Raw genomic sequence first — 55,179 nt, 5'->3', positions numbered from 1 at the left:
GACAAGCGGCTCGCCATCCCCACCGAGGACCACCCCCTGGAGTACCGGGAGTTCGAGGGAGTGATTCCCGAGGGCGAGTACGGCGGCGGCACCGTCATCGTCTGGGACAGCGGCACCTACCGCCCGGCAAGTCACGACAAGAGGGGCCGTCCTGTGCCCTTCAGCGAGGCCCTGGAACACGGCCACGCCACGTTCGATCTCCACGGCCGGAAGTTGCGCGGCCGGTTCGCACTCACCCGGTTCCACGGCCGCGAGGAGAAGGACGGCGGGGCGGCCGGGAAGCCGACGTGGCTGCTTGTACGCACCGGCTCCGGGCACACCACGAGTGGCGGGACCCCCGACCCGCGACGGGCCCGTTCCGCGCGCTCCGGTCGTACGTTGCGCCAGGTCGCCGAGGCACCGGACGCGCCGACCTGGGAGCCGGACGACGGCGAGCGGCGATGAGCGGCCTGCTGGAGACACTCCCGCCCGAACCGGGGAACCGCTCGGGCAGGCGTTGAAAGTAGCGCCGTCCGCCCGAAGGCGGGTCCCGCGACGTCCGGTGCGTGCGACGGCAAGCCGCGGACGCCTACGAGCCGGCGGGGTACGGGTTGTCGGCGAGCACCCCGGCAAGGTGCGCCGCGTTGACGGCGAGGGTTCGGCTCGTGGCGGCGACCGCCTCGGGTGTCCGGTCCAGGTCCTGGTAGTCGGTGCCGTGCTGCGCCTCACCCACCCAGTAGGTCACTGCTCCCGGTGGCAGGGTGAAGCCCAGGTCGTTGAGGCCCTGGAAGAGATCGGCGCTGACCTTGTGTGCGCCGTCCTCGTTTCCGACGACGGCCGCCACCCCCACCTTGCCGTAGGTCAGTTGGCGGCCCAGGTCATCGGTCTCGGAGATGTCGGCGTTCAGGCGCTCCAGCACGCGCTGGCACACGCTCGAAGGGTGACCCAGCCAGATGGGTGTGGACACGAGCACGATGTCGGCGGCCATCACCTTCTTCCGCAGCTCCGGCCACGCGTCTCCCCCGCCCATGTCCTGGGCGACTCCCGGCCGCACATCGTGGTCGACCACACGCACCGTCTCCCCCCGCACCCCCAGGCCGGACAGCTCAGCCATGATCTGGTCAGCCAGCAGCTGGCTGCTGGAATTCTTCGGGGACGGCGACAAGGTACAGACGAGCGCGAGAGCGAAAGTCATATCGGCCAACTCCTTCAAGTTTCCGGGCGAGCGCCCGGTTTCGTGTGCCCGGTTTCGTGCGCCCGGATGCGGACGGCCTTGAGATACTGCCGGATCACGTTGCCGGGTCGCTGTCGCCCTTTGCGAGGGCCGACGCGGCGGCTTCGGTCTGGTCGGGACCGGCATGCGGAGGGATCGGCGGAACCTCCACTCGGCGGAACGGGCCGGCGTCCCTACCCAGGATGCCCCGGTCCTCGCCGGGGTGCGCTCCGACGACCCCGACGGCCGCTGTCCCCGTGCGGGAGGGGGTACCCGGGCCTAGCGTGGGAAGGCGCGGCGAAGGACACGACACTTCGGACGGCGGAGGAGCGCATGGCCGTACGGCACCGGTTGATCAGGAAACCTCCCGCGGACGTCTGGGACGTCCTGTCCGACGTCGAACGGTACGGCGACTGGGTCGTCGGTACCTCGCGCGCCGAGCTGGACGAGGGGCATTGGCCGGAGCTGGGTGCGGCCCTCCGCTACGAGATCAGGATCGGGCCGCTCACCCTGCACAACCGGACCGTCGTGCGCCGCAGCGAGCCGATCGGCGTCCTGGAGCTGGAGGCGGACAGCGGGCCGCTGGGGACGGCGAGGATCGCGATGGAACTGCGGCCCTGGGGCGAGCACACCCTGGTCATCCTCGACGAACACCCGCTGCGCGGGGCGGGTGGCACCCTGCACAACGGTCTCCTGGACGTCGTACAGCAAGCGCGGAACCGCGCGATGCTGGGCCGCCTCGCCCGGCTGTGCGAGGGCGACGAACACCGGCCCCGCACCGATCCCGGGCGTCCGCGACCGCGCAGGGCGTGAATCCGCACCGCGCCGGCCCGAGCCGCATCGCCGAACGGGCCGCCAACCACCGAGCCGGGAGTGAGCCATGCCGGACGCCGTAGTGATCGGGGCGGGCCCCAACGGGCTGGTCGCGGCGAACCTCCTGGCCGACGCGGGCTGGAGCGTCGAGGTCCTGGAAGCCCAGGACGAACCCGGAGGAGCGGTCCGGCACGACCGGGGGGTCGATCCCGAATTCACCAGCGACCTCTTCAGCGCCTTCTATCCCCTCGCAGCCGCGTCCCCGGTCCTGGCCGGCCTGCGTCTGGAACGTGAGGGGCTGAGCTGGAGCCACGCCCCGAAGGTGCTCGCCCACCCCTTGCTGGACGGTCGCTGCGCCGTTCTCAGCCGTGATCTGGAGGAGACGGCCGCGAACATGGAGACGTTCGCCGCCGGGGACGGGGCCGCGTGGAAGGAACTCCGGGAGGTCTGGGAGACGCTGCGGCCCGGCATCCTCGACGCCCTGTTCACGCCGTTCCCCCCGGTACGCGCCGGGGCACGGCTGGCGCTGCGGCTGCGTACGGCGGGCGGGCTCCGGCTGGCCAGGACGATGGTGCTGCCGGTACGGCGTCTGGGCGAGGAGGAGTTCCGCGGCGAGGGCGGCAGACTCCTGCTCGCGGGCAATGCCCTGCACGCGGACCTCTCGCCGGAAGCGGCGGGCAGCGGCGGCTTCGGCTGGCTCATGTCGATGCTCGGCCAGACCTACGGCTTTCCCGTTCCCACCGGAGGCTCGGGTGCACTCACCTCCGCACTCGTCCGCCGACTGGCGCGCCGCGGCGGGACCGTCCGCTGCGGGGAACCCGTCAGCGAGGTCATCGTCCGCGGCGGCCGGGCCGTCGGCGTACGCACCGCGAGCGGCGAGGCGGTCCGGGCCCGCAGGGCGGTCCTGGCCGATGTGTCCGCGCCCGCGCTCTACGGCTCCCTGGTGGCGGAGGAGCACCTTCCCGGACGGCTGCTCGCCGACCTGAAGCGTTTCCAGTGGGACTTCGCCACTTTCAAGGTCGACTGGGCCTTGAACGGCGTGGTGCCCTGGACCTGCCCAGAGGCTTCGCAGGCCGGGACCGTCCACCTGGCGGACGGCGTGGACGGCCTCACCCGCTTCGCCGCCCAGATCGCCATGGGCCGTGTTCCTGACGAGCCGTTCGCCCTCTTCGGTCAGATGAGCACAACCGACCCCAGCCGTTCGCCCCGGGGCACCGAGTCCGCGTGGGCGTACACGCATGTACCTCACCGGGTGCGGGGGGACGCCGGAGGAGCCGGGCTGACCGGTTCCTGGGACGTCCGGGAACAGGAGACGATGGCAGACCGGGTCGAGGCGCAGGTCGAGCGCTATGCACCGGGCTTCCGCAGCTTGATCAGAGCCCGGCGCATCCTGGCCCCGCCCACGCTGGAGAGCCTGGACGCCAACCTGCACGGTGGCGCCATCAACGGCGGTACGACAGCCGTGCACCAGCAACTGGTCTTCCGCCCCTCCCCCGGCACCGGCCGCCCGGAGACACCCGTCCCCGGTCTCTATCTCGCCTCCGCCTCCGCGCACCCCGGCGGCGGGGTCCACGGTGCTCCGGGCGCCAACGCCGCGCGGGCCGCTCTGCGCCGGCAGCGCACCGGCGCCCTGTCCCACCTCCAGAGCCGGCTGACACACCGCGACCGCAAGGGACAGCCCTGAAGCCGGGCCCTCACATCCATGACGTTTCGGGCGGGCGGCGACAAGGGCCGCCCTGTAGGGAGTGAACGGGTTGGCACGGGAGGTACGTTGGTCGGCTGCCGGGCGGTGGGCCGAGCGGGAGTGGGCCGCGGTCCGGAGTTCCGTTCACAGCGCGTTCGAGGATTCCGGGCCCGAACGGGACACCCTCGTCCAGTCCCTCAAAGCAGCAGCCGCGGCGATCATCGCCTGGGCCCTGACGGGGTGGTGGCTGCACGCCCCCATGGCGTTCCTGGCTCCGTGGACGGCGGTCGCCCTGATCAGTGGCACCGTCTACCAGTCACTGCGCACGGGCGCCCAGCAGTTCGTCATCATCGCCCTGGGCACGGTGTGGGCCTCGGCCGCCATGGCCCTGACGCATGACCAGACCATGGCCGCCATGCTTCTCACCCTGCCGTTCATGACGTTGCTCGGGAACTACCGGCGTTTCGGGAGCCAGGGCATCCTCGGGGCGAGCACGGCGCTCTTCGTGATCACGTACGGATCGTCGAGCGCTTCCACGGTCGGTCACCGGCTGCTGGAGACACTCATCGGCGCGGTGGTGGGCATCGCGGTCAACGCCCTCGTCCTGCCCCCGGTCCATCTGCGCAGCGTCGGTGATCGTCTGCGCCTGCTCGCGCGGGACTCCGCGGGCTTGCTCGACGCCATGGCGCACGGCCTGCGCGAGGACAGCGCGTTGGTGAAGACGGCTGACTGGCACGCCGAGGCGTCCCGTCTCCAACTGTCCCTCCAGGGCGTGGCCGACGCCAGGCGCTGGGCAACGGAGGGCGCGCGCTGGAACCCGGGCGGACGGCTGCGGCGGACGGGCCCTGCGCCCCCACCCTTCGCGGAGGATGTCCGGTGGGGCCGGATCTGCACCCGCATCCTCGCCGTCGCACGCACCCTGAACGAAATCGGCGACGACGACAAGGGTCTTCCCACGCCTCCGTCCCGCTTTCTCGTCGAGCTGTCCGACGTACTGGAGCAGGCCGCCCGCGTGTGCGCCGAGGAGCCCGACCCGTCGGTTCCCTCCACCGTCGAGCGGCGCGAGGCGGCGTTCGACAAGGCATGGACCTCACACCGCACTCTCGCCGGCGACTTCCGGGAACAGGAGGGAACAGCGGCAGCCGTCGGCGGCGAACTGCTGCTGGAGACACGTCAGCTGCTCATGGAACTGGCTCCACCGCCCTGAGCGGCCCCGGCCCCCGGCCCCGCCGCCCGTACCGGAACCGTTCATCCGCCTCCGTTGTTCCCCCTCCCCGTTGTTCCCGCTCACCGTTGTTCCCGCTCACCGTTGTTCCCGCGAGCATCCGGGTAAGCGGCGCCGGCGGAGCTCGCGACCGGCGGGCCGGAACCCGACCAAGTGCGACCACGCCGATAGGCGCGCGGATGTTCCGGGCATGAGTGCCTGCGTGAGCGATGAACAGAACAGCACCCCGGACGCCGCGCACCGGCGCCCCGAAGGCATGAGCGACAAAACCGTCGAAGCGCTGGGCGCGTTGTCGAAGGCACTGGAGACAACCGAACGCGCCCGCGGCGCGCTGTACGAGTTCCATCAGCTGACCGGGTCGGCCGATTTCAGCGTGGGCGACGCGGTCCGGCTCCTGCGCGAGGCCGGCCACGATCAGGAGGCAGACCTCGTCGAGCGGGACGTTCTCGGCCGCAACGTCATTCCCGGTCACTGGACCTTCCAGCTCGTCGAGGCGTACAACCGGACGTACTACCGGCCCTTCGCCGACATCGAGCAGCATCTGGTCCACAAGCTCGCGCAGGGCCGCGACCACCTGCACGAAGCCGAACTGAAAAGGGCCCGCCGCCCCCTTGGCCGTACACCGAAACCCGACCGTGGCAGCTGAGCCCCACTGGCACGACAGGGAGTGCAGCCGCGGCACAGGTCTCAGTCGGTAACCGACACCTGCCACGGCTTCCCGGGAGACGACGCCACCGTCCTTGCCCCTCGACCGGCACGCCCCCGCGCATCGCCCCGAGTACGGCGAGGCGGGCTGTTCCGAACAATGTCGGCCCGCGAGGGATGGGACGAGGATTCCAGGACAGGCGCTCATGGTCCGGTTGTCCCGGATGCACACAACGGACTCTCCTCTCCGGGGGACAGCCCGCGCCGGGTGCGGCGCGGCGCCGTCCCACCCGCGCCACACCCCTTTACGGAGGTTCCGCATGTCTGTTCCTGTCCCTCCCGGTCCCGCGGGGCAAGGAGGAACGCCGGCCACAGTCCGTAACCGCCGGAGTGGCGGACCACCGGCGGGCGGTCCATCCTGGACGCGCGGCGGCCAGTCGTCGCCACTACGAGGGCGAGAGTCGGGCATGGCCCTGTCACCTCCGAGCCGGCAACGGCGCATGCTGACCGTGCCGGGCGTCTACGCCCCGCAGCACGACACCCACCTCCTCATGCGCGCCCTCGGCCGGCAGGACTTCAGCCCCGGGACGCACGTGCTCGAGATCGGAACCGGCAGCGGGGCCCTCGCGGTGGCCGCCGCCCGGCTGGGGGCACGGGTCACGGCGATTGACATCTCCCACCGGGCGGTGCTGTGCGCCCGGGTGAACGCCGCTCTCCACCGCAGCCGTGTCACCGTCCGCTACCGCGATCTGTCCGCCCTTGACGCGGGACAGTACGACATGGTGATCAGCAATCCCCCGTACGTGCCCGCGCCGGCCGTTCTCCCGCCGCTGCGCGGCAGGGCCCGTGCTTGGGACGGCGGCCGCGACGGCCGCGCTGTCGTCGACCGCGTCTGCGCCACAGCCGCGACCGCCCTGCGGCCCGGTGGCACACTCCTCATGGTCCATTCGAAGATGTGCGGCATCCGCACCACGATCGATGTTCTCGCAAGAGCCGGCCTCGACGCGGAGGTCATCGACCGCGAACTCGTCCCGCTCGGTCCGGTGCTGCGGTCCAGACTGCCGTGGCTGCGCCGGCAGGGACTGATGGACGACGAGGAGCAGGACAAGGAAGAACTGGTGGTCATCCGTGCGCGACAGTGCTGACTCCCGCCGTATCCGCCTGGACCGCAACGGACCGCTCCTGGTGGAAGGGCCCGTGACCGTCACCGGGGACGACGGCGTGACCGCCACCTCCGATCGCTTCATGGTGGCGGTGTGCACCTGCCGTCGCAGCCGGACCTATCCCTGGTGCGACACCAGCCACCGCCACCGCGCGGCCCCGAATTCCGGCACCTCGCCCGAAACGGCCACCGCCGCGAACTCGGACTCGGCCTCGGCCTCTGACTCGAAGGAGGCGTCATGAGCACAGCGCCCTACCTCGAATCGCGCGCCGGCAGCCCGGCGCTGCCGGACCCGCGCGGCGTTCTCTCCGGCGCCGTCCTGTCGGCATTGCGGGACGGCCACGTTCCCGTGGTGGATCCGCAGACGGTGGCGGAGGCCGAGCCGTACGGGGACGACCTCCAACTGGCCCTCTATGTGCTGTACGAGTTGCACTACCAGGGCTTCGACGGCGTCGGTGACGACCGTGAGTGGGATCCGGACCTGCTGCGACTGCGCGGAGCACTGGAACGCCGTTTCCTGAACGCGCTGCGGACGGACGTGCCGGGCGGCGCGAGCGCCGACGACGCCCTGGCCGCGATCCTCGTCGAACCGGCCGCCGACGACGGCAGCGGCGTGAGCGACCACCTCCAGGACGAGGGAGCGCTCTGGCAGATCCGGGAGTACGCGGCGCTGCGCTCCCTCTACCACCTCAAGGAAGCCGACCCCCATGCCTGGGTCATCCCCCGGCTCCACGGCCGTGCGAAAGCCGCCATGGTGGCGGTGGAGTTCGACGAGTTCGGCGGCGGGCGCGCCGAAGACATCCACGCCCGGCTCTTCGCGGACCTGATGGACGACCTCGGTCTGGAACACGCCTACGGCCACTATCTCGACGCGGCTCCCGCGCAGGCGCTGTGCACGGTCAACGTGATGTCGCTGTTCGGTCTGCACAGGGCGTTGCGCGGCACCCTCGTCGGGCATTTCGCCGCCGTGGAGGTGACGTCCTCGCCCGGGTCCCGGCGGCTCGCGAAGGCGATGCGACGCGCGGGTGCCGGGCCGGCCGCCGCACGCTTCTACGACGAGCACGTCGAGGCCGACGCCGTGCACGAACAGGTCGTCCGGCACGAGGTGATCGGCCCCCTCCTGGCGGCCGAGCCCGGTCTCGACGCCGACGTGGCCTTCGGCATAGAGGCGACCGGTCTGCTCGAAGACAGGCTGGGCTCGCTCCTGCTGGAGGCCTGGCGGGACGGCCGCTCCGCCCTGCGAATCCCATTGGCCGCGACCGCACGGCAGCCCGGCAGCCCGTGAGCACCATGACGCGCCGGCCCGTTTCCGCAGCGACTGCCGCCGGACCTGCCGCTACTCGACGGCTACCACCGCTGCCGCCGACGCCTCGGCCAGGCGCTGGAACGTCCCGTTGAGCACGGCCCTGCGTTCGTCCTTGTAGGCGGGTTCGGGCTCCAGGTCGTCGATCGTCCGCTCCCAGACCGCCAGGAACGTCTCATGCCACGTCCGGATCACATCCGGCGACGGAAGCGACACGCCCACCCACCCCTGCCGGTCCAGAACGAGCAGCAGCTCCAGATTGCAGGGGACGGTCACACCCCAGTACTCGTCCGGTTCGAGCCCCGCCGGGTCGCCGGCCATCGCCTCCGTCACCTCGCTCAGGAGCCGGTCGGCCAGCTCCGAGAGATGATCGGCCGCCGTGTCGCTGTCGAAGTTGCCCGCGCCCCACGTGCCCACTCTTCCGCCTCCGCGTCGCAGATAGTCGTATGTCTTCGCTTCCGTCCGCCATCACAGCAGAGCCCACTGACAGCAGGCCCGGAACCCGGGCCGACCGCCTGCGGCACCGGTCCCGGCCGGGAGGAACAGGGGGGCGGAGCCGGGTGAGCCGGAGCCGCCGTAACCGTTGACGCTTCTCGCAGCAGCCACCTAAGGTCTCGTGAAACGTTTCACCACCCACCCCGGTGTCGCGCGCCCGCACGGCACGGGACTTGACCCAGCAGCTGCCTGCGAAAGGCTCCCCCATGCGTCTACGCAGCACCCGCGCCACACCCAGGAGAACACCGGCACCCCTGTGCGCCGCCGCGCTCCTGACGGTGGCGCTGCTCACCGGCAGCGCGCATCCCGCCGTAGCGGCCGGCGGGCTCCACCTGCGGAGTGTCACCGTCGACGGACGCACCGACCCACTGGCCGTCGAGGCCGAACACCCTTTGCTGGGCTGGAAGCTGACGAGTGGGGAGCGCGACGCCACTCAGTCCGCCTACCAGGTCCGGGTGTCGAGCGGCCCGGCCGGGCCGGCAAGCGGGCACGGCGATGTCTGGGACAGCGGAAGGCGTCGTTCGAGCGAGTCGGTCGCTGTGGAGTACGGCGGCAAACCGCTTGTCCCTGGGGCGCGTTACTACTGGAAGGTCCGCGTCTGGGACGCGCACGGCAGGCCCTCCCCGTGGAGCGCACCCGCCCATTGGGACCAGGCGCTGCGTACGGCCGACGACTGGCACGGCGCGCGGTGGATCGCCCCGTCCGACGACGAGGCGGGAGCGCCGCTGCTGCGCAAGGACTTCCGACTCGCCGACAAGAAGGTCGCCAGGGCGCGCGCCTATGTCGCCGGACTCGGCTTCCACGAACTGCGGCTGAACGGCGCGAAGGTGGGTGATCACGTACTTGCCCCGGCCAACACCCCCTACGAGCGCCGGGTGCTGTACGACACCTATGACGTGACCCGTCAGTTGCGGGGCGGCGCCAACTCCGTGGGACTGTGGCTCGGGAACGGGTACGGCAAGAACTTCAGCCCGTACGGCTTCCGCTGGACCGGCAAGCGGCAGGCGGTGATGCTGCTCGACGTCACGTACACCGACGGCAGTCACAGCCGGCTGACGACCGATCCGACCTGGAAGTGGTCCACCGGTCCGGTCACCGCCGACGACCTCTACGACGGCGAGTCCTACGACGCCCGCAAGCAGCAGGAGGGCTGGGACCGGCCGGGCTTCGACGACGGTTCCTGGAAGTCCACCACCGGCGCGGATGCCCCCGAGGGGGAACTGCGCGCGAGCACCATGCCCGCGGTCGAGGTGGCGGACACTCTGGATCCGCTGAAGGTGACGGAGCCCCGGCCGGGCACCTACGTCTACGATTTCGGGCAGAACATCGCCGGCTGGGCACGGCTGCGGGCCGAGGGCCCCGCGGGCACCCGCGTCTCTCTGCGGACCGCGGAGGAGCTCGGGGCCGACGGTCTGCTCGACACGGCGACCAACCGGGACGCAGCCGCCACGGACACCTTCACCCTCGCCGGCACGGGAGAGCCGGAGACGTACGAGCCGCGCTTCACCTACCACGGCTTCCGGTACCTGGAGGTCACCGGCTCCCCCGGACGTCCGGCGAAGGGCGCTGTGCAAGCCCGTGTCGTGCACGCCGACGTGCCGTCGACCGGTAGCTTCACCTCCTCCAGCGACATGCTGAACAGCATCTGGCGCAACAACCGCTGGAGCATCATCAACAACTCCATGAGCACCCCTACGGACACCCCCGTCCGGGACGAGCGGACACCGCCGGCCATGGACGTCCAGGCCTACGGGGACGCAGCCGTCCGTGAGTTCGGCATGGAGGGCTTCTACGCGAAATACCTGCAGGACATGCCGCCGGGCACGGCTCTGCCCTCCGACGACGTCAAGGCGCAGTACCCGGACATGGCGGGGGGCCAGGTGGTCCTGGCGTGGACGGTGTACGAGCAGTACGGCGACCGGGACGCGCTGGAGACGGCGTACCCGGACATGAAGCGTTTCGTCGACCGTAACGCGGCAGAGACCCCCGGGCTCATCTGGCCGCAGGACAAGGGCTTCGGCGACTGGTGCCCGCCCGACCACGGGCCCGAGTCGAACGGCGGGATGGGCAGTCCCGGTGCGGGCGACTGCACCAGCGAGGTGTCCCTCGTCAACACGGCCCTGTCGTTCCGGCAGGCCGAGGTGACGGCGCAGGCAGCCGACGCGCTGGGGCACTCCGAGGACGCCCGTCACTTCGAGGGGCTGGCCGACCGCATCGAGGACGCCTTCAACGGGCACTTCCTCAACGAGGCCGGCGATACCTACGGGAGCGGACGCCAGGTGACCAGCGTCCTGCCGCTCGCCTTCGGAATGGTGCCCGAGGCGCGCGAAGAAGCCGTCGGCGACCAGCTGGTGCGGACGATCACGGAGAAGGACGCCAGCCATCTGGACACCGGCATCTTCGGTACCCGCCACCTGATGGACGCCCTCGACCGCATCGGCCGCACCGACCTCGCGATGACCATGCTCCAGCAGCGCGACTACCCGGGCTTCGGCTTCGAGCTGGCCCACGGGGCCACGGCGAGCTGGGAGCAGTGGCTCTACAGCTCCGCCATGGAGACGCACGACCACGCGATGTTCGCCGGCCTCAACACCTCGCTGTACACCGTGCTGGCGGGTATCAGGCCCGCGAAGGCCGGCTACCGCGAGATCACCGTCGCGCCCACGGTGCCCGCTTCCCTCAGCCACGTCTCCGCCGCGCTGGAGACCGTGCGCGGGCGCGTGGCCAGCACGTGGGAGCGGCGGGCCGGCGGTTCGCTGCGCCTGACGGTCACCATCCCGGCCAACAGCCGTGCGGTGGTGGAGGTTCCGGTGACGGCACGTCACGACCGGGTGGAGGCGACGCGGGGGGCCGAGCGAACCCGGACCACGGACCGGAGCGCCACCTACCGGATCGGTTCGGGTGTGTGGACGTTCACCGTGCGCTGACCGTCACCTCGGATGTGCCGGGCCGGCCGCGCTCCATCGCGCGGTCCGGGCCGGCACCCGGCCGAGGGCGGGGATCCGGCAGCCGACGAAGCGGCTGTCCGAACCCCCGCCCCCACCAGGACGACGTTGCCCAGGGCCACGCCCAGGACGACGCTCAGGACCCCGACATCGTTGTCAGGAGTCCAACGCGCACGGGGTACACCCCTACGGAGTGCGGCAGGTCCCGCAGGAGCACGGCGCACCGGGTCCTGCGGCCGGCCTACGGCGTGTAGACGGCGTCACTGCCGTACAGCTCCCGGGTGAACGCGGAGACATCGGCGCTGCGATCGGCTCCGTCGAGGTTGTACGTCAGATAGACGCCGTACCCCTCACTGACTGTGCGGCGTGCGAGGTCGGCGGCCGTGCTCTGCGAGGTCCCGCCGATCTCGACGGCAGCCGGCGACAGCTTCGACTTGGGCATCGCCATGCCGGGCACCTGCCAGCTGCCGTAGTACGGGTTCCAGGCGTAGTCGAACTCGGACGAGACGTCGACGCCGTCGTAGGAGAGACGCGCCGCGGCAGGGCCGATGTTGTAGAGGCTGATGATCTTGTCCGGCATGTTCGCGCGCAGCGCCGACACCAGGTACACGAACGAGCTGTCGTTGGGCTGGCCGGTGCCGTTGTTTCCGTACTCGGCGTACTCGTCGTCGAAATCGATGCCGTCGAGGCCGTACTCGGCGACGGTGTCCGACAACTGACCCGCGAAGTCCGATGCCGCCTGCTGCGACGGGAAGTTCGCGAAGCCGGCACCCTGGTGGTTGCCGAGCACCGAGAGGACGACCTTGATGCCCTTCTCCTGCAACGGCCTTATCTCAGTGGCGGCGTTGTCGAGGACGTGCTGCACGTTCTCGTTGAAGCTCAGACGCGCCGCCTTCGCGCCCGTGTCGTAGTTGATGTTCGCCGCGAAGATCACGGCGACGTCGAAGACGTTGTCGCCACCGTTCGCGAGGGTGTACTTGCCTACGTTCAGCATGCTGTTGTTGTTCACCTCGACGTACGCCACCGAGGTCGGCCCCTGTTTCGCGAGTGCGGGTTCGGGGGCCGCTGCCGCACTGTTCGCGGCTGTCGCACCGAAGGCGAGCGCCGCGACAGCCGAGAGCGCGAGCGCGGCCGTCCGTACTCTGTTCCGTACCGGAGTGAACATCGTTGATCGGTCTCCCATCGCATAGTCTGGCGTCCGAGTCGTTCGGAGGCGCCGGGTGAGCCCTCCGAGTTTTCCGCCCCGGTCACCGAATCCGGAGAGCCGGGCGCGAACTCTTCACAACCTCCACGCCGGCCGCACCGGTTCGGGGCTCGGCAGGGGCCTCGCACAACCAGGCCTTCCGCATTCCGGCGGCGAGAAGGAAGGCGGCCCGAGGGGCTCGGGGCGCGCCGCTCTTCGATGCCGTGGGCTTCCCCGGTAGCTCGCGGTTCGGCGAGACGCCCGAACTCGAAGCCGATGTAAGGGAGTTCACCGAGGAACGCCTCAAGCGCCATCCGTTTACCGGGGATGGTCGAGCCGTCGCCGCGGGTGGAACCGATGCGCTCTTCGTCGAAGCAGGAACCGCCGCGCCAGGTGCCGGATCCCGCCCCGCGGGGTCAGGCGAGGGCGACGACCAGCAGGGTCAGCGCGGCGACGAGGATGGCGACGCGGACGTAGTGGAAGCGGTCCCAGCGGTTCATCTGCTCCTCCCAGTCGGCGGGCCGGTTGTCAGGGGTCCACGTCTTGCCCTGGTTGTTGATCGGGACGAGGAGCAGGATCGACATGATCACGCTGAGAGCCAGCAGCGCGCCGGAGGTGGCGACGAGGCCCGTGCGGTGGTGGTGCCATCCGGCGACGGCCCAGACCGCGACGAGGACGAGCGAGCTCATGTACCAGAACGGCATGACGGCACCGAGCATCCGCCCCCCGTGGGCGCGACCCAGCTGACGGCTGTCATCGGGGAGTGCGTCGAGGATGCGGTTGATGACGAAGGCGACGGAGAACTCCACCCCCACCATCAGGCCGACGCTCACGGTGGTGAACACCTGGAGTGCGTTGAGCATGACAATCCCTCCCGATACTTACCTAGCGTCGCTAGATGTTGAGGCAACGCTATTACTACTGCCGCACCATTGTCTAGCGGCGCTAGGAACTAATCGTCATGTCGGTACAGGAACGCAAGGAGCACCACGAACGGGCGGGCCGCGAGCGACTCAGGCGACGGCCCGCGAGCTGTCCCACCTGACGGAGCTCGAAGAGATCGAGAAGGCGCGGTACAAGGACATCAACCACGTCACGGACGGCGACATCAACGTGTACGGGGAGCTGGGCGTCAAGGTCTGACGCCGGCGTCGGCGGAGCAGCGGGGCAGCGGGGCAGCAGGCCCAGCCGGACGTCATGATCCGCTCAACCTGCGCAGCCGTCACCATGTCGCCGCCGGCCCCGCGCCACCGCGAGTCGTTAGGCTCGGAGCCATGACTATTCAGCGGATGGACAACGTCGCCGTCGTCGTCGACGATCTGGACGCGGCTGTCGCCTTCTTCACCGCGCTCGGTATGGAACTGGAAGGCAGGGCGCAGATCGAAGGCCTCTTCGCGGACCACACCGTCGGCCTCGACGGCGTCCGGAGCGAAATCGCGATGATGCGGACCCCGGACGGTCACAGCAAGCTGGAGTTGACCAAGTACCACGCCCCCGAGGTGTCCGAGGCCGAGCCGCGGAATCCTCCGCCCAACACGCTGGGCCTGCACCGCGTCATGTTCGCCGTCGACGACATCGACGAGACCATCGCCCGCCTCCGCACCCACGGCGCCGAACTCCTCGGCGAGGTGGCGCAGTACGAGAACGCCTTCCGGCTCTGCTACCTCCGCGGCCCCGCAGGCATCATCATCGGCCTGGCCGAACAGATCGGCTGACACGGGCCTGCTGCTGTACGAGCGGCCCGCGCGGCGGAGCGACGTCGGACGACGGCCCCCGGCCGTGTCGTGACGAGGGCCGTCACGAGGAGGGCGGGGGCGATCGGTGCGGGGGCGGGACGGCGTGCTGTCACAGCGATAGTCCGGCTGGTCAAGCTGCTTGCCGGGCACGAAGACAGGGCCTCAGCTACCAGTCGGAGTCGCCGAAGCTTTGAGCGACAGTGTGTTTGGCTTCCACGACGGGCTCGTGACCCTTGTGCGGCTCATCGCCGAGCGGGCTGTTCAACACCGCGTTCTCGGCGAAACAACAGGCGGGGATGCCCTTGGTTGTCCGGCTCTTGGGTGGTCACAACCGACCGGTGCGCGCGATCACCTGGCCGGCGAAGTCAAGCATCTGGTCAAGGTCGGGGAACAGCGCGAAGGCGTCCACGAACGCCTCGTCCGCACCGGACTCTGCGAAGCGCTTGAGCTTGTCGGTAAGCGAATCGACGAACGTGCCCGGTTCGAGGTTGATACGTATGGCCTTCTTCAGCGCGTCGGGATCGCGGCCGGCCTCCTGCGCCGCCCGGCGCGCGAGCGACCACAATTGGTCGGCGACCTCGTCCGGCAGGAAATCGATCCCGAGCCAGCCGATGGCGCTGCGGCCGACCCGGCGCATCGCGGCCTCGCTGGTGCCGCCGACCCAGATGGGCGACCCACCGCTTGCGCCGGGCGCAGGTCGGCGTGGACCGGCGGCAGCGAGAAGAACTCGCCGTCCCAGGACACCGGGTTGGTCGTCCACCACTCGTGCAGGAACGCCAGCAGGTCATCGAGCATCCGCCCGCGCCGGTGCCAGTCCGCGCTGCGGGAGATGTCGTGCTCGTCCTTCATCCACCAGAGTCCCACGCCGACCTCGAGACGGCCGTCGCTGAGCACGTCGAGTGTGGTCACCATCCGGGCCAGGTGCGGCGGTTCGTAGTAGAAGGTGCTGAGCGTGCTGGCATTCAGCCGCACCCGCCTGGTCGCCGTCGCGGCGACGGTCCACAGCAGCACCGGGTCGAGGTAACGCTTCATCTGTGGCGGGTACGGCTGCTCTTTGCCCGGATAGGTGCTGTGCATATCGACCGGCTGGACCAGGCGATCGCCGACCCACAGCGTGTCGTAGCCAAGGTCCTCGATCCCGCGGCAGAACGCGCTCAGGCCGACTGCGCTGCTGATGGCGGGCCCGATTATGGGAAGTGTGAAACCAAGCTTCATGGCGAGTCGTTTCGGTATTCCGTCAACCGTTGGCTCAGACGGGAAGCTCGGTGATGCTGAGGGCGAAGTCCAGGTTCCCCACCCCGTGGTTGGCGAGGCCCACAGTGACCACGCCCGCTCCTTCCAGCCAGTGCGCCATTGCCAGGCCGCCGACGTCCAGCGGGCGCAGCCCGAGGGTCTCGATGAACGCCTCCACACTTGCCTTGGCCTGCGCGTTGTCGCCGGCGATGAAGACATCGGGCCGACCCTTCTCCAAGACATGGCGGAATGCGGTGTTGAACGCCTTCACCACGTTGGCGTCGGCCGGGGCCGCTTTGGCGACTTCCTGCGCGATCGAGGTCTCCTCCCGGTGGGCCAGCCCGTCGAACGTGGAGTTGAAGGGATTGCTGATGTCGACGATGACCTTGCCCGCGAGAGCGTCTCCGTACTGGGTGATGACTGGCACGACGCCGTCGTACAACAGGGCGACGATGACGATGTCCCCGGCCGGGGCGGTGCCCCACTCACCCGTCGTGGCGCCGCCGCCGAGAGCCTTGGCCAGGTCGGCGGCCTTGGACTGATCGCGGCCCGTGATCTCGACGGTGTTGCCGCCCGCTATCGCCCGCGTTCCGATGGTGCGGGCCATGTTCCCGGTGCCGATGATGCTGATGCTGCTCATGAGGTGTCCTGTCCTGGTTGTGGTTTTTCGGTTCAGATGGCGGTGGTGCCGCCGTCGGCGACGAGTTCCATCCCGTTGACGTAGCTGGAGTCGTCGGAGGCGAGGAAGAGGGCGGCGGTGGCGATCTCGTCGGGGCGGCCCATCTGGCCGCGGGGGATGAGGGACTCGAACTGGCGCTTGGTGGCCTCGTCGAAGAGCTCTGCCTGCTTGGCGGTGGCGACCTGGCCGGGGGTCAGGACGTTGACGCGGATGCGGCGGTCCTTGAGCTCGTTGAGCCAGACGCGGGCCCATGCCTGCTGGACGGCCTTGCTGCCGGCGTAGACGCTCCAGCCGGGAAAGGCGCCGAGGGAGGCGTTGGAGCCGGTCATGAGGATGGAGCCGCCCTCGTTGAAGAGCGGGAGGGCCTTCTGGACGGTGAACAGGGTGCCGCGGGCGTTGAGCCCGAACCAGGTGTCGAACTGGGCCTCGGTGATCTCGCCGAGCGGAGCCGGCTCGCCCCCTCCGGCGCTGGCCCACAGCACGTCGAGGCTTCCCTTCTCCCGCTTGACGGTGTCGTACAGGCGGTCCAGGTCGTCCAAATCGGCGGCGTCGCCCTGGACGCCGGTGACGTTGCGGCCGATCTGCTTCACGGCCTCGTCCAGGGCGTCCTGGCGGCGGCCGGTGATGAAGACGTGCGCTCCCTCGTCGACGAACAGCTTCGCGCCGGCCAGCGCCATGCCGGTGGTGCCGCCAGTGATGACCGCGACCTTGCCGTCGAGCTTTCCCATAGTCATTCCCTTGGGTCGGTGGTGCCCTGTGTGCCTGGGGCGACGGCGCTAAGTACACCGCCTTGTGTGCTTAACGTACGGGGCGGGTGACTGGGGCGCAACTATGTACACCGGTCGTTACCTAGCTGCGGTACGCTGGGCCCATGACGGAGTTGGAGAAGGGCCCCACGGGCCGCCGCCGCGGCCGGGGCGCTCGCGAGCGCATCATCGGCGCGGCCCAGCAACTGTTCCGCGAGCAGGGCATCAACCGCACCGGCATGGACCAGCTCTGCGCGGCGGCCGAGGTGTCCAAGCGCACGGCCTACCAGCACTTCACCGGCAAGGACCAACTCGTCGCCGAGTACCTGCGCCGGTTCGACCCCGCCGTGCTGTCCGGCGTGTTCGACCGCACCGACCTCACACCCCGCGAACGGCTCCTCGCCGCCTTCGATATCCCCCCCACCACCCCGCTGTGCCCCTACATCGCCGCCGCCGTCGAACTCCACGACCCCCAGCACCCCGCGTCCCAGTACGCGCGCGACTACAAGAAGGCCGTCGCCGCGCGGCTCGCCGACACCGCCCGCGAAGCCGGCGCTGCCGACCCTGAACAACTCGGCGAGCAGCTCGCGCTGCTCATCGACGGCGCCGCGGCCCGCACCCGGGTCCTCAACGCCGACGCCTTTCCCACCGCCGCCGCCATCGCCGCCGCCCTCATCGAAAACGCCATCCCCGCCACCCACGGCGATGACCGGCGACGGGAGGAAGCGCCGAGTTGACTTGGCACTCCGCGGCCGTGCCGGACGCGCGGCTGCACCCGCTGGTACGCGACACCAGCCGCCCGACACCTGGCCCGGACCTGCTGGCTTTCACGGAACTGGCCGCACGCCTGCTGAAGTCAGAGCAGCAGAAGCCGCCGGGGAGGCCGGCGGCCCCCGAGGGTCCGCCGACCTGGCAGCTGCTGGCGCCGCACGCTGCCAAGTGCTGAACAGCCTCAGCGCTCTGCCGGACAACTCGGACGAGACGATCGGGGCGACATCAGACGCTGCGTACATGGCGACCCGGAACCGGGAAAGCCAGGGATCTTACGCTGCGGCGAGCCTGCGGGAGATCACCGAGAGGCTCGTCATCTCCACCGGGAAGAGGAATGGCCAGCACCCGTCAGCGGCCACCATCATACGGATGCTCCGCGACCACGATGAGAAGGTACTGGAGATGAGGGTCCTCTCTGGGAGGGTCGGGCACGTGTTCTAAAGCAGTCGACACCTTGTTGCCCGACAACGCACTTGCCTAATGAACGGCCAGAAGGTGCCACTTCTTCGGCTCGTAGTCGAGGTCATGTCGCGCCACACCAAGAAACGCCATGCGCGCGACCGTTGTGGCCTGCAGGAGGGCCGAGAGGTCTTCCTGCTCCAACTCGGCGTTGTTGGACCACAGGGCCATGAACTCCTCCGCCTTCTTGATGACGTACTCAAGAGCGCAAAGTCGGATGCTGTCAAGAGCGCAGATCAGCTCGATGTTGGCATCAACCTGGCGCGTCAGGAGGTGGCTAACAAGGTCATCCTTGCTTCCGTAGCCCTGGCCGTGGAGGTTGCGCACCCAGTGGGTCGGCAAGGTGTTCGCCGTGATGGCGTCGAGGAAGCAGCGGTACGCCTGCGCCCGGTACTCGGGGCTTCCCGTTCGGACAACGCCAACGGGCGGTAGCGGTTGGCAAGGGCTCCCGCGAGATTGCCAGCTGCTTTGATGCCGGATCACCCCCGCGTCGGCGGGGAGGACACACGCTTCCTGACCTGCGCCTCCGTCGGGTCAGCGAACACGGACATGGAACACGTCTCCTTCGACGAAGAATCTGAGGCGGCCCGGAGGTGGCAGCGGTTGCACCGGCCCGCCCGGGCGGTTGTACGGGGGTGGGTCAGCTGGTCTGTGCAGCCCCATGGCCGGGGGCCGGGTCGCTGCCGGCGGCGAAGTCATCGTCGAGGGCGCTGAAGCAAGACTCCATCCACCGGGTGGTGATCCGGTCCCTGCCGCGGTCCCACCAGGCCAGGTTCTCCAGCAGCAGGGAGGTCACGCGAACGTGCTCCCCGCGTCGCACACCAAGACAATCCAGGGCCCCGCCTCTTGGGCGGCGAAGTCAGGCTCGCCGCCCTACGCCTCCGGCGGTATTGCCGGCGCAGGAAGGTCGACGGCGCGGGCGAGGGCGGCTATGACGAGAGCGCAGTGGCCAGGCAGGTGCCTTGAGGCCCAATCGGCTGCCAGATCCAGGAAGTCGGCCAGGTCACGCTCGGCACCGGCGAGCAGGTTGCGGAGCTCAGCGACGGACAGCACGAGCACCGGACTGTCGCTCTGCTCGGCGTTGACAGTGAGCCGGACGGTGTCGCCGAGGCGCTCTGCAACCGGTGACACGGGGTCGTGGCCAAATCCGAGCAGGCTGCCATTGTCGATGCACTTGTGCCAGTCGCGCCAGTCCTCCAGACCATCACAGCAGCCGGGCAGGAAGGTAACGCCTGTAGAGGTATCGGTGACCCGCAGGCCGCCGGCGGCGAAGAGGTTGTCGAACGTCAGCAGTCCGTGAAGGAACGAGTCAAGTGCGTCGGCCGGGCGAGGCGGGCGGTTGCCGTCCGGGGCGATGTCATTGCAGCTGGCGATGCGCATCACGGCCAACCCGACCTCAGCGGGTGAGAGCTCACCACTGAGAGGCAGAAAGCCAAACGATTCGACCTCGGCGACAGGCCAGAGGTCGAAGCCGTCAGCTGCGTATATCTCCAGTACGGGCTGCATCACGGTCACCCGGCGAAGTATTCCGCGTCCCACGCCTGTGTCGCCTCCCGTTTACGCCGAGCACCCTCGTCTCGGTCAAGGAAGCTGAGCACTTTCGGTTGTACCGACCTGAGCAGATACGGGTGTACGTCGACACCTGGCACAGAACTCCCTGGGAGACTGCTGGGTATGCCCTCCCTGGTTCCCCCCGCGCTTCCAAACGGTGCACTAGCCGGAACCGCTCAGCCACTTCTGCGAGTTGGAAGCGATGCGATGCTGCGCGCTTGGCCGCCCACCGATGCTCCGGCGGTGATGGAGGCATTTCAGGACCCCGCGATCCAGCGCCGGCATGCACGGCGGGCTGATTACGTGGACGAGGCGCGGGAGTGGATCGAGGGCTGGCGGAGCAGCCGGCAGCAAGAGACAGCTGGACACTGGGCAGTGGTGGACGACGACAGGGATGCTCTGTTGGGCCGTGTCTCTCTCCTGTCCTGCCTGCCTCTGTCCTGTCGGGTGGCCGAACGATACAGCTTGGGACTATCCGATCTGGGGGTGTATCAGCCCATCATGAAGTCGATGAGGAACCAATTCTCGAAGTCGTAGGGACGGCGGAGTTCGAATTTCCCGTCCTCCATAAGGTCCTCCCTCCCCGTCCCACCACCAACGAGGCTTCCCGTCGAGGGCTTCGGGGTAGTTGAAAAAAGCTGGTCCGGCATCGGCTGTTCATCGAAGTTACTCAGAGGTAGCCAACCCTGCTCGCCGACGATGACACCGGCGACAACGGCAGCGGTGAGCTGGAAATCAGGAGTCCGGCCCTCTTGAAAGCAGAGTCGCCACTCTCGTTCATGTAGCCAGTCGGCACGTCCTCGCTCGTAGCGAACCCGTCGGGCCCGGAACGTGGCCGACAGGTCATTGGTCGCATCCATCTCCTCGCCTGAGAGATAGGGAACCGGTCGGGCGTCTGCTGCAATAAGGGCTTCGCGGTTGAGGAGGATGGCCCACGGGACATAGGGACCACGCGGTGCGATCCCTTCGCGGCAGAGAAAACGGCGGGCCGTCTCGGATGGCTCGCCAAGACAGATGACTTCATGGCGCGGCGTCAAGAACGAGCGCCCCTCGCGGAGGGACGGTCAGAAGCTCCAGCTGTAGAGACCGCCATCCGTATTCACCGCAGACGCTGCGAGGCGGGCAACGCCTTGCAGGACTGCCAGCAGGTCATCGTCAGTCATATCCTCTCCATCCTCGGATCGGAGGCGCGTGGTCCAGCGCCCTGCAAGCTCTTCCAGCTCGACGGAGCTCGCGTTGGCCAGTGCCCGGGTCAAACGCTGCGGCAGGGCGAACACCTCAACGCCGTCGTTCAATGGGGCAGTGACCCACTTCGGCCACGCCCACCCAAGGAGTTGTCCGACCGGTGGGGCCTCGGCCGAAGGCTTCTGGAAGTACATGTCCCAGTCGGCGATGGCACTGTCTGGCTCAATGAAATGGCAGGTCACTGACTCAAAGGCCTCACCAGGTCCCCGCAGGCGCGTCGCGGCAGCTGTCTCGTCGTCGGCGGCGAGGAAGAACACTATGTTGTGGGCCATCTGAACATGATGGCAGCCCGCGGAGCTGACGCGGTGACGGATATCGAGGCCAGGTGACCGCTGTCTCGACCAGTCACATGTGGCTGAGACCCCGCTCTGGACTGCACGGCCTCTGTCAGGATGCCCCGGTCAACATCGTGATCAGGGGAGACCATGGCCACTTGGGACGTCGGCTCCTTCGACAACGACACTGCAGCGGACTTTGGCGGTGGCCTTGATGAGGCAGCTGCAGGCGAACGTGAGGGCATAGTCCGCAGTGCTCCACCAACCAGATCACCGACATCGTGAAGGCGCGGTCGCGCTCCAGCCCATCGAGGATCTCTGCAGCCTCCGAGCTATCCGGCGAAGTCGTGACGGCCGCCGTCGAAGAGGGGCGCAGCACCTTGGTGGCGACGCGACGGTCCAGACGCTCGTCGTAGCAGTGGTGGACCTCGCTCATGCCGCCACGGCCGAGTGAACCGTCTACTGGGAACCACCCCGCCAACAGCCTTCTTTCGGCTGGTTCTTCCGTGCCTAGTCCCATGCCGGTTCGGTGATGATCCGGTACGCGCGCTTGCGGCCCGCTTCCACAGGTCTTGACTATTCCTCAAGAGGACCTCGACACACGCTGCCGCTGCGGAGAACGCACCCACATCTTCGACGACACTCGAAGACACCGCGCCACACCCGCAGCTGCCCCCCGAAGCGGAAACGGGCTCGCGCCCCTCCTCGTAGCACCGGACCGCACACCGGCAACCCGAACTATGGTGTCCCGCAACATACGCCCCTGACCTGCCCCTTCCTACGGTGTGGCCACACGGATTCGTCCCCGCCCACCGTCCGGAAGTGGTACCCATGGCCACCCCAGCAACCGCTCCCCCACGTACCTCGAGCCTCCCGCGCATCGTCGCAGCCAGCCTCATCGGCACCACCATCGAGTGGTACGACTTCTTTCTCTACGGCTCCGCGGCCGCCCTCGTCTTCAACAAGCTGTTCTTCCCCGACTCCGACCCGCTCGTCGGTACCCTCCTGTCCTTCCTCACCTATGCCGTCGGTTTCGCGGCCCGGCCGATCGGCGCGCTGGTCTTCGGGCACTACGGCGACCGGCTCGGCCGCAAGAAGCTGTTGGTGCTCAGCCTGTTGATGATGGGCGGGGCGACCTTCGCGATCGGGCTGCTGCCGACCCACGCCACCGTCGGGGCCGCCGCACCCGTGCTGCTCACCGTGCTCCGGCTGGTGCAGGGCTTCGCGCTCGGCGGTGAATGGGGCGGGGCCGTGCTGCTGGTGTCCGAGCACGGCGACGCCAAACGGCGTGGGTTCTGGGCCTCCTGGCCGCAGACCGGTGCGCCGGCGGGGCAGTTGCTCGCCACCGGGGTGCTCTCCGCGCTGACCGCGGTCATGCCCGACTCGGCCTTCGAGGCCTGGGGCTGGCGTATTCCCTTCCTGCTCTCCGGTGTTCTGGTCGTCATCGGTCTGTGGATCCGTCTCTCCGTCGATGAATCGCCCTTGTTCAAGGCCGCACTGGCCCAGGCCGAGGAGCGCAAGGCCGCGGCCGGGGCGACGGAGAAGATGCCTGTCGTGGCCGTGCTGCGGCACCACTGGCGGGATGTACTGATCGCCATGGGCGCCAGGATGGCGGAGAACATCAGCTACTACGTCATCACGGCGTTCATCCTCGTCTACGCGACAACGGCGGCGGATCTGAGCAAGCAGACGGCGCTCAACGCCGTCCTCATCGCATCGGCCGTCCATTTCGCCGTCATCCCGATGTGGGGCGCGCTGTCGGACCGGGTCGGGCGCAGGCCCGTCTATCTGGTCGGCGCGGTGGGGGTCGGGGTGTGGATGTTCCCGTTCTTCGCACTGATCGACACCCGGAGCTTCGGGAGTCTCCTGCTCGCCGTGACCGTCGGGCTGATCTTCCACGGGGCTATGTACGCGCCGCAGGCGGCCTTCTTCTCGGAGATGTTCGCGACCCGGATGCGGTACTCGGGCGCGTCGATCGGCGCACAGTTCTCGTCGGTCGCCGCCGGCGCCCCGGCTCCGCTCATCGCCACGGCTCTGCTCGCCGACTACGACAGTTCGACGCCCATCGCGCTGTACGTCATCGCCGCGGTGCTGATCACAGTGCTGGCTGTCGTCTGCGCCAAGGAGACGCGGCACCGCGATCTCGCAGGCGTCGAGCCGACGGCCGGTCAGGGGGCGCCCGCGGCGGTGTCCGCGGACGCCCGTACGGTCAGCCGGAGGCCGGCCGAACCGGTCGAGTGAGGTGCTGCCGCAGGAAGGTGTACATCAGGGCGCTGTTGTGGGCGGCCTGCTCGTTGTCTCCGGCGCCCGCGTGGCCACCGCCGGTGTTCTCGTGGAGCAGGACCGGGTGTCCCAGTTCACGCAGCCGGGCCGCCGCCTTGCGGGCGTGGCCGGGGTGGACGCGGTCGTCACGGGTCGACGTCGTCAGCAGTACCGGCGGATAGACCCGGTCCGCGGTGAGCCGGTGGTAGGGCGAGAGCTCGCGGAGGTGAGGGCGGTCCGCCTCGTCGTCGGGGTTGCCGTATTCGGCGATCCAGGACGCCCCCGCGAGGAGCTCGTGGAAGCGGAGCATGTCCAGCAGCGGTACCTGCGCGACGATCGCGCCGAACAGCTGTGGGCAGCGGGTGAGCATCGCGCCCATCAGCAGGCCGCCGTTGCTTCCTCCCGCGGCCCCCAGCATGTCCGGGGTGGTGATGGCCCGGGCGACGAGGTCGGCGGCTACGGCCGCGAAGTCCTCGAAGGCCCGTGACCGCTCCGCGCCGAGTGCGGCCCGGTGCCAGTCCGGGCCGTACTCGCCGCCGCCGCGGATGTTCGCGATGACGTAGGTGCCGCCGTCCTCCAGCCACGCCCGGCCGGCGACCGCGCCGTAGTAGGGGGTGAGGGACACCTCGAAGCCCCCGTACCCGTAGAGCAGGGCGGGGCCGGGGGCGGCGGAGCCCTCGGAGCGGTCGGGGCCGATCACGAAGTACGGCACCCGTGTGCCGTCCTGGGAGGTCGCGAAGTACTGTTCCGCCGTCAGACCGGCGGTGTCGAAGCGGGCCGGGGCCTGCTTGAGGATCTCCGAGTCGGCGCCGACATGGCCGTGGTAGAGGGTGGAGGGCTGCAGGAATCCCGACACGTCGAGGAAGTACTCGTCGGAGACGTCCGGGTCCGTGTCGACGACGCTGACGGCGGACAGCGCGGGTACGTCCGCGAGTGGTTCGCGGGTCCATTCCCCACCGGGGGCCGGGGTCAGCACCTCGATGTGGGTGCTGACGTCGCGCATCGTCTCCAGGATCAGGTGATGACGGGTCCAGGTGTGCCCGGCGAGGGCCGTGCGCTCGTCCGGGGTGAACAGCACCCGGGCGGTGCGGTCGCCGGTGAGGAAGGCGTCGAAGCCGAAGGCCAGCAGGCAGCCCGCGCGGTGTCCGAGCCAGTCCGACCTCAAGGTGACGATCAGGTGCTCGCGGTGGGCGTAGGCACTCGCGTCGTCCGGGACGTCGATCCGGACGAGTGAGGCGTCGGGGGCCAGGAGGTACATCTCGCTGTGGTGGAAGTCCAGCGACCTGACGACGAAGTCCCGTTCGAAACCGGGTGTGCTGTCGTGCCAGGCACCGGCCGACACGTCCGCGGCCCGGCCCTCGAAGACCACGGTGGCCTCCTGCGGTGATGTGCCGCGTCGCCACTTGCGCACGGTCCGCGGGTACCCGGAGTCGGTCAGCGAGCCAGGACCGAAGTCGGTGCCGAGGAAGACCGTGTCGGCGTCGATCCACCCGATCCTCGTCTTCGCCTCCGCCACCCGGAAGCCGTCCTCGACGAACGTCCGGGTGCCGAGGTCGAACTCGCGGACCACGACGGCGTCCCCGCCGTCGCGCGAGAGGCACACCAGTGCCCGGTCGTGGTCCGGATGCCGTACCCGCGCTCCGGCCCACAGCCACTTCTCGCCCTCGGCCTCGGCGAGCGCGTCGACGTCGAGGACGACCTCCCACTCGGGGGCGTCCTTGCGGTACTGCTCCAGCGTCGTACGCCGCCACACTCCGCGCACATGCCCGGCGTCCCGCCAGAAGTTGTAGAGGTAGGGACCGCGCCGGACCGTGTAAGGGATACGGTCCGAGGCGTCCAGCACCTCCCGCAGACGCTCCTTCAGGGGGGTGAACCCGGCGCCGGAGGCGAGTGCGGCCGCCGTCTCGGCGTTCCGTTCGGCCACCCATGCGAGCGCGGCCTCACCCTCGACGTCCTCCAGCCACAGGTACGGGTCTTCCAGGTACGGGTCTTCATCGGTCACCTACCGAATTGTGCAGGCCCTGGAGGCGCGGCGGGACCACATCCGCCCAATGACCGGACGTGCGTTCCCCTTCGTGATGCCGCCGCGCCATGGGGCCGGCGGCGGGTCACCAGTCGTGGACGGTCCCGTCGTGGAGTCGGTTGACCGGCAGGTACGCCTGCTCGTACGGGTGCGCGGCGGCCAGCTCCTCGTCAAGCTCCACCCCGATACCGGGGGCCTCCCCCGGGTGCAGGTACCCGTCCGTGAAGGTGTAGGAGTGCCGGAACACCTCCTTGGTGAGGGGAGTGTGGCCCGAGTACTCCTGGATGCCGAAGTTGTGGACGGCGAGGTCCAGGTGGACGGCGGCGGCCATTCCGACCGGGGAGATGTCCTCCGGCCCGTGCACGGCGCTCTTGATCTGGTACTGGGCCGCGAAGTCGAAGAGCTTGCGCAGCGGTGTGACGCCGCCGAAGTGGGTGACGGCGGACCGTACGTAGTCGATCAGCTGCTCGGTGATCAGCGCCTGGTAGTCGTGCACCGTGTTGAAGACCTCGCCGACGGCCAGCGGTGTGGTGGTGTTCCGGCGTACCAGGCGCAGTGCCTCCTGGTTCTCGGCCGGTGTGCAGTCCTCCAGCCAGAACGGCCGGTAGGGTTCCAGGTCCTTGCCGAGCCGGGCGGCCTGGACCGGGGTGAGCCGGTGGTGGGCGTCGTGCAGGAGTGGCAGTTCGGGGCCGAACTCGGTGCGTACCGCGTCGAAGACGGCCGGCATGTGGCGCAGATAGGCCTCGGTGTCCCAGTCCTCCACCAGCGGGCGGGCCTGCTGGTGGAGAACCGGTACACCGGTGTCGTCGGTGTCGGAGACCCCGTAGACGGCCTTGAGACCGGGGATGCCGGACTGGATACGGACGGCGGGGTAGCCCTCGGCCAGCCTGGCCCGCACGGAGTCGAGGAGTTCGGGGATGTCCCGCCCGTTGGCGTGTCCGTAGGTGCCGACGCGCTCACGGCTGGCTCCGCCGAGCAGCTGGTAGAGCGGGAGTCCCGCCGCCTTGGCCTTGATGTCCCACAGCGCGACGTCGACGGCGGCGATGGCGGCCATCGTCACCGGTCCCCGCCGCCAGTAGGCGCCCCGGTACAGCGACTGCCAGGTGTCCTCGATCCGGTGCGGGTCGAGGCCGATGAGCAGCGGTGCCACATGGTCGGTGAGGTAGCTGACGACGGCGAGTTCCCTGCCGTTCAGGGTGGCGTCGCCGAGGCCGGTGAGTCCTTCGTCGGTCGTCAGTTTCAGGGTGACGAAGTTGCGGCCGGGGCTGGTGACGACGACGTTCGCGTCGACGATCTTCATGCGTGTGTTCTCTTTCCGGATGTGGGAGGTGTGGGTCGGCCCGGGGCGGGTGTGTGCGAGGCCTGCGCTCCGGCCGTTCCCGGGCAACGGCTTCTCAGCCCTTGGTGGCGCCGGAGGTCAACCCGGCGACCAGGTACTTCTGTCCGAGGACGGCGGCCAGTACGACCGGCACGGTGATGAGGGTGGCGGCTGCCATCAGGCCGCCCCAGTCGGTGCTCGCGTAGGAGATGAAGTTGAACAGGGTCACCGGCACGGTCTGGGTCCGGTCGTCGGCGAAGACCAGCGCGAACATGAAGTTGTTCCAGCTGAAGACGAAGGCCAGCAGCGAGGCGGTCGCGGTGCCCGGTGCGGCGAGTGGCAAGGAGATGCGCCAGAAGGCTCCGAAGGCGCTCAGGCCGTCGGTGCGGGCGGCCTCCTCCAGTTCGGCCGGCAGCCCCGCGAAGAAGCTGATCATGATCCACATGATGAGCGGGACGGAGACGAACATGTGGCTCAGGACCAGCACGGTGTAGGAGCCGACGAGGCCCATCCGCGCGAAAAGGTAGTACCAGGGGACCAGCAGTGAGATCGCCGGCACGATGCGCGCGACGAGGATCACCGAGCCCGTGCGGTGCATGTTGAACCGGCCCACAGCCCAGGCCGCCGGTACGGCGATGACGGCGGAGAGCACCGTCGAGACCACTCCGACGAGCAGCGAGTTGCCCATCGACCGCACGATCTGCCCGGCCTCGACGATGCTGCGGAAGTTGTCCAGGGTGGGCCTGAACCACAGGCCGACGGACGGGTCGGTGACCTGCACGTTGGTCTTGAACGCGGCGGCGAACATCCACACGATCGGCAGCGCGAAGACGAGCGTCACGATGGTGATGGCGGTGCCTCGCAGCCACGACCCGGTCCGGCGCCTGCGGGCCCTGGGGACAGTGTGCGGGGCTCGGGAGACGGTGGCACTCATGCGTTCTTCCTTCCGCCACGGCGGCGCAGCAGCACCACGACACCGATGATGAAGAGCGTGAACAGGACGAGGACGGCGGCGGCCAGTCCGTACTCCTGGTAGTCGAAGGTGAGGCCGTAGGCGTAGACGTTGAGGGTTTCCACCTCGAAGTCCGAGCCGCCGCCGGCGCCCTTGGTGGCGTAGAGGATGTCGAAGGTCTTCAGCGCGTCGACGGCGCGCAGCACCAGCGCGGTGGCGAGTGTCGGGCCGAGCATCGGCAGGATGACGTGCCGGAACCGCTGCCAGCTGTTCGCCCCGTCGACCAGCGCGGCCTCCTCGGGCTCCTCGGGCAGCGTGGTCAGCCCGGCGAGCAGCAGCAGTGTCATCATCGGCGTCCACTGCCACACGTCGATGAGCATCAGCGTCGGCAGTGACTGGCTGACCGAGCCCAGGAACTCCTGCCGGGGCAGGCCGACGCCGGCGAGCAGGTGGTTGGCTATGCCGTTGGTCGGGTCGAGGATCAGCAGCCACAGGATGCCGATCGCGACGGGGGTGGCGAGCAGCGGGATGATCAGGACGGTGCGCACCCAGCGCATCCCCCGGAACGGTTTGCGCATCAGCATCGCCAGGGCGAGGCCGAGCACCGTCTCCAGCAGGACCGCGCCGACGGTGAAGACGAGGGTGCGGCGGGCGGCCGGCCAGAACCTGCGGGTGTCTTCCAGCGCGTCGACGAAGTTGCGCAGGCCGATGTGGCTCTTGCCGGCGTTCACCGCGCCGAAGGCGTCGGTGAGGCTGAGGTCGAGGGTGAAGGCCAGCGGGAAGACGATCATCAGGCCGACGAAGAGCAGCGCGGGGGCGAGCATCGCCCACTTCAGCCGCCGGTTGGCCTGCTCGAAGGTGCGTGGACGGCGTCCGCGGGACGGCTTCGCCTCCGTCGGGCGGGCCGCGGCGCGGGGCGTGGAGACCTCGGTGGCGGACATCAGGACTCCTTGTGGCGGTTGTCGCGTACGAGGAACTCGGCGAACTCCGCGTCCGCGTCGCGCACGACGGGTGGTACGGACTGGCCGAGGATGCCCGCGACGAGCGGACGGCCGACGATGTCGCGGGCCCGGCCGACCTGGAGTACCTGGGGGCGGTCGTAGCCGCGGCCGCGTTCCGCGTTGACGCGCATGGCCTCGGCGAGGTCCGGCGGGAAGGAGGCCAGCGTCTTCGGGTCGGACCAGACCGAGGAGCGGGCGCCGGGTATGCCGTCGGACTGGAGCGCGGCCGACATCTCGGGACCGGCCGCCCACCTGATGAACTCCCAGGCGTCGTCGCGCAACAGGGAGAAGGTGTTGATGCCGAGGCTCCACGACGGGATGTTGTGCGGCTTGGCGCCGGCCGGTCCGGCCGGGAAGGGTGCGAAGCCGACCTTCTCGCGCACCCTGGACACCTTCGGGTCGAGGAAGCTGCTGTAGATCGCGTCGGCGTCGATGTAGAACGCCGCCTTGCCCTGGGCGAAGATCGGCATCGCCTGTTCGAGGCTCATGTTGGTCGCCCCCGGCGGGCCGGCCTTGGCCAGCAGGCTGCCGTAGTACTCGTACGCGGCCAGTGCCTCGGGGCTGCCGATGCCGGACTTCCCGTCGACGACGAAGTCGCCACCGTGCGAGTAGAGGAAGCTCGACCACTGGGAGACCGCGCCGCTGCGCTGGCCCCTGCCGACGTAGCCGTAGAAGCCCTGTTTGCCGCGGGTGAGCTCCTGTGCCGCGTCCATCAGCGCGTCGAGGGTGCGCGGCGGCCCGCCGAGGTCCTCGACGAGGTCCTTGCGGTAGTAGAGCGCGGGGCGTTCGGTCACGACCGGGACGCTCAGCACCTTCCCGGCGGTCACGGACGCCTCGCGCGGGGCCTTCTGGAAGTCCGCCCAGTCGAAGTGCGCGTCACCGCTGACCCGGTCGCTGAGGTCGGCGAGCCAGCCGTTGTGGCCGAAGACCAGCTGCTCCTGGAGCGCGCGGACCATCATCACGTCGACGTCGGTGCCGGACGCGTTCAGCTTGACGTTGTAGCTGCTGGAGAGCTGGTCGGCGGTGAGCAGGGTCATCGAGACCCGCCGTCCGCTCAGCTCCTCGAACTCCTTGATACGGCGCTTGATCGCCTGGGACCACACATGGTTGATCGCCATGATCCGCAGCGGGGTGCCGGCGGACGGTTTCCCTCCCCCGGCCGAACAGGCGCTCAGCGCCCCCGCCCCGGCGGCTCCCGCGGCCAGCCTTCCGAAGGCGCGCCGGCTCAGGAGCAGGCTGCTCGTGGACATCCTTGTCCTCGTCTCTCTGCGGTGTCGTGCGGAGTCCCGTGGTGCCGTGCAGTGCGCGTCGCGTCCCTGCCCGCACCGCCCGACCATCTGGTCCAACTGGTAGGACCAGATGGTTCAGACGGGACCGTAACAGCAGAAGAGGCCTGCCGACCAGCCCCTGAGTGGAATTCCTGCCTCCGCGCGAGGCCCGCCGGGACGAGCGACAGGGCGACAGGGCGACAGGGCGACCGACGGGAGGAGCGACGGGCTATTCGCCCGTTCTGCCGCCCCGGCGGCCCTCGGTCTGGCCGAGCAGTGTCTCGATGTGGTTGCGGGCCATGGTGTCGACCTGCAGGTCGAGATCCGGCCCGTACGTGCGCAGGCCCAGCAGCAGGTGCTCCCGCATGCGTGCGCAGGCGAGGTCCACGTCCCGTGCCTCGACCGCCTCGAAGATCTCCGGGTGGTGCGGCACACCCTCCTCGCCGATCGACGGATCGGAGTTCGAGCGGAGCATCATCTCGAACATCATCCCGCTGATCGAGGACAGCATGATCCGCAGTACCGGGTTCTTGCTCGCCACCGCGATGGCGTCGTGGAAGTCCATGTCGGCCTGCGCCTTGACGACGACGTCGGTCGCCGCCTCCAGGGCGTCGCGGGCTGACCGCATGACGGCGATGTCCTCGTCGGTCGCCCGCTGGGTCGCCAGCCTGACCATCTCGACCTCCAACGGGATCCGCGCCTCGATGAGCTGCCGGACGGTTGGCCGGCCCGCCCGGTACAGCGCGTCGTACCCCCTGGCCTGCCCCGAGGACTGTTCGCGGACGAAGGAGCCCCGCCCCGGGGCCACTTCGATCAGGTGCTGGGCCTCCAGCCGCCGCAGCACCTCGCGCACGACGTTCCTGCTCGAACCGAACTGGGCGGCGAGCTCGCGCTCCGAGGGGAGTTTCGTCCCTACGGCGATCTCCCCGGACCTGATGTCGTGTTCGAGCTGACGGGCGATGCGTTCCGTCAGGAGCCCGCGCCGGGCGGGGTCGGCGACCGGACCCGGCCGCTCGGAGCCTGACGGGGAGGAGGGGGCGGACGGCTGCATGGTCGCAGCGTACAGGCCGGTCGGGGCCCGTACGCGACCGGCGACCCGGCCGCGTACGGGCCCTCGGCCCTCGTCCCGGCACCGGTGTGAGCAAGGACGTTCAGATGTCTCCCGACGCCGTCCGCTCGGCCAGCTTCTGGAACTCGCCGAGGTCGTAGTTGGCCAGGACCGAGTCGAGATTGGTGAGGGCCCCCAGGCGTTCCACGAACCCCTTGGGGTCGTACTCGATCTGCAGGGTCAACCGGCTCGACTCGTCGTCCAGACGATGGAAGGTGACGACTCCGGCGTGGTGGACGCCCTCCGTCGTCTTCCAGGCGATCCGGTCCTCCGGCACGACCTCGGTGAGCTCGGCGACAAAGCTCTTGTCGGCGCCCGGCAGGGCGAGCTGCCAGGCGAACCGGCGCTCGTCCAGGGGATCGACCCGCTGCACGTGGCTGAGGAACTTGGGCCACCACGCCACATCGCTCCACAGTGCCCAGCTGATGGCGACCGGAGCCTTGATATCGACGGTCTCGACGATCGAGGAGGACATGAGAGCTCCTTCAAAGGTTGTGGGTTTCGCGGATTCGAGCCTGCGGCGAATCTCACGTGTCCTGTGTGGCGAGAGTGAACGGGTGTCCGGCGGGATCGGAATACAGACGCGTGTCGCGGGCGCCCCCGTTGTACTTCGTGTCCAGGGGACGCGCACCGAGGCCGACGGCCTCGCGCTCCGCCTCGTCGATGTCCTCGCGTGCCACCAGAATCCGCAGATGAGCCTGTTGGGAGTCGTCGGGCCGCGGCCAGCTGGGCGGGGCGTATCCGTGGTCCCTGCGGATCGCGAGATGCACTCCGCTGTGGCCGACGATCTCGACGACATCGGGGTCGTGCCCCGGACGGATCTCGGCGTTGAGCAACGTGGCGTAGAAATCGGCCAGTTCCTTCGGTTCCGCGCAGTCCAGTACCAGCACGCTCGTCTTCGGTACCGCCATCGCCATCCTCCTGTCGGCCGGCATCCGGTCGCCGGACTCCGGTCCGCGTACCCGCACCGGAGAAGGGCACACCCGGGTCCTGCCGAATGAGCGCGGACCGGCCGGCGCGGGCGGGGTCCGGTGGGGGCGCGGAGCCCGCGCATCGCGCACGGATGCCTGACGGACGGAATCCGGGGCACACGGCGGATCACCGGGACGGTCCTCCGCTCCCGGACGACCACAGCCGCCGCACCACGCCGAACACTGGGAGCGTCATGCCTACCGCTCTGCCGGAAAGACCGGTCCACCGGACCACGGAGTCCCCTGCCGCCTCCCGGCCCGGACGGTCGCCCGCCCTCACCAGCGGCAGCGGCCGGGCCGCGGTCCGGATCGGTGCGCTGACCGTCTGCCAGGCCGCCCTGATGGTCGGATTCGGCCTGCTGATCACCGGCCCCGCCCGCGGGATATGGCCGCTGAACGTCGAGGACCACGTCAACGAGGGGTTCGAGTCGCTGCGCACGGGGCCCCTGAGCGACGTGTCCTTCATCGCGTCCGAGGCCGGCAACACCGCCACGGTGATCATCATCACCGCCCTGACCTGTCTGGGCCTGATCCTGATACCCCGGCTGCCGAAGTGGCGGGAGGCGGTGTTCCTCGCCGTGTCCGTCTCGCTCCAGGCCCTCGTGTTCCTGGTCATCAGCACGTCCGTGGACCGCGACCGGCCGGATGTGGAGCGCCTCGACGCCTCGCCGCCCACGGCCAGTTACACCTCGGGGCACACGGGAGCCGCCACCGCCCTCTACGCGGGTCTGGCCGTTCTGGTGCTCACCCGCGTGCGGGCTCCGTGGCGGAAGGCGGTCGGCGGTCTGCTGCTGCTCCTCCCGCTGCTGGTGGCCGTCGCACGCCTCTACCGGGGGATGCACCATCCCACCGACGTCCTCGGCGGGCTGCTGAACGGCGGCCTGTCCCTGCTGATCGTCGGCCGCGCCCTGATGACCGAAGACGCCAGCCCCACGCCCGCTCCGTCGAACGCCATGGAGGTCGCGCTGACGGCCGCGGCGGAGCGTTCGGAACGTGCCACGGGCCACACCGTCGTCATCGTCAACCCGACGCTGGCCGACGAGGCGGAACACGCGACCCTGCGGCTGATTCTGGAGCAGCACGGCCATCACTCCCCGGAGTTCGTCCCCACGACCGCCGACGATCCGGGCGGCGGTCAGACGGCAGCCGCCGTCCGCGACGGCGCTTCGCTCGTCGTGGTCTGCGGCGGCGACGGAACCGTCCGGGCCGCGGCGGACGCGCTGGCCGGGACCGGTGTTCCGCTGGCCGTGGTGCCCTGCGGAACCGGCAATCTGCTGGCCCGGAACCTCGGCCTGCCCCTCTCACCCGCCGACGCCCTGGACGCCGCGCTGGGTGGCACCCCCCGCCCGATCGACCTCGGCCGGATCGAGGGCGACTCCCTCCCGGCCACCCACTTCACCGCCATGTCGGGTGCCGGTCTGGACGCCGCGATGCTGGAGAACACCGGGGACCGGGCGAAATCCGTCATCGGCTGGCCGGCCTATGTGGTGGCCGGTGTGAGCAGTCTGCGAGCACCCCGGATGTCCGTGTCGATCCGACTCGACAACGGGACGGTCCTGCACCGCACCGCCCGGATGGTGCTCCTCGCCAACATCGGCAGGGTGCAGGGCGGCGCCGCCCTCGTCCCGGCCGCCGACCCCGAGGACGGGCTGCTCGACCTCGCCGTCTTCGACCCGCACGGCCCCAGCGGCTGGCTGCGCGCCGCGGGCACACTGCTGCGCGGCCGCTCGAAGCCGCCCCGCCCGGCCGCGCACGGCAGCTTTCCCGCCGACAGCACGGGCACCGACGCCGGCACCCCGGTCGAGTACTTCACCTTCCGCCGCGCCGAACTCCGTTTCACCTCGGTGCAGCCGCGCGAGTGCGACGGCGATCCGGTGCGGCCGGGCCGGCTGCTGGTCGCCGAGGCACGGCCCGGGGCGCTGACCGTGCTGCTTCCGGCGGAGGCCAACTGATGGGCACCGCGACCCGGGTACCGCAGACCCATGCCATGGCGGGCGACGAGCTCTCCGCCGACGAGGCGATGGCATCACTGCGGCGATACGGCCGCTGGCCGCTGGTGCGGGACTCCTTCGTCCGGTTCCGTTACGCCGACGGCTTCAGCCACTCCCGTGCGCTCGCCCTGCAGACGGTCCTCGCCGTGATACCACTCGTCATCGCGTTCGTCGGGCTGTCCGCCTCCCTGCACACGGAGAACGTGGGGAGGCTGGCGGAGCTGACGATTCACCGCATCGCCGCCGGCCCGAGCGCCGAGGTGGTCGACGACGCGCTCGACCGGAGCCGGCGGCGCGCCGGAGAGGGCTCCCAGCTCACTCTCTGGTTCGGCCTGGCCTTCTCGCTGGTGAACGTCACGACCGCCATGTGCCAGATCGAACGGGGAGCCAACCGGATCTACGGTGTCGAGCGCGACCGCCCCTTCCATCAGAAGTACTTCCGGGGCCTCGTGATGGCGCTGACCGCGGGCATCCCGCTGGGCCTCGGGTTCGTCCTGATGGTGGTCGGCGGCGACCTCGTCGCGGCCGCCGTGACGGTCTACGACCTCGGCGACGGAGCCAGGGGTTCGTGGGATCTGCTGCGCTGGCCGTGCGGGCTGCTGCTCGTCCTCATCTCCGCGAGCGCGATCTTCCGCCGCTCCCCCCGTCGCACGCAACCGGGTTACACCTGGCTGGCGTTCGGGGCGGCCCTCTACCTGGTGCTGTGGACGACACTGACCTGGCTGCTCAGCCTGTACCTCTCGGTCAGCGGATCCTTCGACACGGTCTACGGCCCCCTGAGCGCCTTCATGTCGCTCCTGCTCTGGGCCTACCTCACCTCCATCGCACTCTTCCTCGGACTGTCCTTTGCCGCCCAGCTGGAGGCCGCCCGCGCCCTGCGGCCCGGTCCTGTCCTGCCCGATCCGGGAGCGTGATCGTCCATGCGCGCCACTGTCCTGCGTCCTGGTGAACGCCGTGCCCGGGCGGCCGACCGCAGATTCGGGGCACGACTGCTCGGCGCCGCCGTCGTCGCGGCGGTGTCCGCGGTTCCCTTCGCCCTTCTCCTGGTCCTCGTCGAGGGCCGGTGGCGCCCGCTGCGCAGCGTGGACGCGGGCGCGGCGCGGCGGCTGCACGACACGGCGCTCGAACACCCCGGGTGGACGAGCACCCTGCGCTTCCTCTCCGACTGGGTCTGGGACCCCGCGACGCTGCGCTGCCTGGTCGTACTGCTGACGGCCTGGCTGCTCCACCGCCGCGCCTGGCGGCTGGCCGCCTGGTCCGCCGTGACGGCGGTGGCCGGCGCAGTGACGGGGCTGCTGGTGAAGACGGTGGTCGAGCGGGCCCGGCCCTCCCTCGCGGACCCGGTGGCCCAGGCACCGGGCTTCTCCTTCCCCTCCGGTCACGCGATGACGGCCACCACCTCGTTGGCCGTCATGCTGCTCGTACTGCTGCCGATGGCGCCCCGCGCGGGGCGGGCGCTCTGCTGGATCGTGGCTGTGGTCTCGGTGGTCGGCGTGGGCTTCACGCGGGTGGCGCTCGGCGTCCACTGGTTCAGCGATGTGGTCGGCGGGTGGCTCCTCGGCCTGGCCGTGGTGGCGTCGACCGCCTGGGCCTTCGAAGCCTGGCGCGCCGACTCCGGCCGCCGCCACAGCACGGTGGCCGAGGGCCTGGAGCCCGAACTGACCGAGTCGTCCCCGGAGCACTGAACTCCGCGCACGACCTGATCCGATCCTCGCGCGGCGTGTCGCGGGTTCGGTTCGGCCCCGCGTACCGCGTCCGCCGCAGAGTGGCCGGGTTGTGCGGGACGGGAATCATCCGGCCTCCCGCGGCGTTGCGGCCAACAGCCCACCTCGTACCGCCGCTTCGCCCGGGAGACTCACCTCATGCCAGCGCCCGAAACGCCGGAGCCGGAGTTCGACGCCCTCGTCGTGGACGTACTCGGCACGCTCGTGGACGAATCCGCCGGGCTGCGGGCCGGTATCCGCGCGCTCGATCCCTCGCTCGACGAAGCCGGGGCCGAGCGGCTCCTGTCGTTGTGGCGGCAGCACATCGACCGTGAGCAGCGCCGGGTCGTCGAGGGCGCCCGTCCCTACCTCACCACGGACGCCCTCGACCGGGAGGCCGCTCAGCTCGTCGCCGACGCGGCCGGCGTCGGGGACCCGGCCGCCGTGGCGGAACTGGCCCTGTCCGGGCGCCGACTCCCGGCCTGGCCGGATTCCGTGGCGGGGCTCGCCCGGCTCGCCGGACGGTTCCCGCTGATCGGTCTCTCCAACGCGAGCCGGACGGCCCTGCTGGGGCTCAACGCCCATGCCGGGCTGCGGTGGCACCAGGCCCTGTCCGCCGAGGACGCCCGGACCTTCAAGCCCGACCCGGCGGTCTACCGGCTCGCCGTCACCGTATCCGGCCGGCCGCCGGAGCGGCTGCTGATGGTCGCGGCGCATGCCTGGGACCTTCGCGGTGCGCGGGGTTCGGGCCTGCGCACCGCCTACGTCGCACGTCCCGTGGGAGACCCGCCCACGGCGTCGGACCGGTTCGACGTGTACGCCGATGGCCTCGACGACCTGGCCGACCGGCTCGGCGTCGCCTGACCGGCTGTCGCAGAGCGGAGCGGAGCGGAACCGAATCGGTCATGCCCTGCCTGCCACCCTGCCGGGGCCGCGCCGCGTCAGCTCCGTTGGAAGAACTCCACCTCCGCCAGGGCAAGATGACGGCCCTTGGACAGACCGGTGGGCGAACTCAGGACCAGGCGTACGGTCTTGGCGTCGCTGATGCCGGTGGAGATCGTCTGCGGGCCCGGTTTGTCGCTGAGCGTGACCTGCTTCCTGTGTTTCTCACCGTCCTGCGTCGTCACCTCCAGGTCCACCTGGAGTGCGCGTGCCTCACGGACGTAGGCCTCCGGTGAGGTGGATGCCCCGTTGGTGATGATCAGGTCGAGGAGCCGGAACGGCTTGCCGAAGGTGTACGTCACCGAGGCGCGCGGCCCGGGTGCGCCCCAGTAGTGGTTGTTCACCCCGTCCGTGGTGTTGGTCGCCGGATGCCGGGGGATCTCGGCGCTCGCGGCGATGTCCACGGGGGTCACGGCCTCGGCCTTGCCCAGCTTGTCCCGGGTGTCCTCGATCAGGGCCCGTCCGGCAGGGAGCAGCAGGAGGCCGCCCGCGCACAGGGCCACCACAACGGCAAGGATCACCAGGCCGCGCACCACCCGGCCCGAACTCGCCCTTGCCCGGCGGCGGAACGGCCATACGGTCCGCCACCACGGCAGCGGCTCGGCCTTCGCCGCGGGGGCCAGTGGGTTGGCGCAGCGGCGGCAGAACCGGCGGCCAGGCTGGTTGGGTGTGCCGCAGGCGGGGCAGGGCACCCCCGCCGCCTCCTCCGGCTCCGCCGGTGCCCGCACGAGGGGGCGCTGGGCCACGGGTTTCGCCGGCCGGACGGGCAGCACGGGGTCGGGCGCCGTCGGTGTCGCCGGGGCGGAGGGGGCAGGAGGCACCGGGGCCGTGGGTGGCGTGGTGGTGTTCGGCGCGGCGGGCTCGGGTGCGGCGGTGGGCGCCGGGGTCGTGTCAGGCGGGATGGGCTCGGGTTCGGCCGGGGGGTTGGCGGGGGTGGTGCTCGGGGCCGGTCCGGTGTCCGACCAGCCCAGGTAGGAACCGCAGTTGCCGCAGAAGTCGTCCGTGGAACCGTTCGACGCCCCGCAGGTGGGACACGCGCGCATGGCGTCACCTCCCTTCGTCGGCGGGCGGGCCGGGCAGGACCTCTACCCGGCAGGCGGTGTGCACCGGGCACATGGCCCGGACGATCTCGTTGACCCTGTCCACGTCCACCGTTGCCTCACGGCCCGGCCACACCCGGACCAGGACCTCGGCGGACGGCTCCGGCGGCAGATCGGCGCCGGCCGTGCCCGACCACACCGCACCACCGTCCCCGGCCACCTCGGCCCGCACGCCGAGCGCGAGCCGCAGTCCCTCGACCAGGCCACGGCGGGTGCCGCGCCACCGGTGCAGTTCCACCGCGTGGACCACCGCCTCGCGGCGCCGTTCAACGGGCCACCGCGGGTCGTCGAAGGCCCCCACCCATGTGGCCAGCCAGTCCACGAAGTCGGCCGGAGCAACCCGGGGTTCGAAGTACGAAGGCAGGTTGTCGAGGGTCGCGAACACCGGGGCGAGCACGGTGTCGAGACCCGCGGTGAACCGCTGTGCGAAGTCGTCGTCGGCGTACAGGGCGGGCAACTGCCCGCCGATCGGGTGCCTGCTGGGCAGGCCGGGTACCGCGGCGCGGCTCATCCGCGCGCCTCCGGCTCGATCGGGGTGACGACCACCTGGTGCTGGTACGAGAAGACGAGCGCGCCTGCGGCCACGTCGATGCGGTCGGACGGTGTGCCGCGCCGCCCGGTCGTCGGGTCGGCGGCGAACAGCCGGATCTCCTCCACGAGTGCGTTGCCCGTGGCGCGTTGCAGTACGCCGAACACCTCCCCGTACTGGACCGGCCGGCCGAACGGCCACCCGGTGCCGTCCGGACCTCCGTGCAGCGGATTGAGATGGCGGAAGAGCGCGGCGAGCGCCGCGTCGCGCACCCGGTCCGTGTCGCCCGGCGCCGCCGCGAGCCGGGCCACCACGGTGACGCCCTGGTAGACGGGCGGCTCCACCACCAGGCGGGTACCGATCAGCTTGCGCTCGTCGAGACCGGCGGTGATCGCGGCGAGCACCTGGTCCGAGGGGATCAGTTGCTCGAAGCGGAGCCGGTCGCCCTCGTCGGCCACCGCGTCCGGCACCACCAGGACCCGTACGGCTCCGGCGCCGCCCGATGCGGGCAGACAGCGGACCCGGCGCACCGAGGGTGCCGCCCGGCGGCTGATGATCTCGTAGTCCTCGGCGGTCACCGCGCGTTCCTGCATCCGCAGTGCGTCCGGGGCTCGCAGTTTGGCGTTGGCGAGGGTCTCACCGGCGACTCCGCCTCGTGCCGCCTCCCGGTTGGTGACCCGTGCGACGTACGGGACGGAGCTGCGCAGCACGGAGATCACCCCGCGGGCGACGTTGCCGGCCGGCCCACCGCCCGTGCGGTAGCGGGCCACCCGTATCCGGGCGCCCTTGGGCGGCACGGCGCCGCACTGCCGCAGGGTGCCGTCCGGCTCGCGCAGCACCGGGGGGAAGGTGAACTCGCCGGTGGTGGCGTCCACCCGGACGTGCCGGTCGGCGGGGCCCGAGCGGCCGAAGTGCTCGACGACCTGCCAGGGGTGCCAGCCCTCGGCCGAGGACACCTCCACGAGCGGGGGCTCGCCGTCCAGGAGGACGGGCGGGCGGCCGAGCCGGAACGTCTGCCCCGCGACCCCTTCCGATGTGCCGAGCGGTACGTCGGTCACGGTCTCGGCGTGCTCGACGTCCATGGTGCCGCCCACGGTGAACACCGCCGCCTCGCGCACCGTCGGGGACTCCGAGTAGAACGGCTGGCCCGGCTCCGCCTCGGTGACGCGGCAGCGCAGCCAGCCCGCGCGGGTACCGCTGATCACCGACGCGGTGTGTCCGGCCGGTACGTACACGATGATCTCGCCCGGCCGGTTCAGTCCGCCGGTGGTGTCCGTGCCCGTCTCGCACTCCTGCCAGCCGCCTCCGCTCCATGCCTCCCAGACCAGCGGTGGCTGGCGCGGGTCCACTCCGATGCCCTCCACCCGGCTGTCCACGCGCACCGCGACCACGCAGCGCGGCACCGCGGCGGGCAGTCCGAACAGCAGTGCGTCGCCCGGCTCCGGTGCCGCCTGGAAGCAGCGCACGTCGAGGCCCTCGGTGAGGGTCCTCGTCCGGTCGGCCTGCTCCCCGGTCCGGGGCGCGGTCACCAGTCGTGTCAACTCGCTCGGCACGATGCGGAGTTCCTCCGTGGTCGCGAACACCACGGCCTCCTCGGTCTCGCCGCGCGTGGTCGTCACCTCGGTGCCCGCGGGCAGCGTGACGGTGTCGGGCTGCGGAGCCGACAGCCAGAAGTCGACCTCGGCCCCGGCCGCGGCCGGCGGGAACAGGCAGATGCCCAGCAGGTCCAGGAAAGCGGTGTAGTTCTTGTCCGGGACCCGGTTCAGCCGGTACAGCAGCTGGTCCACGAGGTAGGCGAACGTCTCGATCAGGGTGACGCCCGGGTCGGAGACGTTGTGGTCGGTCCACTCCGGGGCGCGCTGCTGCACGTACCGCTTCGCCTCGTCGACGAGTTGCTGGAACCGCCGGTCGTCCAGGTTGGGGAAGTGCAGAGCCATCAGTCCGCGACCAGTTCCTCGGTCTCCTCGTCGGAGGGGATCGTGTAGAAGGGAAAGACCAGGTTGCGCCGGTCGTTGGTGGACCGCACGGTGTAGTGCACGTCGATGTAGAGGGTGCCGTCCTCGACCGCGTCGAAGGCGATCACCACGTCGTCCACCGAGATGCGCGGTTCCCACCGCTCAAGGGCTTCGCGCGTCTGCTGCGCGATGCGTCCGGCGGTGGCGCCGTCCCCGGGAGCGAAGACGTAGTCGTGGATGCCGCAGCCGAACTCGGGGCGCATGGGGCGCTCGCCGGGCGCGGTGCCGAGCACCAGCCGGATCGCCTCCTCGATCTCCTGCTCGCGTTCGACCATGCCGATCCCACCGGTCGGCCCGACGCGCAGGGGGAAGGCCCAGCCGCGGCCGATGAACCGCTCGCTCATCACATGCCCCCGATCCGGACGTTCTCCGCGCCGGTCAGGATGTTCGCCGAGCACGCCGTGCGGTCTCCGGCCCGTGCCACCGGCAGCCCTCCGATCAGCACCGTTCCCGCGGCGAGGGCCGCCGGGTCGGGCAGGATCACATTGGCGGGCCCCAGGAGCGCGTGCGGTGGTATCGGGCAGGTGTGCAGGCTGCCCACGACGGCTGCGGGGCGGCCGCCGATCAGCACCCGCAGCACCGAGGCGGCGGCGCCGGGCGGCGGGGCGGCGATCACACCGCCGTGGCTGGTGGGGTCACCGGTACGGGCTGCGGCTGGCATACGGCACTCCTTACGGAAGACGGGAAGTCGTCGGCCCGGGGGCCCTGGGGCTGGTTCGGCCCGGGCTGCGGAACCCGGGCGCGGGGCATGGGCGGCGCTGTCTCAGTTGATCCGGATGAGCCGGGCCTTGAGGACGCCCAGCAGGCCGCCGTCGACGGTGACGTCCGAGCCACCGGTGACCTTCACCGAACGGCCGCCGATCCGCACCCCGTCGGTGCCGTCGATGTCCACCTCCCTGCCCCGCACGCTGACGTTGCCCTGTCTCGCGTCGAGCGTGATGCCGTCCTTGTCGAGCACGACGGAGGTGACGGGCCGGCCCCGCCCCGCGTACACCGTCAGCTCGATCCGGTCCCGCCGGTCGTCGAGGCGCACTTCGAGGCGTTCGTCACCGGTGAGGAGGCGCAGCCCGGAAGGGCCCGGTGCGCGCGCGTCCAGGAGCTCCACCCGGTGTCCCGAACGCGACACCACGGAGCGGCGGTTCACCTTTCCGCTGGTGCCGTCGATCAGCGGGACGTCGTGGGGCGAGGGCTGGTCCACGCCGTTGTAGAGCCCGCCGATGACGTACGGGCTGTCCAGCAGTCCCTGTTCGAATCCGACGAGGACCTCGTCGTTGACCTCCGCGCTCACCACCCCTCCCCCGCCCACGCCGCCCCACTGGACCGTGCGCACCCAGTCGGTGACGTAACTCTCGTCCAGCCAGGGAAACTTCAGCCGCACGGCGCCGCGTTCGGCGCCGCCGGGCTCGCGTACGTCCGTCACCACACCGATCGCCAGTCCCGGCATGCGCGGGCCTCGGCCGGGCCCGCCGGTCACCAGACCGGTCAGCGAACGGTCGGGTCCCGCGCCGACCCACACCGTCGTCCGGTAACCGTCGTGCGGCTCCAGGACGTGCTGCACGGCGGTCGCCGTGTAACGGCCGGAGAAGGCCTGCCCGACGTTGCCGAGGGCCACGGGCTTCCCGGCCCGGAGCAGGGGGTTGCCCTCGGCCACCGCTTCCAGCTCCCCGAAGCCCGCGCTGACCTGGGCGGCCGTCGCGTCGGCCACCGCGGCCGTCTCGGCCTGGGTCCGGTACGGGGTGTCCGTGACGGTCACCTGCGCCTTGCCGAACCTGGCGCTCATCGCCGGACTCACACCCGGCTGCGCCGTGTCGCTGTCCACCGACGGATTCCTGGCCACCAGCGGTCTCTTCGTGGTGACGTCCCATCCGCGCACCTCCACCGACGACGCGCTGTCGGCGGCCGACAGCGAGGCCCGCAGCGCGAGCAGGTTCCGTCCGTACTCCAGCACCATCGGGTTCCGCGTGGCCGAGGTCGACGGCGCCGGCGCGCCGGACGCCTTCTGCGGACGGGTGAACTGCAGCAGGCCCTGGTCGTCGACGCGTGCCTGCGCCCCGCTCTCACCCGCCAGGTACTGCAGGAAGTCCCAGTCGGACACGTTCGCCTGCGAGAGCTGCTGGTAGGTGACCGGCGCGGCCTGCACCGTCCCGCAGGCCAGCCCGGCTCCGGCGGCCACCTTGCGGACGATCGCCGCCGCCGTCATGTTCCGGTACGCCACGACCTTCCGGCCCCGCTGGAGGCGGTGCGCCCTGGAGTAGGCGCGCACGACCGTGAACGAGCCCGTGCGGTCCCGGTCCAGCTCCAGGGCCGTCACCTCGCCGTTGAACAGCCGCTCGCGCGCCTGCCCGGAGACGGTCACCACCGACACCCGCAGCGGGGTGCCGATGGTGATGCCGGTGGCCTGCAGGAACTCGTGGTCGGGGTCGCGGAAGGTGAGGACCGCCGCGTCCGGCAGGCCCACGTTCTCGTCCACCACACAGCTCACCAGTTGCGCGGCCCAGACCTGCGGGAGTTCCGCCGGCGCCTCCACGACGGGGTCCGCGGCGAACGACCGGCCGCCCTGTGCCTCGGATGTGGTCACTGTTCCTCCTCGCTGCCCGTGTCCCGCAGCGCAGGCACCACCAGTTCGGTACCGGGCACCAGTGCCATCGGATCGTCGATCGCGTTCGCCTCGGCGATGACCCGCCAGGCCGTCGCGTCGCCGTACTCCCGCCAGGCCAGCAGGGCGAGGCTGTCCCCCGCCACCAGGGTGTGTGTGCTGCGGGCTGTGCGCGCGCCCGACGTCGGGTTCTGGCCCGCCGGGTCGACGCTCGCCTCCTCGATGGACAGCGAGCAGGTGGCCCGCAGCGGCTTGCCGTCCACGTCGAACAGCGTGTAGGTCACCGCCAGGCTCGACAGCACCCCGTCGAACGACGTGGTCCGCGCGGTGCCCCACTCGAACCGCACCCACGGACTGGCCGGCTTCTTGCGCCCAAGGCTGGCCGGGGTCGGCACGCAGGCCTTCATCAGCTTCTCCACCGCCTGCTCCACGGAGTTGTCATGGGTGGCGGTGGCGTCCAGGAACACTTCGAGGCTCAGCGTGCGCGGACCGCTGCCGACGAACTCGGGCAGCGCCGACTGCCCGGCCATCCGGGACGGAGTGCGCCGCCATTCGGTGGTCTTGCGCAGCTCCAGCGTGGACGGGTTGAACTGGAGGTCGAGCATCGCGACCGTCCCACCGGGCTTCGCGCCGACCGAGGCCGGGGGCTCCTTCAGGGTCAGCTGGGCTCTGGCCCGGCTGGAGCGCACCGCTGAGGACATGCCTGGACTTCCTTTCCGGTGCGGTTACGTGGACGCGGGGGCCGGGTCGCACAGTGGCGTGCGGGCCTCATGAGGGGCTGTCAGGACGGGCGCAGGCCCTGGTGGGCGATCTCCAGGGTCTCCACCGCTGCCTCCGACCGGGCGGGGTCGAAGGACGGTCCCTGCCAGCGGACCGGGACGATCCCGAACACCTGCCAGCTGATGATCCGGGTCAGGTCCGGCTTCAGTGCCACGATCTCGCCGTCCTTGGGCTCCACCCTCCGCAGCGTCTCGTCGAGCCAGCGGCCGATCTTCGCCGTGTCGGCGGTGACCGGCCTGGTCAGCGTGATGTTCGACCAGGAGACCCGTCCGGGCAGCTGCCAGGTGAAGCCGTTGTTGCCGCCCTCGGCGTAGGTCTCCATCTCGACCTCCGCACCCATACCGGAGCAGGTGTGGAAGGCTCCCAGGTCATTGCCCGCTATCGCGAGCCGGAAGAACACGCTCGTCGCGAAGATGCTGTCTGTCATTCGTCCGTCATCCGTTCCGTGCTCTCAGCGGCGTCCGTCATAAGGGCGTCCCGTACGGTCCCGGCCGCGCCGCAGTTCGGTGCGCAGCAGGCGGGCCATCGGGTCGAGCAGGCGGCGCGCCAGGTCGTCCAGGTCAGCGCCCGGGTCCCGGGGGCCCTCCGCGTGGCGGGTGACTCCCCTGCCGGGGGCGGACGTTGTCGTGGCGGGCGGAGCGGACGGCGCGGCCGCGCCGGCCGGTGCGCCCCGGGGCACGGTGGCCCCGCCTCCGGTGACGTCACGCTGGACCGGGGCGGACGCCCGGCCGGGCCCGCCACCCGTCGTCGGTGAGGGACCCGGCGCGGCCGCCCTCGGCCGAACTACCGGGACGCTCCCCGCCGTTGCCTTCGCCGTCGCGGATGCCGGGGTGGCCGGTGGGCCGCCGGCGAGTGGCTGCGCCAGTGGGGCGGCCACCGGCAGGGGACGCGGCGGTACGACCGCGCCCCGGGCCGCGGTACCGGCCCCGCCCCGGCCCGGCGGGGCGGGCCTGACGACGGGGATGCGCTGGACGGGACCACGAGGGGCCGCGTTTCGCCCGCCGTGGCCGAGCTGCTCGGTCGTCGCCGCCCGCTGGACCTGCGGCGTCGCCGGGACGGCCGCTGACCGGCCGGGTGAGGTCCGCTCGGGGCCGGCACCTGGAGCGGCCGGTGCGCCGGGCCAGCGCGCCGCCACGACGGGACGGCCGCCGGAGTGCGGGGCGACGGGCGGTGCCACCCCTTCCGGGACGCGGGTGTTGAGGGTGAGCGGGCGCGCGGCGAGAAGCGAGAGGGTGCGGGACGCAGACGTGAGGGGGTTCGGTGCGGACCGGGTAGCGGTGAGCGGATGGACGCCGGGCGCACCGGGGGGCCGGGCACCGACGGCGGGGGCACGGGCGATGAGGACCGGGGCCGGGGTGGTGGGGCTCCGGTCCCCTTGACTGCCGGAGCCCGGACTGCCGGAGCCCGGGCTGCCGGGACGCGGTGCGCTCAGGGCGGAGCCTGCCGTACCGGTGGAGCCCTCCGGTGCGGGACGGTGCGAGTTCTCGGATGCGGGACGGTACGCGCTTCCCGGTTCGGGACGGTGCGATGCGGCGGCCCGGGACGGAGTCACCAGTGGTGTGCCGGGGCCGTCTCCGTAGCCCGCGAGGCCGGCCGACGGGGCGCTGACGGTGGACGCGTGGTCGGTCGAGTGGCGTTGGACCGCGCTCGTCGCGTCGCGTCGGACCGTACTCGTCGCGTCGCCGGGGGTGAGGCCGCGCCGGTCTGCGGCGGTCCCCAGCAGCGGGCCGTCCGACCCGCCCCCGCCCGGCGCGAGCGGGACCGCCCCGGTACGTGCCCGGTCCGGTGCGGGCTGCCCCGAATCCGCTCCGGGCGCCCGGCCCCCGCGTCCCGGAGCGCGCTGGATGTCCGGGCCGGGTGCGGTACGAGGTGCACGGGCACCCGACGCGGCGGAACCCGGGAGGCCCGCGCTCGGCGGCAGTTCGGACAGCGGCGCGCCCAGCCCGCCGCGCGCGCGTGCTCCGGAGCGCGTGCCGGAGGCCCGGCGAGGGGTTTCGGCCGGTGCGGCGGGGCGGTCCGGGGCGGCGGGGGCCGTTCCCTTCGCGCCCGCGGTGGTTGTGGACGCTCCAGAAGTACCGTCCGAGTGGCGTTGGACGACCGGAAGCGCGGGAGAGGGCCCGGGTGCGGTGGGCGGTACGGCGGCATCCCGCGCCAACACGGTGGAGGTGGAGGGAAGTTCGCTCAGCGGGGCGCCGAGGGGTGCGCGGCTCCCCGGACGGGTGGCGGCACGCTGCGCGGGGGTGCCCGGAGGTGCGTCCGGCTCCGTGGGGGCCACGGGGACGGGTACCGGTGCACGGGAGCCAGTGCCGTGTGCGGGGGCCGGGGCGGCGGCGGGACGCAGGGCGGGAAGGCGGCGCACGGGGCCTGCCGAGAGCCGGGCGACGGTCGGCAACGGCCCCACCGGGCGGGTCCTGACGACCTCGCGGGCCGCATCGGTGCCGGGATCACGCGAGGCCCGGGGCTGCCGGTCCCCCCGGCCTTCCGCCTCCGTGGCCGAACGCTGGACGGCCGGGCCGGAAGAGGGGACGCGGCTGCCCTGAGCGGTCGATGACGGCCCGGGGACACGGCCGGAGTCCTGCCCGGGTGTACCGGACGGTGTCCGCGGGGCACGCCCGGCGGGAACGGGCCGGGGGACGGATCCACCGGCTGCCGCGCCCCCGACCACCGACACACGGCGTACCAGCGGAATCCGCTGAGCGGCAGGCGCCGGGCGGCCGGTGTCGGAAGGGGTGACGACCGGTCCGGCACCGGGCGCCGCGGCCCGCTGGACAGGTGTACGCGACCGGGCGAGTACGGCGGGGGAATCCGCGGACGTGAGCCCGTCGCGGGACCGGGGAGTGCTCCCCGAACGGCTCTTCCCCGCAGGGCTGTTGTCGTCGTAACGCACCGCGGCCCGCTCCGGTCCGGGGTCCGTGCCCGCCGTTCCCGCGCTGCGGGAGGGCTGCGTGACCGAGGGGTGCGTGACCGAGGGCTGCGTGGCGGCGCGCCGGGCCCCGGAAGGCGCCGGGCCGGGCCGGCGCGCCCCGGCCTTCGGCGTCCGGGCGGTGGCGGGCGCCCGAGTCGGGCCGGGCGCGCTTCCGGCTTCCGGAGCGCCGGCGTCCGACGTACCGCCTCCCGGGCCGTCCGCCCCTTCCGGGCGCAGAGCGCGGAGCAGCAGGGGGCCTCTTCCCGTACGGGTGGGCTGTGGCGCGGCCGGCGGGGTGACACCGCGTACCAGGCCCGTCGGAGCGGTGGGCAGCAGGGCATGGCCGAGACCGGCGTCGAACGACGGGTTCTGCCAGGACGCGAGCCGCGCCCGGAAGGCGAGGCCGTCGCTGACACCGAGCGGGGCGCGGGCCACCGTCAGCTCCGGTGGTGCGGTACGGCGCCAGCCGCCGTCCCAGTCGTCCGGCACGGAGGGGACCGGCCCTGCGGGCGCGCTCCGGTCCGGACCGTCGCCGGACGGGCCGCCCGCACCGGTGCGCCCCGCACTCCGGGGGCGGCCCTCGGGGTCCGGCCCGGCAGCCCGGCGGCGCAGCCTGTCCCGCCATGCCATGCGCTCAACCGCCTTCGTTCACATGGGTGTTGATTCGGGCGATCTCGGAGACCCACTGCTGGCGCTCGCCGTGCGTCAGGTCGAGGATCTCCTCGCGCTGCCAGTGGAAGTGGTAGGCGATGTACGCGATCTCCTCCCGGAGCCGGGGAAGGGCGTACGTCACGATTCCCCCAGGCGCCCACCCGAGAGGTCGACCTCGAACCCGCCCTCGCAGTGCGGGCAGGTCACCGCCGCCCGCGTATGGCCCTCGCTGTTGACGCGGCGGTAGAAGTCCTGGAGGAACGCAACGTCGGTGGCGTACATCCGCTCCACGACCCCGGCGTGCACATCGGTGATCGCGCCGAGCCGGGTGATCACCTGGCTCAGCAGCACCACGCTGAGGTAGGCCGGGTTCTCCTTGACCCGCAGGTCGATCTGGGGCCGCAGCTCGTCACGGGCGGTGGCCAGGCGCATCGAGCCGTGGCGGTGCACCGTGCCGGCCTCGTCCACGTATCCGCGCGGGAGCTCGAACTCGAACTCGGTGCGCAGCCTGTGGTCCTCCCGGTGCGCCGGGGCGGCGGGCGCGGGGGCGGCCGCCGCCTGCTCCGGCGCGGGGGCGGGCTCGGTCGCCTGGAGGATCTCCTCCAGGTTGCCCGCGGTGACCGTACGACGCCTCATTCGACGACGATCTCCTCGAAGACGATCGTGACCGACTCGGTGGCCGCGGACGACTCCCCCGCCTTCAGGGACGGGCCCTCCCACTTGGAGGCCCAGCCCTGCATCAGCTGGATGCGGCGGACCGTGCTGCCCTCGGAGTCCTTGATCTCGATGGTGAGGTTCTGCCGCGCGGTGTCCACGGCACCCTTGTTGAGGGTCTCCTTGATCCACTTGGTGAACTCGCTGCTCTTGTCGAGTCCCCGGGTGATCGTGACCTCACCGGCCTGCCTGGCACCGGGCTGCTTGCGGATGATCTGCTTGCCCTCCGCGCTGACCTGGCGGACCTCGACGACCTCCTCCTCGACGGTCAGTCCGCTGATCTCCTGAATGGACTCGACCAGGTAGCCGCCGAGCTGCACGCCGAAGACGTGGGTGGAAAGAGCATCGCCCTCTGCCATGTCTGTCTGTCACCTTTCTTTGCGGACCCGCGGGTCACTCGTCGATGAGGCTGGTGCTGTCGGAGAACTGAGCCAGCCGGAACACCACGAACTCCGCGGGCTTGACCGGTGAGACGCCGATCTCGCAGATGACGCGGCCCTGGTCGATGGACTCCTGCGGGTTGTTGTCGCGGTCGCACCGCACGTAGAACGCCTCTTCGGCGGTGCGGCCGAACAGTGCGCCGCGGCGCCACTCCTCGGTGAGGAACGCGGTGACGTTGCGCCGGATGCTCGACCACAGCCGGTCGTCGTTCGGCTCGAAGACCACCCACTGGGTGCCCAGGAGGATGGATTCCTCGAGGTAGTTGAAGAGCCGGCGCACGTTGAGGTAGCGCCAGGCCGGGTCGGAGGAGAGGGTGCGGGCGCCCCACACCCGGACGCCCCGGCCGGAGAAGGCCCGTACGCAGTTCACGCCGATCGGGTTCAGCAGGTCCTGTTCGCCCTTGCTGAGCCGGAGTTCGAGGTCCACCGCGCCGCGGATCACCTCGTTGGCGGGCGCCTTGTGCACACCGCGCTCGGCGTCGCTGCGGGCCCAGATGCCGGCGATGTGACCGCTCGGCGGAACGGTGGTGTTGTGTCCGGCGGCCGGGTCGAAGACCCGCACCCACGGGTAGTACAGAGCGGCGTAGCGGGAGTCGTAGCCCGCCTCGTCGTTGCGCCAGGTGCGCACCTGCTGGGCGGAGAGCCCGGGCGGGGTGTCCAGGACGGCAACCCGGTCGCCCATCTGCTCGCAGTGCGCGATCACGGCGAGTTGTACGGTGCGCACGCCCTCGGCGTCGATGTCGCCGCGCTGGTGGGCGCTCATCAGGTCCGGCACCGCGACCATGGTGATCTCGTCGATGGTCTCCAGTCCGCCGAACCCCGTGCGGGCCGCGGCGTCACCGACGTACTCGGCCGGGCTGAGGTGCGCTACCTCCGCGGAGCCGGCTGCGGCGGGCGCGGCCGGGGGGTCGGGCAGCGCCACGGTCTGCGCGGCGGGCCTGCTCTGGGTGGCGTTGCGCTGCTCGGTCACGGCGATCAGCGCGGAGGCGCGCGTCTGGTTGACCAGGTAGCCCTTGACGTTCTTGCGGGTCGAGACGTCGTACGTCTCCACGACCTTGTCGCCCTGGCGGACCAGGACCTTGAAGCGGTCCTCCGGCGGGTTCTCGCCGTCCGCGTCGGCCACCTCGACCGAGACCCCCGTGACACCGGGCCGGGCCGCGACCAGGAATCCGCCGAGTTCCACCGGCTGGACAGCGCCGGTCTCCGGTTGCCGGGCGTCCTCGGACGAGGCCCCATCGGCCGGGCCACCGATCCGCACCACGTAGGCGGCGCCGCCCCCGTTGGCGAAGTAGCCGTAGACCGCGTGGGCCAGGTAGGTGCCCTCGGTGAAACCACCGAAGTGCTGGGTGTACTGGTCCCAGGAGGTCACCAGGGTCGGTGCGTGGAACGGTCCGGTCCGGGCGAAACCCACGAACGCGGCGACGGCGGTGCCGACCCCTTCGATCGGTCGGGCACCGGACTGCACCTCCTCCACGTACACACCCGGGGTGAGGTACGTCGGCATACTCGCTCCTTCGCGTCCTTACGGGTCACCTGTGTCCAGGCCGAGTCTTCGTTGCTGGCGCGCCACAGCGACAGGGACCCGCGGACCTGGCCGGGGGCAAGGCCGCTGCCTTTCCGGACGCCCCGCACTGACCGTCCGGACGCCGCCCGCCGCTGCCCCCGCTCTGCCCGTACGCACCTGGACAGCCCGCCTGCCCGCACGGTCCACTGGGGCCGCGGCAGGAGTACGCGGGCGGGGACCAGGAGGCAGCGGGTGCAGACGTCCAGGCAGCAGACCGGACAGACCGAGCGGCCCGGGGCCCGGCAGCCGGCGCGCGACCGGGCCGCCCCGCGACGCGAGACGCCCGCCGGCGCCGCGGTGCCGCCACCTCTCACCGCCGACGCGCTGCGGGCGGCGCAGCAGGGCGTGGGCAACGCCGCGGTGACGCTCATGATCTCCCGCCGCGCCGGCGCCGCACCCGCTGCGGACGAGCAGGACACCGGGGTCCAGGAAGTTCTGCGAGGGGCCGGCCGGCCGCTCGCCGGTCCGGTGCGTCAGGAGATGGAGTCCCGGTTCGGGACCGGGTTCTCCGGTGTACGGATGCACACCGGGCCGGCCGCGGCCCGTTCCGCACGCGCCATCGGGGCGCGGGCCTACACCTCCGGCAGCCATGTCGTACTCGGCGACGGCGGCGGCGACAGGCACACCCTGGCTCATGAGCTCACCCATGTGGTGCAGCAGCGCAGTGGCCCGGTGGCGGGCACGGACCAGGGCAACGGTCTCAGCGTCTCCCACCCCTCGGACCGGTTCGAGCGCGAGGCGGAGAAGAACGCGCACCGGGTCCTGGCGGGCCCGGTTCCCGTGCGGCAGGCGGACACCGGGCCGGCGGCTGCGGGGGCGGGGAACGTGGCGGGCGATGCCGCCCGGGCGCCCGTGGTGCAGCGCAAGGGGCATGAGGAACTGTCGGGCAAGCTGCCACCCCCCGCGCCGGGGTCCTCGTTGTCCTCCTTCATCAAGTCCTTCTCCCGCCGCCCCGCCGGCGAGGACCCGGTCGTCGCGGGCCTGCGCAGGGACATGGAGGCGTACGACGGGGATCCCAAGCGTGATCCCGAGCACTGCCTGCAGCAGCTGATGACGTTGCTGCTGGCCGTCAGCGCGGCCGAGGACGACATGCCGCCGCAGGAGACCGGCCCGGTCAAGGACTTCCTGGTGGCGGCCCGCGAAGCGCTCAGGGCCGAGAACAACGTGGTGACCGAACAGGCCGTCCGGGACGCGGATTTCCCCGCGGCAGCGAGGGGCCCCTTCCAGGCGATGACCGAGAAGGGCCTGCTCTGGAACGAGGAGGGCTGGGCCGACAGCGCCGTCGCGTTCGCCATGAGCGGGCCGAGCTATTTCCGCGAGCTCTCCGAGATCAACCGGGCCGGTATGGCCCGGGAGATCGAGGGCCGCGGCGGCCGGAACTGGATGGGCAGGGTCAGAGCCGAACTGACCACCGCGCTGAAGCAGAGCGTGCTGTGTCACTACACGAGCCAGGACCGGGCGGACCAGCTGGTCCAGCAGGGGGCGCTCAAGTCCAAGACGGAGCTGCTGAGGGAGGACCCCACCGCGCCCAACAACTCCGAGGCCTACGACAAACACGTCCTGGCGAACGAGGGCTTCGTCTTCTTCTTCCTGGAGGCGCAGGGCGCCGAACCACGCGGCACCCGGTTCGGGGACGTCCGTATCGAGATTCCGCTCGAACGGTCGCCGCTGGAGTCACAGGGCTGGCTGATGCTCAGCGACATCGCACAGCGTGAGTATCCGACGACCAAGGCCAGGTCCGACGACCCGGCGGTCACCCTCAGCAAGATCCCCACCCGTGCGGACCAGTTCCCCGCCGCGTTCGACCTGCCCGTGCGGAGCTTCGACCTCGGGACGCGCGAGTTGCCGCTGGACTGGCCGAACCAAGCGATGATGGCGCGGGCCGCGCAGGAGCCGGACCCGGAGCGGGCCCGCCAGACCTTCACCTCCGCGACCCAGGCCGCCGCGGACCCGCACAGCGCGATGACGTACGGATCCGGCGAGAACAAGAAGGCGTACGAGGAGAAGCTGCGTTCCAACACCCTGAAGGGCCGCGACATCATTCCGGGGCTGGCGGACCGCGCGGTGCTCGAGATCATGCGTATGGAGGAGGGCCGCCCCGAGCTGGCCGAGCAGCTGAAGAGCATGTCGGGGCGGGACCTCATGGCCTACCTCCTCAAGGACCTCCTGCGCCCGCAGGCGATGCTGCCCAACACCGTGGACCTCCGCAACGCCCACGTACACACAGTGACCTGACGTGCCGTCTGTCCACCGGCCCGCTCAGGCGCCGCCGGCCTGCGCCAGGTACGGTCCGAACTCGCCCTCCAGGACGAGCCGTCCGAGCTTGCGGTACTCCTGCACGACGGCCGTCACCACCTGGCTCATGGTGAGGGGCGCGCCCGATTCGGCCGCGAGGTAGGCCGCCGTCACCGCGCAGGCCCGGATGGAACCGCCGGCCAGTTCGAAGCGGTCCGCGCAGAAGCCGAGATCCAGGTCGTCGGCCCTGGGGATCCGGTCACCCAGGCACCGCTCCCAAAGGGCCAGCCGCTGCCCGGAGTCGGGGACCGGGAAGTCGGCCACCACGTCCAGGCGGCGCGTGAACGCCTCGTCGAGGTTGGCCCGCAGATTGGTGGTCAGGACGGCGATCCCGTCGAACGACTCCATGCGCTGGAGCAGGTACGCCGACTCGATGTTGGCGTGCCGGTCGTGCGCGTCCTTCACCTCTGATCGCTTGCCGAAGATCGCGTCGGCCTCGTCGAAGAGCAGCACCGCGTTGACCGCCGACGCCTCGGTGAAGATCCGCTCCAGGTTCTTCTCGGTCTCCCCCACGTACTTGTCGACGACCGTGGACAGGTCGACCACGTAGAGGTCCATGCCGAGGTCCGCGGCGACGACCTCGGCGGACATGGTCTTCCCGGTTCCCGACTCGCCCGCGAACAGCGCGATCACACCGCGACCCCGTCCGCCGCCCGGTCGCATGCCCCACTGACCGAGCACCTGCTCGCGGTGGCGGGCACGCAGCGCGAGTTCGCGCAGGCGCCGGTGGGTCGGCGGCGGGAGGACCAGGTCCTCCCAGCCGACGCCGGGCTCCACCCGGCGGGCCAGCCGGTCGAGCCCCGCGCCGTTCTGGGCGCGTACGGCGCGCTGGAGGTCCTCGGGGCGCACCGGGCCGCCATCGAGGGCGGCCGTGCGGACAGCGGCATCGGCTGCGCGGCGCAGCTGCCCGGAGTCCAGGCGGTGCGCGGCGACCGCGAGGGCGAGCGCCTCGGCGTCGCCGGTCACGAAGCCGTCGCCCGCTGCCCGGTCGAGGGCGTGCCGCCAGCGTGCGGCCTGCCGCTCCGGCGAGGGCGCCGGCACGTCCAGGACGACGGGCGCGTCGGCGGCCCACGCCGGGTCCCAGCCGGGGGTGCCGTGCGTGAACAGGGGGACTCCGCGCAGGGCCGTGCACAACGCCTTGAGTGTGCGGGCCCGTTCGGCGGGTTCCGGGGGCAGCGCCTCCACCGGGCCGAGGACGACTCCGGCGCCGGTCAGCCGTGCTTCGAGAGCGACCACCCGGGCGAGTCCGGACACCTCGCCGGAGCGGCGGGACAGCGCCGCCGCGTCCAGGACCAGGGGACGCAGCCCGGCCGCGCGCAGGGCCGCGGTGGCCAGTCCCCCGGCGTCACCGCCCCGGCCGCGCAGGTGGACGAGGCCGGTCCCGGTGCCGGCCGCGGTCGCCGCCCGGTGGACCCGGTCCGGATCGGCCGTCGGGTCCTCGCCGGCCTCGCCGAGTACTCCGGCGAGCCTGGCGTCGGGGCGCGCGCTGCCCAGGAGGTGTCCGGTGACCCGGTCCGGGACCGTCAGGACACGGGAGAGCGGGGGCCGTTCCGGCTCCGTGATCTCCACCAGGCCGGCGTCGACGAGCGGTGCGCCCGGGGCGAGCCGGAACCGGGCGGACGCCGCACCGGCGAGCCCGCACAGTTCCAGGGCGAGCCCGACCGTCGGCCTGCGGCGCGTCAGGTCGTCGTTGAGGTAGCCGTAGAGCCGTTCGAACCGGGCGTCCAGGTCGGGGGCCATCGCGACCAGCAACAGGTCGATGTCAAGCGGCGACAGACCGAACCGGGCTGCGAGCCCGCCGAGCACGGAGCCCGCCGGGGGCTGCCGGGGCTCGTGGGGCGGCAGGCCGAGGCCGCCGGGCTCGTCCAGGATGCGGGCGACCGCCTCGGGGCTGAGGTATTGCCCCCGGTACGGGTCGTCGGGATCGGGGTCGGACGCACGGCGGAAGGCCACCGCGTGCCGTACCCGCTCCTCGACGAGCCGGAGCCGGGCCCAGAGGTGCGTGGCCGGGTCGGCGGAGCCGGGCCCCGTCTCGGCTCCGGCGACGGGCTGCACGGCTGTTCCGGCGGTGTACGTCACGGCTGGCGGTCCCCTCGACGGCGGCGGGCGGGGGCGGGCCGTCGCTCGCGCGGGCCGGCGAATCCGTCCGGGCCGGCCTCTCCCGTCCCCGTGTAGCGCAGCCGCCGGCCCGGTGCCGCCTCCCCGCCCTCGGTCCGGGCGGCTGAGCGCACGACGAGTCCTTCGGTGACCGGCGGCGCCACTGCCGTGCTGACGCCGGCGAGCGGCGCCCGCACCCGTACCCCGAGGGACGCCTTCAGCTCGCCGCCGAGCGCCGACCACACGTCGGAGGCGGCCGGGGCGTCGGGCCCCGAACCTCCGGTGTCCAGGCTCACGGTCAGACCGAGTTCGGCCAGCGAGCCGGTGAGCAGCCGTGCGGGCAGCGTGTCGGCGGCCACCAGGCAGGCGAGCACCTGCGAGAGCAGCCGGTGCTCGTCCTGCGGACGGCTCGCCCAGGCCGTCACCAGGTAGGTCAGCTCGAACCAGCGCGGTGGGGTGCGGCGGGCCACCAGGTGCCCGTCCGTGTCGTACACCTCTCCCGCGCCGCTGCCGCGCCGGGTGGCGTCCTCCCGGATGTCGTACAGGAAGACACAGACCGTCGGGGCGTTGCGCCGAGCCGCCCAGTCCCTGGTGGGGGCGTCGAAGACCACC

The 55,179-nt window shown here is 71.2% G+C and carries 55 protein-coding genes and 1 pseudogene (2 of these 56 only partly in view); 21 read left to right on the top strand and 35 right to left on the bottom strand.

Annotation, left to right across the window (positions count from 1 at the left end):
- Positions 1-444 carry the 3' portion of a DNA polymerase ligase N-terminal domain-containing protein gene (locus ACFVJX_RS05265; RefSeq protein ID WP_384124012.1) on the top strand. It extends 219 nt beyond the left edge of the window, so 444 of the gene's 663 nt are visible here — the last part of the coding sequence; its start codon lies beyond the left edge, outside the window; it ends in the stop codon at positions 442-444.
- 124 nt (positions 445-568) lie between these two features.
- On the opposite strand, the gene ACFVJX_RS05260 is transcribed toward ACFVJX_RS05265, so the two are convergent.
- Positions 569-1,174 (bottom strand): flavodoxin family protein, encoded by a 606-nt coding sequence (locus ACFVJX_RS05260; RefSeq protein ID WP_384124010.1) that lies wholly within the window; start codon positions 1,172-1,174, stop codon positions 569-571.
- A 351-nt stretch (positions 1,175-1,525) separates the two neighbouring features.
- Between ACFVJX_RS05260 and ACFVJX_RS05255 the strand changes: the two genes are divergently transcribed.
- The 7 genes from ACFVJX_RS05255 to ACFVJX_RS05225 all read left to right on the top strand — a co-directional run bounded on the left by ACFVJX_RS05255 (position 1,526) and on the right by ACFVJX_RS05225 (position 8,006).
- On the top strand, positions 1,526-2,005 hold the full coding sequence (locus tag ACFVJX_RS05255) for an SRPBCC family protein (RefSeq protein ID WP_384124009.1): 480 nt from the start codon (positions 1,526-1,528) through the stop codon (positions 2,003-2,005).
- Between the two features lie 67 nt (positions 2,006-2,072).
- Positions 2,073-3,689, top strand: coding sequence for a phytoene desaturase family protein (locus ACFVJX_RS05250; protein WP_384124007.1), 1,617 nt, complete (start codon positions 2,073-2,075; stop codon positions 3,687-3,689).
- 70 nt (positions 3,690-3,759) lie between these two features.
- A complete protein-coding gene (locus tag ACFVJX_RS05245; protein ID WP_384124005.1) occupies positions 3,760-4,896 on the top strand; it encodes an FUSC family protein in 1,137 nt (378 codons plus the stop codon).
- Between the two features lie 274 nt (positions 4,897-5,170).
- Positions 5,171-5,560, top strand: a complete 390-nt coding sequence (locus ACFVJX_RS05240) for a hypothetical protein (protein ID WP_384124080.1) — start codon at positions 5,171-5,173, stop codon at positions 5,558-5,560.
- A gap of 466 nt (positions 5,561-6,026) precedes the next feature.
- Positions 6,027-6,704 carry a HemK2/MTQ2 family protein methyltransferase gene (locus ACFVJX_RS05235; protein WP_384124003.1) on the top strand — a complete coding sequence of 226 codons (678 nt, stop codon included), beginning with the start codon at positions 6,027-6,029 and terminating at the stop codon, positions 6,702-6,704.
- Positions 6,688-6,963 (top strand): CDGSH iron-sulfur domain-containing protein, encoded by a 276-nt coding sequence (locus tag ACFVJX_RS05230; RefSeq protein WP_384124001.1) that lies wholly within the window; start codon positions 6,688-6,690, stop codon positions 6,961-6,963. The genes ACFVJX_RS05235 and ACFVJX_RS05230 overlap by 17 nt, the downstream gene beginning before the upstream one ends.
- Entirely contained in the window at positions 6,960-8,006 is a 1,047-nt protein-coding gene (locus tag ACFVJX_RS05225; protein ID WP_384123999.1) for an iron-containing redox enzyme family protein, read from the top strand. Before ACFVJX_RS05230 ends, ACFVJX_RS05225 begins: the two co-directional genes overlap by 4 nt.
- Before the next feature lie 51 nt (positions 8,007-8,057).
- Here the strand turns inward: ACFVJX_RS05225 and ACFVJX_RS05220 are convergent, their stop codons facing one another.
- Positions 8,058-8,441, bottom strand: coding sequence for a DUF4259 domain-containing protein (locus ACFVJX_RS05220; RefSeq protein WP_384123997.1), 384 nt, complete (start codon positions 8,439-8,441; stop codon positions 8,058-8,060).
- Positions 8,442-8,725: 284 nt separating this feature from the next.
- Here ACFVJX_RS05220 and ACFVJX_RS05215 point away from each other — a divergent pair, with 284 nt between their 5' ends.
- Positions 8,726-11,446: a family 78 glycoside hydrolase catalytic domain gene (locus ACFVJX_RS05215; RefSeq protein ID WP_384123996.1), complete on the top strand. Its 2,721-nt coding sequence runs from the start codon at positions 8,726-8,728 to the stop codon at positions 11,444-11,446.
- Positions 11,447-11,705: 259 nt separating this feature from the next.
- Here the strand turns inward: ACFVJX_RS05215 and ACFVJX_RS05210 are convergent, their stop codons facing one another.
- Positions 11,706-12,629 (bottom strand): endo-beta-N-acetylglucosaminidase H, encoded by a 924-nt coding sequence (locus ACFVJX_RS05210; RefSeq protein WP_384123994.1) that lies wholly within the window; start codon positions 12,627-12,629, stop codon positions 11,706-11,708.
- A gap of 434 nt (positions 12,630-13,063) precedes the next feature.
- Positions 13,064-13,510, bottom strand: a complete 447-nt coding sequence (locus ACFVJX_RS05205; protein WP_384123992.1) for an anthrone oxygenase family protein — start codon at positions 13,508-13,510, stop codon at positions 13,064-13,066.
- Between the two features lie 411 nt (positions 13,511-13,921).
- On the opposite strand from ACFVJX_RS05205, the gene ACFVJX_RS05200 reads away from it, so the two are divergent.
- Positions 13,922-14,362, top strand: a complete 441-nt coding sequence (locus ACFVJX_RS05200; RefSeq protein ID WP_384123990.1) for a VOC family protein — start codon at positions 13,922-13,924, stop codon at positions 14,360-14,362.
- A 346-nt stretch (positions 14,363-14,708) separates the two neighbouring features.
- On the opposite strand, the pseudogene ACFVJX_RS05195 reads toward ACFVJX_RS05200, so the two are convergent.
- The 3 genes and pseudogenes from ACFVJX_RS05195 to ACFVJX_RS05185 all read right to left on the bottom strand — a co-directional run bounded on the left by ACFVJX_RS05195 (position 14,709) and on the right by ACFVJX_RS05185 (position 17,023).
- Positions 14,709-15,598: pseudogene (locus ACFVJX_RS05195) on the bottom strand (TIGR03619 family F420-dependent LLM class oxidoreductase).
- 34 nt (positions 15,599-15,632) lie between these two features.
- Complete coding sequence (locus tag ACFVJX_RS05190) at positions 15,633-16,256, bottom strand: NADPH-dependent F420 reductase (RefSeq protein ID WP_384123988.1); 624 nt, start codon at positions 16,254-16,256, stop codon at positions 15,633-15,635.
- A 32-nt stretch (positions 16,257-16,288) separates the two neighbouring features.
- Positions 16,289-17,023, bottom strand: a complete 735-nt coding sequence (locus tag ACFVJX_RS05185) for an SDR family NAD(P)-dependent oxidoreductase (RefSeq protein WP_384123986.1) — start codon at positions 17,021-17,023, stop codon at positions 16,289-16,291.
- Between the two features lie 143 nt (positions 17,024-17,166).
- Here ACFVJX_RS05185 and ACFVJX_RS05180 point away from each other — a divergent pair, with 143 nt between their 5' ends.
- Genes ACFVJX_RS05180 through ACFVJX_RS05170 form a run of 3 tightly spaced genes read left to right on the top strand, consistent with a single transcriptional unit; the run spans position 17,167 to position 18,253 of the window.
- Positions 17,167-17,778: a TetR/AcrR family transcriptional regulator gene (locus ACFVJX_RS05180; RefSeq protein WP_384123984.1), complete on the top strand. Its 612-nt coding sequence runs from the start codon at positions 17,167-17,169 to the stop codon at positions 17,776-17,778.
- Positions 17,775-17,987 carry a hypothetical protein gene (locus tag ACFVJX_RS05175; protein WP_384123982.1) on the top strand — a complete coding sequence of 71 codons (213 nt, stop codon included), beginning with the start codon at positions 17,775-17,777 and terminating at the stop codon, positions 17,985-17,987. Before ACFVJX_RS05180 ends, ACFVJX_RS05175 begins: the two co-directional genes overlap by 4 nt.
- A complete protein-coding gene (locus tag ACFVJX_RS05170; RefSeq protein WP_384195314.1) occupies positions 17,981-18,253 on the top strand; it encodes a hypothetical protein in 273 nt (90 codons plus the stop codon). Before ACFVJX_RS05175 ends, ACFVJX_RS05170 begins: the two co-directional genes overlap by 7 nt.
- 36 nt (positions 18,254-18,289) lie before the next feature.
- On the opposite strand, the gene ACFVJX_RS05165 is transcribed toward ACFVJX_RS05170, so the two are convergent.
- The 3 genes from ACFVJX_RS05165 to ACFVJX_RS05155 form a co-directional block, all read right to left on the bottom strand.
- A complete protein-coding gene (locus ACFVJX_RS05165; protein ID WP_384123978.1) occupies positions 18,290-18,598 on the bottom strand; it encodes a hypothetical protein in 309 nt (102 codons plus the stop codon).
- Between the two features lie 313 nt (positions 18,599-18,911).
- The gene (locus ACFVJX_RS05160) at positions 18,912-19,067 is read right to left on the bottom strand and encodes a hypothetical protein (RefSeq protein ID WP_384123976.1); all 156 of its coding nucleotides are present in this window, start codon (positions 19,065-19,067) and stop codon (positions 18,912-18,914) included.
- A 77-nt stretch (positions 19,068-19,144) separates the two neighbouring features.
- Positions 19,145-19,777 (bottom strand): hypothetical protein, encoded by a 633-nt coding sequence (locus ACFVJX_RS05155; protein ID WP_384124078.1) that lies wholly within the window; start codon positions 19,775-19,777, stop codon positions 19,145-19,147.
- A 168-nt stretch (positions 19,778-19,945) separates the two neighbouring features.
- Here ACFVJX_RS05155 and ACFVJX_RS05150 point away from each other — a divergent pair, with 168 nt between their 5' ends.
- A complete protein-coding gene (locus tag ACFVJX_RS05150) occupies positions 19,946-20,359 on the top strand; it encodes a GNAT family N-acetyltransferase (protein WP_384123974.1) in 414 nt (137 codons plus the stop codon).
- Here ACFVJX_RS05150 and ACFVJX_RS05145 read toward each other — a convergent pair.
- Together ACFVJX_RS05145 and ACFVJX_RS05140 are read right to left on the bottom strand one after the other, a co-directional pair.
- Positions 20,314-20,859, bottom strand: a complete 546-nt coding sequence (locus ACFVJX_RS05145; protein ID WP_384123972.1) for a hypothetical protein — start codon at positions 20,857-20,859, stop codon at positions 20,314-20,316. The two genes, ACFVJX_RS05150 and ACFVJX_RS05145, sit on opposite strands and share 46 nt — an antisense overlap.
- Before the next feature lie 27 nt (positions 20,860-20,886).
- Complete coding sequence (locus ACFVJX_RS05140; protein WP_384123970.1) at positions 20,887-21,339, bottom strand: hypothetical protein; 453 nt, start codon at positions 21,337-21,339, stop codon at positions 20,887-20,889.
- 153 nt (positions 21,340-21,492) lie between these two features.
- Between ACFVJX_RS05140 and ACFVJX_RS05135 the strand changes: the two genes are divergently transcribed.
- Together ACFVJX_RS05135 and ACFVJX_RS05130 are read left to right on the top strand one after the other, a co-directional pair.
- On the top strand, positions 21,493-21,627 hold the full coding sequence (locus tag ACFVJX_RS05135) for a DUF4259 domain-containing protein (RefSeq protein WP_384123968.1): 135 nt from the start codon (positions 21,493-21,495) through the stop codon (positions 21,625-21,627).
- 546 nt (positions 21,628-22,173) lie between these two features.
- Positions 22,174-23,583, top strand: coding sequence for an MFS transporter (locus ACFVJX_RS05130; protein ID WP_384123966.1), 1,410 nt, complete (start codon positions 22,174-22,176; stop codon positions 23,581-23,583).
- Here the strand turns inward: ACFVJX_RS05130 and ACFVJX_RS05125 are convergent.
- The 8 genes from ACFVJX_RS05125 to ACFVJX_RS05090 all read right to left on the bottom strand — a co-directional run bounded on the left by ACFVJX_RS05125 (position 23,552) and on the right by ACFVJX_RS05090 (position 32,185).
- Positions 23,552-25,606: a prolyl oligopeptidase family protein gene (locus ACFVJX_RS05125; protein ID WP_384123964.1), complete on the bottom strand. Its 2,055-nt coding sequence runs from the start codon at positions 25,604-25,606 to the stop codon at positions 23,552-23,554. The genes ACFVJX_RS05130 and ACFVJX_RS05125 overlap by 32 nt on opposite strands.
- Positions 25,607-25,712: 106 nt before the next feature.
- Positions 25,713-26,927 carry a D-mannonate dehydratase ManD gene (manD, locus tag ACFVJX_RS05120; RefSeq protein WP_384123962.1) on the bottom strand — a complete coding sequence of 405 codons (1,215 nt, stop codon included), beginning with the start codon at positions 26,925-26,927 and terminating at the stop codon, positions 25,713-25,715.
- Positions 26,928-27,021: 94 nt separating this feature from the next.
- Complete coding sequence (locus ACFVJX_RS05115) at positions 27,022-27,879, bottom strand: carbohydrate ABC transporter permease (RefSeq protein WP_384123960.1); 858 nt, start codon at positions 27,877-27,879, stop codon at positions 27,022-27,024.
- Complete coding sequence (locus ACFVJX_RS05110) at positions 27,876-28,838, bottom strand: carbohydrate ABC transporter permease (protein WP_384123958.1); 963 nt, start codon at positions 28,836-28,838, stop codon at positions 27,876-27,878. Before ACFVJX_RS05110 ends, ACFVJX_RS05115 begins: the two co-directional genes overlap by 4 nt.
- Positions 28,838-30,148, bottom strand: a complete 1,311-nt coding sequence (locus ACFVJX_RS05105; RefSeq protein ID WP_384123956.1) for an ABC transporter substrate-binding protein — start codon at positions 30,146-30,148, stop codon at positions 28,838-28,840. The genes ACFVJX_RS05110 and ACFVJX_RS05105 overlap by 1 nt, the downstream gene beginning before the upstream one ends.
- 247 nt (positions 30,149-30,395) lie before the next feature.
- Entirely contained in the window at positions 30,396-31,217 is an 822-nt protein-coding gene (locus ACFVJX_RS05100; protein WP_384123954.1) for a FadR/GntR family transcriptional regulator, read from the bottom strand.
- 100 nt (positions 31,218-31,317) lie between these two features.
- Positions 31,318-31,749, bottom strand: a complete 432-nt coding sequence (locus tag ACFVJX_RS05095) for an SRPBCC family protein (protein ID WP_384123952.1) — start codon at positions 31,747-31,749, stop codon at positions 31,318-31,320.
- Between the two features lie 52 nt (positions 31,750-31,801).
- Complete coding sequence (locus ACFVJX_RS05090) at positions 31,802-32,185, bottom strand: VOC family protein (protein ID WP_384123951.1); 384 nt, start codon at positions 32,183-32,185, stop codon at positions 31,802-31,804.
- A gap of 254 nt (positions 32,186-32,439) precedes the next feature.
- Here ACFVJX_RS05090 and ACFVJX_RS05085 point away from each other — a divergent pair, with 254 nt between their 5' ends.
- From ACFVJX_RS05085 to ACFVJX_RS05070, 4 genes are all read left to right on the top strand, one after another.
- Entirely contained in the window at positions 32,440-34,197 is a 1,758-nt protein-coding gene (locus tag ACFVJX_RS05085) for a diacylglycerol kinase family protein (RefSeq protein ID WP_384123949.1), read from the top strand.
- On the top strand, positions 34,197-35,150 hold the full coding sequence (locus ACFVJX_RS05080; RefSeq protein ID WP_384123947.1) for a YihY/virulence factor BrkB family protein: 954 nt from the start codon (positions 34,197-34,199) through the stop codon (positions 35,148-35,150). Before ACFVJX_RS05085 ends, ACFVJX_RS05080 begins: the two co-directional genes overlap by 1 nt.
- A 6-nt stretch (positions 35,151-35,156) precedes the next feature.
- Positions 35,157-35,921 carry a phosphatase PAP2 family protein gene (locus ACFVJX_RS05075; RefSeq protein ID WP_384123945.1) on the top strand — a complete coding sequence of 255 codons (765 nt, stop codon included), beginning with the start codon at positions 35,157-35,159 and terminating at the stop codon, positions 35,919-35,921.
- Between the two features lie 177 nt (positions 35,922-36,098).
- Positions 36,099-36,803 (top strand): haloacid dehalogenase type II, encoded by a 705-nt coding sequence (locus tag ACFVJX_RS05070; RefSeq protein ID WP_384123943.1) that lies wholly within the window; start codon positions 36,099-36,101, stop codon positions 36,801-36,803.
- A 77-nt stretch (positions 36,804-36,880) separates the two neighbouring features.
- On the opposite strand, the gene ACFVJX_RS05065 is transcribed toward ACFVJX_RS05070, so the two are convergent.
- From ACFVJX_RS05065 to ACFVJX_RS05005, 13 genes are all read right to left on the bottom strand, one after another.
- Positions 36,881-37,924 carry an NADase-type glycan-binding domain-containing protein gene (locus ACFVJX_RS05065; RefSeq protein WP_384123942.1) on the bottom strand — a complete coding sequence of 348 codons (1,044 nt, stop codon included), beginning with the start codon at positions 37,922-37,924 and terminating at the stop codon, positions 36,881-36,883.
- 4 nt (positions 37,925-37,928) lie between these two features.
- Complete coding sequence (locus ACFVJX_RS05060) at positions 37,929-38,492, bottom strand: phage tail protein (protein WP_384123940.1); 564 nt, start codon at positions 38,490-38,492, stop codon at positions 37,929-37,931.
- Positions 38,489-40,447 carry a putative baseplate assembly protein gene (locus tag ACFVJX_RS05055; protein ID WP_384123939.1) on the bottom strand — a complete coding sequence of 653 codons (1,959 nt, stop codon included), beginning with the start codon at positions 40,445-40,447 and terminating at the stop codon, positions 38,489-38,491. Before ACFVJX_RS05055 ends, ACFVJX_RS05060 begins: the two co-directional genes overlap by 4 nt.
- Complete coding sequence (locus ACFVJX_RS05050) at positions 40,447-40,869, bottom strand: GPW/gp25 family protein (protein WP_384123937.1); 423 nt, start codon at positions 40,867-40,869, stop codon at positions 40,447-40,449. Before ACFVJX_RS05050 ends, ACFVJX_RS05055 begins: the two co-directional genes overlap by 1 nt.
- Positions 40,869-41,186, bottom strand: coding sequence for a PAAR domain-containing protein (locus ACFVJX_RS05045; protein WP_384123935.1), 318 nt, complete (start codon positions 41,184-41,186; stop codon positions 40,869-40,871). Before ACFVJX_RS05045 ends, ACFVJX_RS05050 begins: the two co-directional genes overlap by 1 nt.
- 102 nt (positions 41,187-41,288) lie before the next feature.
- Positions 41,289-43,103 (bottom strand): VgrG-related protein, encoded by a 1,815-nt coding sequence (locus tag ACFVJX_RS05040; RefSeq protein WP_384123933.1) that lies wholly within the window; start codon positions 43,101-43,103, stop codon positions 41,289-41,291.
- Positions 43,100-43,822 carry a peptidase M23 gene (locus ACFVJX_RS05035; RefSeq protein WP_384123932.1) on the bottom strand — a complete coding sequence of 241 codons (723 nt, stop codon included), beginning with the start codon at positions 43,820-43,822 and terminating at the stop codon, positions 43,100-43,102. Before ACFVJX_RS05035 ends, ACFVJX_RS05040 begins: the two co-directional genes overlap by 4 nt.
- Before the next feature lie 80 nt (positions 43,823-43,902).
- Positions 43,903-44,328 carry a phage tail protein gene (locus ACFVJX_RS05030; RefSeq protein ID WP_384123930.1) on the bottom strand — a complete coding sequence of 142 codons (426 nt, stop codon included), beginning with the start codon at positions 44,326-44,328 and terminating at the stop codon, positions 43,903-43,905.
- A 24-nt stretch (positions 44,329-44,352) separates the two neighbouring features.
- Positions 44,353-47,436 carry a hypothetical protein gene (locus ACFVJX_RS05025; RefSeq protein ID WP_384123928.1) on the bottom strand — a complete coding sequence of 1,028 codons (3,084 nt, stop codon included), beginning with the start codon at positions 47,434-47,436 and terminating at the stop codon, positions 44,353-44,355.
- A 4-nt stretch (positions 47,437-47,440) separates the two neighbouring features.
- Complete coding sequence (locus ACFVJX_RS05020) at positions 47,441-47,599, bottom strand: DUF6760 family protein (RefSeq protein ID WP_164494501.1); 159 nt, start codon at positions 47,597-47,599, stop codon at positions 47,441-47,443.
- Positions 47,596-48,093 carry a hypothetical protein gene (locus ACFVJX_RS05015; protein WP_384123926.1) on the bottom strand — a complete coding sequence of 166 codons (498 nt, stop codon included), beginning with the start codon at positions 48,091-48,093 and terminating at the stop codon, positions 47,596-47,598. Before ACFVJX_RS05015 ends, ACFVJX_RS05020 begins: the two co-directional genes overlap by 4 nt.
- Positions 48,090-48,530, bottom strand: coding sequence for a phage tail protein (locus ACFVJX_RS05010; RefSeq protein ID WP_384123924.1), 441 nt, complete (start codon positions 48,528-48,530; stop codon positions 48,090-48,092). Before ACFVJX_RS05010 ends, ACFVJX_RS05015 begins: the two co-directional genes overlap by 4 nt.
- Positions 48,531-48,564: 34 nt before the next feature.
- Positions 48,565-50,115, bottom strand: coding sequence for a phage tail sheath family protein (locus ACFVJX_RS05005; RefSeq protein ID WP_384123922.1), 1,551 nt, complete (start codon positions 50,113-50,115; stop codon positions 48,565-48,567).
- Positions 50,116-50,367: 252 nt separating this feature from the next.
- On the opposite strand from ACFVJX_RS05005, the gene ACFVJX_RS05000 reads away from it, so the two are divergent.
- Entirely contained in the window at positions 50,368-52,410 is a 2,043-nt protein-coding gene (locus tag ACFVJX_RS05000; RefSeq protein ID WP_384123921.1) for a DUF4157 domain-containing protein, read from the top strand.
- Between the two features lie 24 nt (positions 52,411-52,434).
- Here ACFVJX_RS05000 and ACFVJX_RS04995 read toward each other — a convergent pair whose 3' ends face one another.
- On the bottom strand, positions 52,435-54,525 hold the full coding sequence (locus ACFVJX_RS04995; RefSeq protein ID WP_384124076.1) for an ATP-binding protein: 2,091 nt from the start codon (positions 54,523-54,525) through the stop codon (positions 52,435-52,437).
- A 20-nt stretch (positions 54,526-54,545) separates the two neighbouring features.
- Positions 54,546-55,179: the 3' portion of a DUF4255 domain-containing protein gene (locus ACFVJX_RS04990; protein ID WP_384123919.1), read on the bottom strand. The gene runs 71 nt beyond the window's last position; 634 of the gene's 705 nt are visible here — the last part of the coding sequence; the start codon falls outside the window, past its right edge — the gene reads right to left on this strand; it ends in the stop codon at positions 54,546-54,548.

Origin of the sequence: Streptomyces sp. NPDC127177, assembly GCF_042672475.1 — a bacterium.
GTDB lineage: Bacteria > Actinomycetota > Actinomycetes > Streptomycetales > Streptomycetaceae > Streptomyces.
The sequence above is the reverse complement of the archived record's forward strand: the minus strand, read 5'-3'. Positions and strand labels throughout refer to the sequence as shown.

Excerpts from the sequence above, each read along its gene's own strand:
- ACFVJX_RS05030 (WP_384123930.1), bottom strand. The coding sequence starts at position 44,328 with ATGACAGACAGCATCTTCGCGACGAGCGTGTTCTTCCGGCTCGCGATA.
- ACFVJX_RS05115 (WP_384123960.1), bottom strand. The coding sequence starts at position 27,879 with ATGAGTGCCACCGTCTCCCGAGCCCCGCACACTGTCCCCAGGGCCCGC.
- ACFVJX_RS05055 (WP_384123939.1), bottom strand. The coding sequence starts at position 40,447 with ATGGCTCTGCACTTCCCCAACCTGGACGACCGGCGGTTCCAGCAACTC.
- ACFVJX_RS05255 (WP_384124009.1), top strand. The coding sequence starts at position 1,526 with ATGGCCGTACGGCACCGGTTGATCAGGAAACCTCCCGCGGACGTCTGG.
- ACFVJX_RS05080 (WP_384123947.1), top strand. The coding sequence starts at position 34,197 with ATGGGCACCGCGACCCGGGTACCGCAGACCCATGCCATGGCGGGCGAC.
- ACFVJX_RS05210 (WP_384123994.1), bottom strand. The coding sequence starts at position 12,629 with ATGTTCACTCCGGTACGGAACAGAGTACGGACGGCCGCGCTCGCGCTC.
- ACFVJX_RS05050 (WP_384123937.1), bottom strand. The coding sequence starts at position 40,869 with ATGAGCGAGCGGTTCATCGGCCGCGGCTGGGCCTTCCCCCTGCGCGTC.
- ACFVJX_RS05110 (WP_384123958.1), bottom strand. The coding sequence starts at position 28,838 with ATGTCCGCCACCGAGGTCTCCACGCCCCGCGCCGCGGCCCGCCCGACG.
- ACFVJX_RS05035 (WP_384123932.1), bottom strand. The coding sequence starts at position 43,822 with ATGTCCTCAGCGGTGCGCTCCAGCCGGGCCAGAGCCCAGCTGACCCTG.
- ACFVJX_RS05060 (WP_384123940.1), bottom strand. The coding sequence starts at position 38,492 with ATGAGCCGCGCCGCGGTACCCGGCCTGCCCAGCAGGCACCCGATCGGC.
- ACFVJX_RS05105 (WP_384123956.1), bottom strand. The coding sequence starts at position 30,148 with ATGTCCACGAGCAGCCTGCTCCTGAGCCGGCGCGCCTTCGGAAGGCTG.
- ACFVJX_RS05065 (WP_384123942.1), bottom strand. The coding sequence starts at position 37,924 with ATGCGCGCGTGTCCCACCTGCGGGGCGTCGAACGGTTCCACGGACGAC.
- ACFVJX_RS05260 (WP_384124010.1), bottom strand. The coding sequence starts at position 1,174 with ATGACTTTCGCTCTCGCGCTCGTCTGTACCTTGTCGCCGTCCCCGAAG.
- ACFVJX_RS05085 (WP_384123949.1), top strand. The coding sequence starts at position 32,440 with ATGCCTACCGCTCTGCCGGAAAGACCGGTCCACCGGACCACGGAGTCC.
- ACFVJX_RS05010 (WP_384123924.1), bottom strand. The coding sequence starts at position 48,530 with ATGGCAGAGGGCGATGCTCTTTCCACCCACGTCTTCGGCGTGCAGCTC.
- ACFVJX_RS05130 (WP_384123966.1), top strand. The coding sequence starts at position 22,174 with ATGGCCACCCCAGCAACCGCTCCCCCACGTACCTCGAGCCTCCCGCGC.
- ACFVJX_RS05090 (WP_384123951.1), bottom strand. The coding sequence starts at position 32,185 with ATGGCGGTACCGAAGACGAGCGTGCTGGTACTGGACTGCGCGGAACCG.
- ACFVJX_RS05155 (WP_384124078.1), bottom strand. The coding sequence starts at position 19,777 with ATGCAGCCCGTACTGGAGATATACGCAGCTGACGGCTTCGACCTCTGG.
- ACFVJX_RS05215 (WP_384123996.1), top strand. The coding sequence starts at position 8,726 with ATGCGTCTACGCAGCACCCGCGCCACACCCAGGAGAACACCGGCACCC.
- ACFVJX_RS05200 (WP_384123990.1), top strand. The coding sequence starts at position 13,922 with ATGACTATTCAGCGGATGGACAACGTCGCCGTCGTCGTCGACGATCTG.
- ACFVJX_RS05250 (WP_384124007.1), top strand. The coding sequence starts at position 2,073 with ATGCCGGACGCCGTAGTGATCGGGGCGGGCCCCAACGGGCTGGTCGCG.
- ACFVJX_RS05005 (WP_384123922.1), bottom strand. The coding sequence starts at position 50,115 with ATGCCGACGTACCTCACCCCGGGTGTGTACGTGGAGGAGGTGCAGTCC.
- ACFVJX_RS05045 (WP_384123935.1), bottom strand. The coding sequence starts at position 41,186 with ATGCCAGCCGCAGCCCGTACCGGTGACCCCACCAGCCACGGCGGTGTG.
- ACFVJX_RS05225 (WP_384123999.1), top strand. The coding sequence starts at position 6,960 with ATGAGCACAGCGCCCTACCTCGAATCGCGCGCCGGCAGCCCGGCGCTG.
- ACFVJX_RS05015 (WP_384123926.1), bottom strand. The coding sequence starts at position 48,093 with ATGAGGCGTCGTACGGTCACCGCGGGCAACCTGGAGGAGATCCTCCAG.
- ACFVJX_RS05235 (WP_384124003.1), top strand. The coding sequence starts at position 6,027 with ATGGCCCTGTCACCTCCGAGCCGGCAACGGCGCATGCTGACCGTGCCG.
- ACFVJX_RS05150 (WP_384123974.1), top strand. The coding sequence starts at position 19,946 with ATGCCCTCCCTGGTTCCCCCCGCGCTTCCAAACGGTGCACTAGCCGGA.
- ACFVJX_RS05100 (WP_384123954.1), bottom strand. The coding sequence starts at position 31,217 with ATGCAGCCGTCCGCCCCCTCCTCCCCGTCAGGCTCCGAGCGGCCGGGT.
- ACFVJX_RS05190 (WP_384123988.1), bottom strand. The coding sequence starts at position 16,256 with ATGAGCAGCATCAGCATCATCGGCACCGGGAACATGGCCCGCACCATC.
- ACFVJX_RS05140 (WP_384123970.1), bottom strand. The coding sequence starts at position 21,339 with ATGGCCCACAACATAGTGTTCTTCCTCGCCGCCGACGACGAGACAGCT.
- manD (WP_384123962.1), bottom strand. The coding sequence starts at position 26,927 with ATGAAGATCGTCGACGCGAACGTCGTCGTCACCAGCCCCGGCCGCAAC.
- ACFVJX_RS05240 (WP_384124080.1), top strand. The coding sequence starts at position 5,171 with ATGAGCGACAAAACCGTCGAAGCGCTGGGCGCGTTGTCGAAGGCACTG.
- ACFVJX_RS05135 (WP_384123968.1), top strand. The coding sequence starts at position 21,493 with ATGGCCACTTGGGACGTCGGCTCCTTCGACAACGACACTGCAGCGGAC.
- ACFVJX_RS05185 (WP_384123986.1), bottom strand. The coding sequence starts at position 17,023 with ATGGGAAAGCTCGACGGCAAGGTCGCGGTCATCACTGGCGGCACCACC.
- ACFVJX_RS05180 (WP_384123984.1), top strand. The coding sequence starts at position 17,167 with ATGACGGAGTTGGAGAAGGGCCCCACGGGCCGCCGCCGCGGCCGGGGC.
- ACFVJX_RS05075 (WP_384123945.1), top strand. The coding sequence starts at position 35,157 with ATGCGCGCCACTGTCCTGCGTCCTGGTGAACGCCGTGCCCGGGCGGCC.
- ACFVJX_RS05205 (WP_384123992.1), bottom strand. The coding sequence starts at position 13,510 with ATGCTCAACGCACTCCAGGTGTTCACCACCGTGAGCGTCGGCCTGATG.
- ACFVJX_RS05025 (WP_384123928.1), bottom strand. The coding sequence starts at position 47,436 with ATGGCATGGCGGGACAGGCTGCGCCGCCGGGCTGCCGGGCCGGACCCC.
- ACFVJX_RS05070 (WP_384123943.1), top strand. The coding sequence starts at position 36,099 with ATGCCAGCGCCCGAAACGCCGGAGCCGGAGTTCGACGCCCTCGTCGTG.
- ACFVJX_RS05095 (WP_384123952.1), bottom strand. The coding sequence starts at position 31,749 with ATGTCCTCCTCGATCGTCGAGACCGTCGATATCAAGGCTCCGGTCGCC.